The organism is Cupriavidus gilardii, from assembly GCF_013314895.1.
Taxonomy (GTDB): Bacteria; Pseudomonadota; Gammaproteobacteria; order Burkholderiales; family Burkholderiaceae; genus Cupriavidus; species Cupriavidus gilardii_C.
The window spans coordinates 114,625-170,654 of sequence record NZ_JABTYE010000008.1 but is presented as its reverse complement, the minus strand read 5'-3'; the positions used below and the strand labels follow the sequence as shown (position 1 = coordinate 170,654).

The window sequence follows — 56,030 nt, the reverse complement described above, 5'->3', positions numbered from 1 at the left end:
GCGCTGGCGCGTGCCATTTCGTCGACGCCGGTACGCGGCGGCGTCGAGCTGTTCGGGCGGCGCGGCGCCGCTTCCACCGTTTCCTGAATTCGAAGGACCTGTTTCGACATGACCGCCGCCGCCAAGATCAAGGTGCTTTGCGTGGACGACTCCGCGCTGATCCGCAGCCTGATGACGGAGATCATCAACAGCCAGCCGGACATGGAGGTGGTCGGCACCGCGCCGGACCCGCTGGTCGCGCGCGAGATGATCAAGCGCCTGAACCCCGATGTGCTGACGCTGGACGTCGAAATGCCGCGCATGGACGGGCTCGATTTCCTCGAGCGTCTGATGCGGCTGCGGCCGATGCCGGTACTGATGGTGTCGTCGCTGACCGAGCGCGGGTCCGAGATCACGATGCGCGCGCTGGAACTGGGCGCGGTCGACTTCATCACCAAGCCCAAGCTCGGTATCCGTGACGGCCTGCTCGAGTACACCGACACCATCGCCGACAAGCTGCGCGCCGCCTCGCGGGCGCGCCTGCGGCCTGCCGCTGCGCCGGGCGCCCAGCCGGTCGCGCCGGCGCCGATGCTGCGCACGCCGCTGCTGTCGACCGAAAAGCTGATCATCGTCGGCGCTTCGACCGGCGGCACCGAGGCCATCAAGGAATTTCTGATGCCGCTGCCGCCGGACGCGCCCGCAGTGCTGATCGTCCAGCATATGCCTGCCGGCTTTACGCGCTCGTTCGCGCAGCGGCTCGACGGCCTGTGCCGCATCACGGTCAAGGAGGCCGAACACGGCGAGCGGGTGCTGCCCGGCTACGCCTATATCGCACCGGGCGACCAGCACCTGCTGCTGGCGCGCAGCGGCGCCAACTATGTCGCCCACCTGTCGCAGGACCCGCCGGTCAACCGGCATCGGCCGTCGGTCGATGTGCTGTTCGACTCGGCCGCCGTGCATGCGGGCAAGAACGCCATCGGCGTGATCCTGACCGGCATGGGCCGCGACGGCGCGCGCGGCATGCTGCGGATGCACGAGGCCGGCGCCTACAACCTGGCGCAGGACGAGCAGAGCTGCATCGTGTTCGGCATGCCGAAGGAAGCCATCGCCGCGGGCGGGGTGCACGAGGTGGTGCCGCTGCCGGCCATCAGCCAGCGCGTGATGGCGCGGCTGGCCACCTTCGGTGCGCGCGCGCAGCGAGTTTGACAGAACGCGGACGCGCCGCGGCATGCCTGCGCGGCGCGTCCGGATAGACGCAATCATCCACAACCGTATTGGAGCCGTAGAGTGGACAAGAACATGAAGATCCTGGTGGTCGACGACTTTCCGACCATGCGCCGCATCATCCGCAACCTGCTCAAGGAGCTGGGTTTCTCCAACGTCGAGGAAGCCGAGGACGGCGCCGCGGGCCTGGAGAAGGTCAAGGACGGCAGCTTCCAGTTCGTGGTCTCGGACTGGAACATGCCCAATATGGATGGCCTGACCATGCTGCAGGGCATTCGCGCCGATCCGGCGATCGCCAAGACGCCGGTGCTGATGGTGACGGCCGAGGCCAAGAAGGAAAACATCATCGCGGCCGCGCAGGCGGGCGCCAACGGCTATGTGGTCAAGCCGTTCACGGCGGCGACGCTGGACGAGAAGATCACCAAGATCTTCGAGAAGATCGCCAAGGAAGGGGCTTGAGGCAGCCGTTATGTCCACCACGTCGAATATCAATATCGAGTCCGCCGAGCAGATCATCCAGCGTATCGGCAGCCTGACTCGCATGCTGCGCGACAGCATGCGCGAGCTGGGCTTGGACAAGGAGATCGAGCGCGCGGCCCAGGCCATTCCCGATGCCCGCGACCGGCTCAGCTACATTGCCAACATGACCGAGAAGGCGGCCGAACGCACGCTGAATGCGGTCGAGCTGGCGCAGCCGATTCAGGCAGGGCTCGAGAAGCAGGCCGAGGCGCTCGACAAGCGCTGGGAGGACTGGTTTGCGCGACCGGTCGGGCTGGCCGATGCGCGCGAGCTGGTGCTGGACACCCGGGCGTTCCTGACCGACGTGCCGGCACAGGCCCGCGCCACCGGCAGCCACCTGCTGGACATCATGATGGCGCAGGACTTCCAGGATCTGACCGGTCAGGTCATCAAGAAGATGATGGACATGATCCAGACGCTGGAGCAGGAACTGCTGCAGATGCTGATCGACAATGTCCCGGCCGAGCGCCGCGTGGAAAGCGGCCCGGCGACGCTGATGAACGGACCGCAGGTCAATCCGGAAGGCAAGCACGACGTGGTGTCGGACCAGTCGCAGGTCGACGACCTGCTGGCGAGCCTGGGCTTCTGAAGCCTGTCGCGCGCCGGGGCACCAACGCAACGGCCGTCGCACTCAGCCGTCGATGTCCGGCACCGGCGCCTTCCGTTTGAGAGCGCCGCGCGCCAGCGGGCCCGGCCGACTGTCCTCGCTCGGCAGCACGCGGTCAAAGCGGTCGCGCACCGGGTCGAACAAGCCCCTCAGGTTGTGCTTTGCGCAGGCATCGGCGAGCCAGTACACCGCCGAGGCGCACTGATCGGGCGGCAAGGTGCAGATGGCGCGCGCCAACGCCGGCAGGATCCGGACGGCGTCGTTGATGTCGGTCAGCCGGTTGGCCCGCTCGGCCAGCGTCGTCAACAGCCTGACTTCGTGCCGCCCGCTGCGGGGAAGCTGCATGCCTTCCTCGATCAGCCAGATCATCCTGTCGAAGTGGGCGCAAGGTGCCAGCGACAGCAATAGGGCGCCGCGGTCGGCCCAGGTCAGCATGCCAAGCAGCTCGGTGAACTGGCGCCGCGCCTGCGGCTCGGCCGTCGGCCAGGTGGCAAACGACACCTCGTAGGGGCGCGCCGCCAGCGGGGTGCCCACCTCGGGCAGCGCACAACCGGTGGCCAGATTCTGTGCGATAGCGAGAAATGGCCCGAGCCGCTGGCGCAACGGCAGTTGAACTGCGGCATGGACCATGGCGCGCCACGAGGGCAGGTCGTCGTTGTACACGTGCATCATGGCCGCCAGCATCGTGGGACGGTCGTCGTCGTCGAAACCGTCGAGCAGCGTCATCAGACGCGGCACCGTGATCGCGGCCGGCAACTCCGGATTCATTTCGCTGTGGAGCACGTCCAGCAGGGGCCGGAACCGCAGCGCCGTGGGCAGCGCGGCCACGCGCTCGGTCAGCGCGAGCCAGCGGTCGACCATGCCGTCCGCGTAGCCGAGGCGCTGGCCCAGCGCGCCCAACACCTTCTGCTGCAGCACGGGCTCCAGAGCATGGGAAGCATCGAATACGGCAATCCATATTGACCGGAACACTTCGCTGGAGGCGTTGCGATGCGCCTGCTCGATCACGCGGGTCAGCACCGGCACGGCCAGCGGGTCGGGCAGCCGGCTCGCCGCTGCCATCAGCGCGATCAACGGCCCCACGTCGTCGGCAAGTTCGGCATGCCCATCCACCGCCTCCACCATGGCGACCATCGCCTCGCTGGCTTGCGCCGGGGTCATCTGACGCGCGATGACCTCGATGATGCTGTGCCAGCAGGTATCGGCGGGCTGCGCCGCTACGTCGCCGTCGGCGGCCGCGGAGAGTTCGTGCGCGGCGCCTTTGGCCAGTTCGACCCAGATCGGCAGCCGCATCGCGGATGGCAGCGAGCCGCACTGGTGCAGCGCCTCGTGCCACAGCGCGGCGCGCCACGGCATGCCGCCGATATCGACGAACGGCCGCGCCAGCGCCCGTGCCAGCGCGGTCAGCAGCGCGGCGCGCTGGTCGGGGCCGCGCATGGTGCGGGCGCGGGCCAGCATGGCATCGAGCAAGTCTCTCCACTGGCCGACGTTCTCGCGCGAGAGCCGGATGGCGAGCGCATCGAGCATCGCCGTGCACCCGCACGCGGGCAGCGTCAGTGCGAGCTCGACCCATTCGGCCGTACCCCGCAGGCGAAACTCGCCGCCGGGTGCCGACCGGATCCAGTCCGTCAACGGGCCCACACGATTCGCGCGCGCCAGCGCGAGCACTGTGTCGAAGCTGTCCGCACGCTGCGCCGGTGGCGTGGTGGACAGCGTCGACAGCATCGCACCGAGCGCCCGCTGGCGGAGGTCCGGATGGAGGTGCTGCAGCTGCGCCATCACCGGCAACCGGTGAAGCTGCGCGGGCGCGATCTGCTGGGCGTCGCGCAGCCAGCGCTGAAAGGCGCCATTGGCAACGATCCACGGCAGACGCTCGGCAAGCCGGATCGGCGCGGCGAAGTCGCGTTCCAGCGCGGCATGCAGGCGCTTCGAGGCGCGGCACAGCGCGACCGTCGCCCCGGCGTCGAGCCGCCCGGCCACCTGCGCGAGCACGCACTTTGGCAGTGTGTCGAGCCTGATCCGGCCCGCTTCCGGCGGCATGGCAATGCCGTCTGAAGCGGGTGGGGCGGGATGTCGCGACGCGGCGGCGATCGCTGCGCCGGACGACGAGATGACGAACTCGAGCGGCATGGTGTTCTCCAGGATCGAGGGGCAGGGAACCGGTGAGGACGAAGCCGAAAGAATTTGGCAAGCGCGGACGAGCCGCTTGCGCAAATCGGCTGGCTCCTGCAGATCCGATTGGAAGGTTGCCCAATGGGGCCGGACCCGGCCGGTCGGGCTCGCCTGGCCGGTCCGGGGGGCGATCCGCGTTGGCGGCAGGCCCCTGCCATCGCCCAAATAGCGCCGCAATCCCCCGCCTATTCGCCCTAATACTCCGGCACCCCCGCTCCGATAATCGACCCGGTCGAAGGGCAGCATGCCGCTTCGCCACGGAGCGGCCATGTCCGAAGAAAGCGATCTCGAAAAAACCGAACCCGCCTCACCCCGGCGCCTGGAAAAGGCGCGCGAGGAGGGGCAGGTGGTGCGTTCGCGCGAGCTCGGCACCTTCGTGATGCTGATGGCCGGCGTCGCCGGGCTGTGGGGTCTGGGCGGCATGCTGGGGCGCAAGCTCGATACCGTGATGCGGGCGGCGCTGTCGTTCGAGCCCGCGGTGGCCCACGATCCGGCCCGCATGCTGGCTGGCTTCGCGCAACTGGTGTGGGAATCGCTGCTGGGCGTGCTGCCTCTGCTGCTGCTGTTTGCCGTCGCGGCACTGCTGGCGCCGTTGGCGCTGGGCGGGTGGCTGTTCTCCACCAAGTCGCTGATGCCCGATTTCTCGCGGCTGTCCCCGTTCAAGGGACTGGGACGGCTGTTCTCGATGCAGTCGCTGGTCGAGCTGACCAAGGCCGTCGCCAAGTCGCTGCTGGTGGGCGGCGTGGGTTTCTGGGTGCTGTGGCGCCATCTGCCCGATGCGGTGGCGCTGATGAACGCCCCGATCCACGAGGCGCTGCTGCGCCTGCTCGAACTGGTGCTGCTGTGCTGTGCGCTGGCCGCCGGCTCGCTGCTGCTGGTCGCGGCGATCGACGTGCCCTGGCAGTTCTTCGATTACTTCAAGAAGCTGCGCATGACCAAGGAAGAGGTCAAGCAGGAGCACAAGGAAAGCGAGGGCAACCCGCACGTCAAGGGCCGCATCCGTCAGCTGCAACGCCAGATGGCGCGGCGCCGGATGATGGCCGAAGTGCCCAAGGCCGACGTGGTGGTCACCAACCCGACCCACTTCGCCGTGGCGCTGCGCTACGAAGAGGGCCGCATGGGCGCCCCTCGCGTAGTCGCCAAGGGCACCGAAGAGGTGGCCGCCCGCATCCGCGAACTGGCCGCCGAGCATCGCGTGCCCATCCTGTCCGCGCCGCCGCTGGCGCGCGCGCTGCACCGGCATGTCGAACTGGGCCACGAGATCCCGTCCGGGCTGTACACCGCCGTCGCGGAGGTGCTGGCCTGGGTCTATCAACTGAAACACTGGCACCACGCCAACGGGCCGCTGCCCGAGGCCCCGACCGGCCTGCCGGTGCCCGATGAACTCGCCGTACCGGAAAGCCGCGCATGAATGCACTGAATTCGCTGTTCCGACTGCCTGCCGGGCAGTCCGCCGGTCAGCTGAAGGCACTGGCCGGGCCGCTGCTGATCGTGATGATCCTCGGCATGATGGTGCTGCCGCTGCCGCCGTTCCTGCTCGATCTGCTGTTCACCTTCAATATCGCGCTGTCGATCATGGTGCTGCTGGTCGGCATGTACACGCAGCGGCCGCTGGACTTCGCGGCGTTTCCGGCCGTGCTGCTGTTCTCCACGCTGCTGCGGCTGTCGCTGAATGTCGCGTCGACCCGCGTGGTGCTGCTCGAGGGCCACAAGGGTCCGGACGCCGCCGGCAAGGTGATCGAGGCCTTCGGCCACTTCCTGGTCGGCGGCAACTTCGCGGTCGGCATCGTGGTGTTCGCGATCCTGGTGGTGATCAACTTCATGGTGATCACCAAGGGCGCGGGCCGGATCGCCGAGGTCGGCGCGCGCTTCATGCTGGACGCGATGCCGGGCAAGCAGATGGCGATCGACGCCGACCTGAACGCCGGCCTGATCAACGAGGAGGGCGCGCGCAAGCGCCGTGCCGAAGTCGCGCAGGAATCGGACTTCTACGGCGCGATGGACGGCGCCAGCAAGTTTGTGCGCGGCGACGCGATCGCCGGCCTGCTGATCATGTTCATCAACGTCTTTGCCGGCATGGTGGTCGGCATGATCCAGCACGACCTGGACTTTTCGACGGCGGTGCGCAACTACACGCTGCTGACCATCGGCGATGGTTTGGTCGCGCAGATTCCGGCGCTGGTGATCTCGACCGCGGCCGGTGTCATCGTCTCGCGCGTGTCGAACGAGCAGGACGTCGGCGAGCAGCTGACCGGCCAGCTGTTCTCCGATCCGCGCGTGCTGTATCTGACGGGCGGCATCATCGGCCTGCTCGGCATCATTCCCGGCATGCCGCACGTCGCCTTCCTGCTGCTGGCCGGGGGCCTGATCTGGTTCGGCACCTATGTCGGCAAGCGCAAGCTGGCGGCCAGGCAGACCGCCAAGCGGGAAGAGCGGGCGCCGGCGCTGGCGAACGAGAACACCGAGGCCACCTGGGACGACGTCACGCTGGTCGATCCGCTTGGCATGGAGGTCGGCTACCGGCTGATTCCGCTGGTCGACCGCGCGCAGAACGGCGAGCTGCTGGGCCGAATCAAGAGCATCCGCAAGAAGGTGGCGCAGGAGGTCGGCTTCCTGGTGCCGGTGGTCCATATCCGCGACAACCTGGAACTGAAGCCCAACGCCTACCGCATCACGCTCAAGGGCGTCGAGATCGGCTACGGCGAGGCCGTGCCGGGCCAATGGATGGCGATCGATCCGGGCCAGGTCAGCGGCACGCTGCCCGGCACGCCGACGCGCGACCCGGCCTTCGGCCTGCCGGCGGTCTGGATCGACAGCGGCATCAAGGAACAGGCGCAGGCGCTCGGCTATACCGTGGTCGATGCCAGCACCGTGGTCGCCACGCATTTGAACCATCTGATTCATCAGCATGCGGCGGAGCTGCTGGGCCGCCAGGAAGTGCAGCAACTGCTGGACCGCATCGCCAAGGAGTCGCCGAAGCTGACCGAGGATCTGGTGCCCAAGACCATCACGCTGACGGCACTGCAGAAGGTGCTGCAGAACCTGCTGGACGAAAGCGTGCCGATCCGCGACATGCGCACCATCCTCGAAGTGATCGCCGAACATGCGCCGAAGATCAGCGACCCGAACGAGCTGACCGCGCTGGTGCGCATGGCACTGGGCCGCGCGATCACGCAGCAGTGGTTCCCGAACGGCGCCGACCTGCAGGTGATCGGTCTCGACGCCGGCCTGGAGCGCGTGCTGTCGCAGGCGTTGAACTCGGGCGGCAGCATCGAACCTGGCCTGGCCGATGCGCTGCTGCAGCAGGCGCAGGGTGCGGTGGCACGCCAGGAACAACTGGGTCTGGACCCGGTGCTGCTGGTCCCGCATGCGCTGCGGCCGCTGCTGTCCCGCTTCCTGCGACGGACCATGCCGCAACTGCGGGTGTTGTCGCACTCCGAGGTGCCGGACAACCGCAACATCCGTATCACCGCGATGATCGGCGGCGCGGGCTGAGTTGATTTCGACCGGGCCGGCGTCGCATACGCGGCGCGAACAGGCGACGGGGGCACTCTCCGTCGCCTGTTTTTCATCACGGGCCGAAAGAAATGCCGCGCGCTGCCGTTAACCCTGAGACGAGGCCATGCGGTGTCGTCATCGCCCAAATAGCGCCGCAATCCCCCGCCTATTCAGCCCAATAGCACAAGACTCCCGCTCGCATAATCGATACGTCGAGGAGGCCGGCTGCCGCTTCGCAACGTGGTATCGATGGCCGAATGCGGCGATCCCCGCAACGTCCCGCTTCTCTTCCCTGCGCGAGACGCCCGCTGCCACCGCGCGACAACAGACCGGCCGGCGCCCGTCGGCCGTACGCCGACACCATCGCGGCACCGCCATGCCATGCCGCGGTGCCGGACAACCGAACACCGATTCATTGCCATGACCGGCGGTGCCGCTGGATCCCGCTGAAACAAGGGTCGCGAAACATGAGCGTAGCCAAATTTGTGGCGGCCACCGGCCGCGAAGCCCTGCGTCGGGTGCGCGAGGCGATGGGTCCCGACGCCGTGGTGCTGTCGAACCGTACCGTCGAGGGCGGCGTGGAGATCGTCGCGATGAGCGACACCGAGCTCGACACGCTGTCGAGCAGCGCGCCGGCCTATCAGCCGGCGATGCCGGCACCGATTTCCGCACCGGCTTTCGAGGCCGAGGCCCGCGAGCAGGACGCGCTGGGCGACCTGCGCGGCGAACTGCAATCGATGCGCGCGCTGATCGAGCGGCAGCTGTCGGGCATCGCGGTCCCTGCCGTGCCGGCCGCCGCCGCCGATCCGCTGCGCGAGTCGCTGTTCGAATGGCTGGTGGGCGCGGGCTTTTCCGCGCAACTGGCGCGCACGCTGCTGGCGCGGCTGCCGGCCGGCTACGATCGCCCCGCGGCGATGGGCTGGATCCGCCAGGAGATCGCCAGCAAGGTGCCGGTGCTGGCCGACGAAGACGCCCTGTTCGGTCAGGGCGGCGTGCTCGCGCTGGTCGGCCCGACCGGCGTCGGCAAGACCACCACCACCGCCAAGTTGGCCGCCCGCTTCGTGCTGAAGCACGGCGCCGACAAGCTGGCGCTGCTGACCACCGACACCTTCCGTATCGGCGCGCACGAACAACTGCGCATCTACGGCGACATCCTCGGCGTGCCCGTGCATGCGGTCAAGGACGCCGCCGACCTGCGCTTCGCGCTCGGCGCACTGTCGCAGAAGCATCTGGTCATCATCGATACCGTCGGCATGAGCCAGCGCGACCGCAATCTGTCCGAGCAGATCGCGATGCTGGCCGGCGTGCCCGCGCCGGTGCAGCGCGTGCTGCTGCTCAACGGCGCCAGCCACGGCGATACGCTCAACGAGGTGGTGCACGCCTACCGCCACGACGCCGCGCCGGGCGCCGGCATCGACGGCTGCATCATCAGCAAGCTCGACGAAGCCACCCACCTCGGTTCGGTGCTCGACGTGGTGATCCGGCACCGGCTGCCGGTCTTCTACGCCTCGACCGGCCAGCGCGTGCCCGAGCATCTGGAACTGGCACGCGGCGACGCACTGGTCGAGCGCGCCTTCCTGATGCCGCGCCGCGGCTCGGTGTTCGCCGATGCGCAGGCCGCGCGTCGCGCGCTGGCCGCACAAGGCAGCGACGATGCCGGCGACACCGGCCACGGCGCCCGCAACGAAGCGCACGACGTGCTTCGAACGATCGCCGACAGCGGCCATGCCGTGGGCGCCTGCGTCAACGCGCTGCGCGAGGGCCCCTATGGTTTTGCGCTGCTGCGCGAGCTGTGGTCTGGCCGTGGCGCCCGCACCGAACTGCGACCGCTGGTCCGCCAGGTCCGCGATGCCGTCTGCCAGGACGCCAGCCGCCATTGCGAACACTTCGTGCTGTCCGCCTCCGTGACGCTGCCGTGCGCGGTGCCGGGCCGCCGCGCGCCGCAGCCCTGGCAGCACACGCTGTGGCTCGGCGATCGCGACGGCATACCGTTGATGGCCACCGTCACGCCGCTGGTGCGCACGGCGCAGGCCAGCGGCTGGGATGAAGAGATGGCCGACTGGCGTGCCGCGCTGGCCGCGCGCCGGACCGTCGTGCATCTGCTCGACACGATGCCGGCCGGCGCCGCGCTGCAACGCTGGCAGTCGAGCGGCGAACGCTGGCTGGCTTGCGCGCGCAAGAGCGCCCGCGTGCTGTGCGATGGCACGGCATGGAAGCTCGATGCGCTGGCCGACACGCTGACCTTCCACGCGCAGGCCGAACTGCGCTGGCGCGACCGCGACGCGGTGCAATGGATCGCACAGACCCGGGTGCGCGTGATCGAAGGACAGGCGCGCGCGGCGCGCAGCGCCGCCACCGAGGGCGGCATCGACGCCGTGCTGCTGGTGGTGCGCACCATCGAGCGAGTCAGCGGCCAGACGCTGGCCGTCGACTATCTGCTGGCAGATCCGGCGCTCGCCGGTGCCGGCGCACAGCTCGCCCAGTGGGCGCGCTGGGGCGAGGCCGCGGCGCTGCAATGCCGCACGCTGCGTCATGCGCTGGACCATCTCGGCCGTCCGGCCGGCACGTCGCCGCAAGCCTTTGACGTCGATGCGCTGGTCGCGCTGCAAGCCGGCATGACCGCATTGCGGCTGGCCCATGCGCCGGACGCGGCGGCGATCGATTGCCTCGCCGGCCTGGCAGGCCGTGCCGCCGCCAGGGATGCGGTGCCGGGCGCGGCCGCGCTGCTCGAGGGGCTGGGCCGCCTGCTGGCCCTGCTCGACGTGCTGGAAAACTTCCCCGGCCGTCCCGCCGCCGAGGCTACGGCCGTGCGGAACCAAAACGACGCAGCGGCCGAAGCAATGCCCGCCGCGAAGGTCGCGGCCGAGCCTGTGCTGGCGACGTCGGCCCTGCCCGAATCCGCACAGCATCTCGCGCAGCGAATGACGCAGACGGCCGCCGGCTCGCCTGCGAACGCGTCCGCGAAGTTCGATCTGGCCGCGCTCGGAGACTGAGTTGAACATGCTTGCCGTCGATCAGGCCGAAAGCCTGCGCCGCATGCTGGCGCCGCGCGCCACCCGCCGTATTGCCGTGCTCGGTTGCGAGCCGGGTGCCGGTGCGACCACGGTTGCGCTGGGCCTGGCGCATGCGCTGGCGATGCAGGGCGAGCATGTGCTGCTGGTCGATGAAGACCTGTCGCACGCGCGCGCAACGCGCCTGGCCGGGGCCTCGCCTGCCGGCACGCTGGCCCAGGTGCTGGGCGGCGCCATCGCGGTCGACGCCGCGCTGGGACGCCGCGAACCCGGCATGCCCGCGCTGCTGCCAGGCGACCCTTTGGCCTGGGGCCCGCTGCAGGCGCTGCAGGGCTTTCGCACCGTCGTCAGCGATGCGCGTGTCGGCGCCGATGGGGCGCTGTCGCGCTTCTCCGGCGCGGCGCACAACCTGGTGGTGGTGATGCGGCCCGAGCGCCAATCGCTGACCGCGGCCTACGCCTGCATCAAGCGGCTGCATCACCGCTACGCCTGCCGGCAGTTCGAGCTGGTCGTCAACGGCGCCGCCAGCGAAGCGTCGGCGATCGCGATCGCCGGCAATCTGGCGCGCACGGCCGGCCAATACCTGGGCGTGCAGGCGCGCTGCGCCGGCGTGCTGCCGGCCGACCCGCTGGTCGCGCGCAGCACGGCGCTGGCGCGCGGCGTGGTCGATGCGTTCCCCGGTGCGCCAGCCACCGCGATGCTGCGCCGACTTGCCGCCAGCATCGCTGGCTGGCCCCTTCCATCCGATCCCGAACCGATGCCCGCCACCGGCGCAGCGACCGCTGCCAGACACGCTTCCGCAAGCGCTGTGCCGCCCGCATCGGCGATGGCCTGCTAGCCCTCACGAGAATTCCACCATGTACACGATCCAGGGAAAGCTCGAACAGACCGACACCGTCCAGACCCATGCGCCGCTGGTACGGCGCATCGCGCTGCAACTGGCGGCCAAGCTGCCGGCCAGCGTGCAACTGGACGACCTGATCCAGGCCGGCATGATCGGCCTGCTCGACGCCGCGCGCCGCTACGAAGACACGCATGGCGCGCGCTTCGAGACCTATGCGAGCCAGCGTATCCGCGGCGCGATGCTCGACGAGGTACGCGCCAATGACTGGCAGTCGCGCAGTCTGCGCCAATCGACGCGACGGATCGAACGGACCGTGCGCGCGCTGGAGCAGAAGCTCGGCCGCGCACCGCTGGACTCGGAGGTCGCCGACGAGCTGGAGATGCCGCTGGACGAATACCAGAGCATGCTCAACGAGGTCTATGGCTGCCAGCTGCTGCACTACGAGGACTTCGAGCGCTCCGGCGAGGAGGATTTCCTCGATCGCCATCTGACCGTCAGCGAGGACGGCAATCCGCTGACGCTGCTGATGGAGAGCGGCATGCGCGGCGCGCTGATCCGCGCGATCGAGCGCTTGCCCGAGCGCGAGAAGCTGGTGCTGTCGCTGTGCTACGACCAGGAGCTGAACCTGCGCGAGATCGGCGCGGTGCTCGAGGTCACCGAGTCGCGCGTGTGCCAGATCCGCAGCCAGGCGATCAACCGGCTGCGCAGCCAGTTGCGCGGGCTGCTGTGATGTCTGGCCGCGTCTCCCGCGCGGTCGCCGTGCTGCTGTCGATGACGGCGACCGTGACGGCGACCGGCGTAGCGGCCTCGCCGTTGATCCACACCAACTTCGGCGGCGACTCGCGCCATGCCTGGACCGCGTCGGTGCCGGCGCCGGCGTTGCATGGCCGCGGCGTGCGGGCTTTGTCGGCGCCTATCCTACCCAGCGGCTATCTGACGCAGTCGGAGGGAGTGATCACCGCGGTGCGCTGGCGTTACCGTTTTGCCCGGGTGCCACCGCCAAATCTGCAAGCCTATCTCTGTAATGCCAATCGCTGCGTGCTGCTGCCGGGGCCCGAAGGCAAGACGGATGCCTTCCGCGGCGACGATGCCGACAAGGGCTTCGTGTTCGCCTTCCGGATACCTGGACAAGGCCCGCTGACGCCCGTGCTGCAAGGCCAGACCAGCCAGGTCACGGTCAACTACCGCTGAATCGCATTCGCCACGATGCGCCGCAAGGTGACCTGAAAGTCGCCGTTGTAACGATGTGATTTGTGGTGGTCTTGCCGGCCCGGGGCGGGTGGCATTGAATGTGCTTGTTGCCTAGCGAGAATATGGCAGCGAGACATCGAAATGAGCCCCAACCGAACCAGCGGTAATCGCATCCGCCTGCTGGAAAACGGCGACGAGTATTTCCCGCGTGTATTCGCCGCAATTGCCGCCGCGCAGACCAGCGTGCTGCTGGAAACCTTCATCCTGTTCGACGACCGCGTCGGCGTGGCGCTGCGCGAGGCGTTGATCGCGGCGGCCCGGCGCGGCGTGCACGTGGCGATCACCGTCGACGGCTACGGGTCGCCCGACCTGCCGCCGGAGTTCGTCTCCGGCATGGTCGCGGCCGGCGTGCGCTTCCATATCTTCGCGCCGCGCCGGCGGCTGCTGGGCGTGCGGACCAATCTGTTTCGCCGGCTGCATCGCAAGCTGGTCGCGATCGACGGACGCATCGCCTTCATCGGCGGCATCAACTTCTCCGCGCAGCATCTGACCGACCACGGCCCGCAGGCCAAGCAGGACTACGCGGTCGAGGTGGAAGGACCGGCCGCCCACGAGGTGCATCGCTTCCTCGTGCAGACGCTGCCGCCGGGCGATGTCGAGGTGCCCGCGGTACCGCCCGCGCCGCCGGCCGGCACCATGGCAGCCTGGCTGGTCACGCGCGACAACGACGCGCATCCGACCGATATCGAATGGGAGTACCTGCAGGCGATCCGCGCCGCACGGCATCAGATCGTGATCGCCAACGCCTACTTCCTGCCGGGCTACCGTCTGTTGCATGCGATCTGCGAGGCGGCGCAGCGCGGCGTCGACGTGCGGCTGATTCTGCAGGGCAACCCGGACATGCTGTGGGTCAAGCGGATGGCGGACATGCTGTACGCCCACCTGCAGGACGCCGGCGTGCGCATCTTCGAATATTGCGAGCGCCCGCTGCACGGCAAGGTCGCGGTGATCGACCGCGACTGGTCGACGGTGGGTTCGAGCAACCTCGACCCGCTGAGCCTGTCGCTGAATCTGGAAGCCAACCTGGTGATCCGCGACGCCGGCTTTGCCCGCGAGCTGCGCGCCAATCTCGACACGCTGATGGTCAATGCCTGCCGCGAGATCCCGCCCGATCGCGAGACGCCGCGCGCGCCGCTGCAGCTGGCGGCGACCACGCTGATGTTCCACTTCCTGCGCCGCTTCCCCGCCTGGGCGGGCTGGCTGCCGGCCCACACGCCGAAGCTGGTGGTCGCCACGGCCGAGCCGCCGCGCCGGCCCTGGCGATTTCCGGTGTTGAAGCGGGGCGCCAGCGGCGCGGAATAGATGACGGCAAGTTCGACGATGGCGATTGGATGACCGCAATTGGATGACGGCAGATAGATGACGGCGACCCCACGACGGCAAATCGATGACGGCAACCGGATGACGGCAAGACAGGCGACGCATTCCGCGGGAACACGGCGGCGCAGCCGCTGGGCGCAGGTGCGCCGCGTACTGGGCATCGTCTTCGTCGCGCTGGTGGTGGTGCTGGTGGTCAGGAAGCTGGCCAAGGTCGAGTGGGCCGAGGTCTGGGTCACGCTGCAGGAATACGACTTCCGCACGCTCACCCCGGCCGCGCTGCTGGTGATACTCAGCTACTTCTGGCATTCCGCGTTCGATCTGCTGGGCCGCTGGTATGCGCGGCATCGGCTGTCGTCGCCACGCGTGCTGGTGATCGCGTTCGTCAGCTACGCCTTCAATCTGAACCTGGGCGCGCTGGTCGGCGGGCTCGGCATTCGTTATCGCCTGTATTCAGGAGCCGGACTGTCGGGCGCGCAGATCGCCTCGGTCTATACCATCGGCGTGGTCAGCAACTGGATCGGCTATCTGGCCCTGCTCGGCGCGGTGCTGGCCGCACGGACGGTGGTGCTGCCGGTCGAATGGGGGCTGAATGCGACGCTGCTGCAGATCGCGGGCTTTGCGTTGCTCGCCGTGGTTGCCGCCTATTTGCTTGCGTGTGCAAAGGCCCGGCGCCGCCGCTGGACCGTCCGCGGCCATGCCTTCCATCTGCCGCCGCTGCGCTTCGCGGTGATGCAGTGCGCGCTGTCGATCACCAACTGGCTGACCATCTCGGCCATCATCCAGACGCTGCTGCCGTCGTCGGTGCCGCTGCTGGTGGTGCTGGGCGTGGTGCTGATCGGCAGCATCGCCGGCGCGGTCGCGCATATCCCGGCCGGCCTGGGCGTGCTCGAAACCGTGTTCGTGGTGCTGCTGGGCGATCGCGTCCCACACCATGCGCTGCTGGCGGCGCTGCTGGCCTATCGGGCGATGTACTACCTGCTGCCGATGCTGCCGGCGACGATCGGCTATTTCCTGCTGGAGGCGCGCGGCCGGCGCGCCAGCACGGTCGAGCCGACCGCGTGAGGATGATACAGACGCTCAGCCGCTGGCCAGGCTGACGCCGCGGGGGCCAGCCTGCGCGAGGCCATTGCGGCCGTAGACGGTGGCCGTGTCGCCGCGCTGGCGCAGCGTCTGCAGTGCTTCCTGGGTGTATTCCAGATGCGCCGACACCACGGCGCCGTTCAGCGTATTGGCTTCGGCCGCGGCGCGCGCGGTCAGCATCAGCGTGCGCCAGGCGGTGGCGACGCCTTCGTCGATATGCAATCCCACCAGTTGCCGGCCGTTGCCGACGCGGATGCCGAGCGCAGCCATCTGTGCCTGGCGCGCGGTGCCCAGCTGGGCGATCTGCTGCGCCAGCTGATGCTTGCTCTGTACCAGCTCGCCCAGCGACTGGAAGTCGCCGGTGCGAATCGCGGTCCGTTCCTGCTGCAGGGCGTCGACGAATGCCGCGATGGCTTGCGTTTCCTGCTGCATGCTGGCGATCAGGGCTTGGCTCATGGGCACGAAGTCGAAGGAAGTCGGTAGGGAAATCGGTTGCCCGGCCCGATCAGCGGCCGTTGCCCTGCGTCAGTTCGCGCAGCGTGGCCAGCAGACCGTCTGCGATCTTGCTCGGGTCCATCTTCAGGCGCCCTTCGGCGATGGCCTGGCGGATTTCCTCCACCTTGGCGTGATCGATATCGCCGTCGGCCTCATGGGCCAGACGAGAGCCGATATCGCGGACCTGGCTGCCCAGGGGGCTCATGGTCAGGCCGCCAGCGGCCGGCGCGGCGCCCGACACGGGGCTCGACGCGGTGCGTCCAGTGCTTTCAGCGGCACCTTCGCCGGTGCGCGGCAGAGTCGATTGGTGGATCTTCACGGGATGTCCTTGCTGGGTTTGCTCAGCTTAACGGTGCGGCGTCGCCAAACTTTAGGACGCGAATTGTGACACGCTGTAACGACGTTGTGGCGACGGCCGGGGCTACTGCTGCAGTACCACCGTATCGGCGTCGCGGACCAGCCCGTTGACCACCTGCCCGCTCTTGAGCCGGACCTGTACGGTGTTGCCCGGCGCGGCGTCGGCCAGGATCTTGCCCTCGCTGCGGATCTGGAAGGCCTCGCCTTCGATGGTCACGGCCACCATCTGACCCTGCTTGACCGCGATAGCCTTCCTGACCATGTCCATCCGCAGCGGCGAGCCGGCGGCGATCCGGTTGGCCGTGACGGCGCCTTCGAGCTGAGCCGGGTCGGTGACGACCGCGCGCGGCAGGCCGGCCAGATCGCCCTGACGCAGTTCCAGATCGGCCGGGCCGATCGGCTGGCCTGGGGCCAGCGCATGCGCGGCCACGTAGTAATCGGCTACCACCGAAACGCGCGCCTGGACATAACGGGTCCACGGCCGCTCGCCGCCGCAGCGCACGCCGACCGAGACGCGGCCCCAGGCGGCCGCGCCGCCCGGCAGGAACGGCTGCGGCGACACGCATTCGCGCGCGCGTCCGCCGGACGGGGGCACCACCTGGATGCTGGCCTTGCCCGGCAGCCCGGCGGTCTCGCGCAGCAGGAATTGCTCGACCGCGACCCGTACCGGATCGTCGGTAAACGGCGAGGGCTGCGCAGCCTGTGGCGGCGCGGGCGGCGAGGGCGGCGCGGGCGTCGTCGTGGCGGTCGCCGCGAGCGCGGCGGTCCATGGCAGCGCGGCGCACAGCGCCAGCACGGCGAGGCGGGCCGGTGCCGATCGGCGCGAGCGACGGGGCGAGCAACGGTGCGAGCAACGGTGCGAGCAACGAAGCGAGCGAGACATGGCGTGATCCCAGCAGGCGGAGCGAAAAGCAAATGGGCAAGCCGGGCGCGGGCGCGCGCGCGGAGGCGATGAGCCCGGCAACGAGACCTCATTGTAGGCAGCCGCCTGCGCGGCCTGCGCCCGAAATGCGCAGATTTCCCCGTCCTATTCATCCGATTGCACTGGCCACCCGGCACCTAAGATGGCACCCGTAAAGAAGGCCGGGTCCATGCCCGGCCGCCCTCACGCCCTTGCCGACGCAGGGGCGCGTGGTTTCGTCACACGTTCCTCGATAGCGAGAGATAGCGAGATACGGACATGATCGACAGACTCGATGCGGCGTTCCGTTTCCAGCAGGAAGCGTTGAACCTGCGCAATCAGCGGCAATCGGTGATCGCCGCCAATATCGCCAATGCCGATACGCCGGGCTTCAAGGCCCGCGACTTCGACTTTGCCAGCCAGCTGTCCGAATCGGTCGAGCGCGGGCGGCAGGCCAACGGCGTGTCGCTGTCGACCACCTCGACGCGCCATCTGCCGGGCCAGGCCTCGGTCGCCAGCGAGTTCGAGCTGGCGTACCGCATTCCGATGCAATCGAGCATCGACGGCAACACCGTCGAAATGGACACCGAGCGCGTCGCGTTCGCCGACAACTCGGTCAAGTACGAGTTCGGCCTGACGGTGATGAACGCCAAGATCAAGGGCATGTTGTCCGCCATCCAGTCGTGAGGAAACCATGCCGGCAATGAATATCTTCGACGTGACGGGCTCGGCGATGGCCGCGCAGTCGCAGCGCATGAACGTCACGGCCTCGAACCTGGCCAATGCGGACAGCGCGGTGGCGCCCAACGGCCAGCCGTATCGCGCCAAGCAGGTGGTGTTCGGTCTCGCGCCGACGCCCGGCCAGGCCGACATCGGCGGCGTGCAGGTGCGCGGCGTGATGGAAGACCCCTCGCCGCCCCGCATGGTGCACAACCCCACCCATCCGCTGGCCAATGCCGACGGCTACGTGGTGATGCCCAACGTCAATCCGGTGGAGGAGATGGTCAACATGATCTCGGCGTCGCGGTCCTACCAGGCCAACGTCGAGGTGTTGAACTCCGCCAAGAACATGATGCTCAAGACGCTGACCATCGGTCAGTGATTCCGCCATATCGACCGGACCAACCGGACCAACGGGACCAACGATGACCACCACGCCACCCGTCAGCAACAACAACAGCGCTGCCAACCAGCTGGCCAACAGCGCGTCCAGCGCCGCGGACCTGCAGAACAACTTCCTGAAGATGCTCGTCACGCAGATGAACAACCAGGACCCGCTCAAGCCGATGGACAACGCGCAGCTGACCTCGCAGCTCGCGCAGATCAGCACGGTCAGCGGCATGCAGACGATGAACGCGACGCTGGCCCAGCTGCTGAACCAGGTCAGCGCCAGCCGCGCGATGGATTCGGCCGCGCTGATCGGCCGCACGGTGATGGTGCCCGGCAAGGAAGTGGACGTCGCCGGCGGCAAGCCAAGCCAGTTCGGCATCGATCTGCCCGCCACCGCCGACGCGGTCACCGTCGACGTGCTGGACAAGGACGGCAACGTGGTGCGCACCATCGACATGAAGGGGCAGACCGCCGGCGTGCACGACGTCAGCTGGGACGGCAAGAACAACGCCGGCGCCGCCGTGCCGGACGGCGAATACACGTTCAAGGTCAGCGCGACCGCGGACGGCAAGAGCGTGCAGCCCGTGGCACTGGTCTACGGCAAGGTGCAGGCCATCAGCGGCGACGCCAATGGCGTGCTGGTCGATATCGGCGGCGGCCATACCGCGCTGGTCGACGACGTCCGCAAGATCCTTTAATCGGTATTCGGTAATCGGTATTCAACAGAACGCCAGCGCGGCGGTGCCACGGGCGCCGACGCGGGCAACTTCGTACGACGCGTAACAAGGGGAAATCATGGGTTTCGGTCAAGGAGTCAGCGGCATCAACGCCGCGGCACAGAATCTGGACGTGATCGGCAACAACATCGCCAACGCGAACACCGTCGGCTTCAAGCAGTCGACCGCGCAGTTCGCCGACGTGTACGCCGGCTCGAAGGTCGGCCTGGGCACGCGCGTGAACTCGGTGGTGCAGTCGTTCACGCAGGGCAATATCGAGGCGAGCGGCCGCTCGCTGGACGTGGCGATCACCGGCGGCAACGGCTTCTTCCGCATGGTGGGCGCCGACGGCTCGGTGTTCTTCTCGCGCAATGGCCAGTTCCTGCGCACCGACGACGGCCGCATCACCAACGCGCAGGGCCTGCAGCTGACCGGCTATCCGGCCGGCGTGCAGCCGGGCGGCGGCGTGCAGCCGCAACCGCTGGTGGTGTCGAGCGCCCAGATGGCGCCGAAGGCCACCGACCGCATCACCGCGCAATACAACCTGGACTCGCGCGGCACCGCGCCGACCGTGCCGTTCGCGACATCGGCCGGCAACCCGCCCGCCGCCGCGATGTTCAACTACAGCAGCACCATCGAGGTGTTCGACTCGCTGGGCAATGCGCAGCAGGTCACGGCCTACTTCCGCAAGGGCGCGACCGACGCCACCGGCACCGACTGGCAGGTCTACGTGACCGACGCCACCGGCGCGCAACTGTCGGGTCCGAACGCGATGCGCTTCGACCTGAACGGCGCGCTGGTCACGCCGGCGCCGGGCGCGACGATTCCGGTGACCGTGCCGGCCGCGAACGGCGCCGCCGCGATGAACATCCAGCTGGATCTGGCCGGCACCACGCAGTTCGGCGACGACAACGATCCGAAGTCGATCGTGCAGAACGGCTATACCTCGGGCTCGCTGCTGGGCTTCTCGATCGAAGCCGACGGCACCATCCTCGGCAGCTACTCGAACGAGCAGACGCAGTCGCTGGGCCAGGTCGTGATGGCCACGTTCGGCAACGTGGAAGGGCTCAAGCCCGAGGGCGACAACGTCTGGAGCGCCACCGGCGCCTCGGGCCAGCCGCTGCTCGGCTCGCCGGGCGGCAGCATGGGTCAGCTGCAATCGAACGCGGTGGAAGCGTCGAACGTCGACCTGTCGGGCCAGCTGGTCAACCTGATCATTGCGCAGCGCAACTACCAGGCCAACGCACAGACCATCCAGGCGCAGGACCAGGTGCTGCAGACGCTGGTCAACATCTGATCGGCACGGCGACGGTAGCGGCAAGCATTGGATAGGAATCGCAGATGGATCGCCTGATCTACACCGCCCTGTCGGGCGCCAAACAGACGCTGGACCAGCAGGCCGCGGTGGCCAACAACCTGGCCAACGTGTCGACCACGGGCTTTCGCGCGCAGGTCAACATGTTCCGCGCGGTGCCGGTGGTCGGCCAGGAGACGCCCACCCGCGCCTTCACGCTGGCCAGCACGCCCGGCGCCGACATGAAGGCCGGGCCCCTGACCTATACCGAGCGTCCGCTCGATATCGCGATCAAGGGCAACGGCTGGCTGGCGGTGCAGGGGCGCGACGGCGCGGAAGGCTATACCCGCGCCGGCTCGCTGCAGGTGGGCCCGGACGGCCAGCTGCTGACCTCGAACGGCCTGCAGGTGCTCGGCGACGGCGGCCCGATCGCGGTGCCGCCCGGCTCGACGGTGACGATCGGCAACGACGGCACCATCACCGCGCGCGGCCCCGGCGAGACCGCCAATGGCCTCGCGCAGGTGGGCCGGCTGCGGCTGGTCAATCCGCCGCCCGATGCGATCGCCCGCGGCGACGACGGCCTGTTCCGGCTGCGGCCCGGCGCCGCGCCGCTGGAGACCGACCAGACCGTGCGCGTGATTGCCGGCGCGCTGGAAGGCAGCAATGTCAATCCGGTCGAGGCGATGGTCGACATGATCGCCAACGCGCGCCGCTTCGAGATGCAGATCAAGATGATCCAGGGCGCGGACGCCAACGAGCAGCGCGCCAATGCGCTGCTGTCGAACCGTTAAGCGCCGCCCACTCGCCCAGCCACGCGCCCACCAATGAATCGACAGGGCACGCCGCCGCGCGTGCCCGCCACCCAAGGAACACCATGAACCGCTCTCTCTGGATTGCGAAGACCGGCCTCGATGCGCAGCAGACGCAGATGGACGTGATCTCGAACAACCTGGCCAACGTGTCGACCACGGGCTTCAAGCGCAGCCGCGCGGTGTTCGAGGAACTGATGTACCAGACCATCCGCCAGCCGGGCGCGCTGTCGTCGGATCAGACCACGCTGCCGTCGGGCCTGCAGCTCGGTACCGGTGTGCGCCCGGTCGCCACCGAGCGCATCCACACGCAGGGCAATCCCCAGCAGACCGGCAATGCCAAGGACGTGGCCATCATCGGCCAGGGCTTCTTCCAGGTCACGCTGCCGGACGGCACCACGGCGTACACCCGCGACGGCTCGTTCCAGGTCGATCAGAACGGCCAGCTGGTGACCGCCAGCGGCTTCGTGATCGAGCCGGCCATCGCCATCCCGGCCAACTCGACCTCGCTGACCATCGCGCGCGACGGCACGGTGTCGGTCACGCAGCCGGGCAATGCCAATAACGTGCAGGTCGGCCAGCTGCAATTGGCGACCTTCATGAACCCGACCGGTCTGGAAAGCCTGGGCGAGAACCTGTACGTGCAGACCGACGCCTCGGGCGCACCGAACCCGACCGTGCCAGGTCTGAACGGCGCCGGCATTCTGCAGCAGAACTACGTCGAAGCGTCGAACGTCAACGTGGTCGAGGAGCTGGTCAGCATGATCCAGACCCAGCGCGCCTACGAAATCAACAGCAAGGCCGTACAGACGTCCGACCAGATGCTGCAACGCCTGACTCAGCTGGGTTGAACATGAACGCCATGCTGTTCCGTCTGGGCCGGTCGGCCTGCCGTCTGGCCTGCATTCTCGGGCCGCTGCTGGCCACCGGCTGCGCGCTGATGCCGCGCGAGCCGCTGGTGCAGATGCCGACCACGGCCCGGGCCGAGCAGCGGCCGATGATCGCGCCGACCGGCTCGATCTATCAGAACTCCTACGCCGGCAACCCGCTGTTCGAGGACCGTCGCCCGCGCAACGTCGGCGACATCCTGACCATCGTGATCAGCGAGAACATCAACGCGTCGAAGAACTCGGGCACCAACGCCTCGCGCACCGGCAATGCCGCGCTGGCCTTCGACGCGGTGCCGCGCGCGCTCGGCGGCCTGTTCGGCGCCAGCCAGAACGCCAACATCAGCGGCGAGAACGGAATTCGCGCCAGCGGCGGCTCCAGCGCGGCCAATACCTTCAACGGCACCATCACGGTCACCGTGATCGAGGTGCTGGCCAACGGCAACCTGGTGGTGTCCGGCGAGAAGCAGATGGCGATCAATCAGGGCGCGGAATTCATCCGCTTCTCGGGCGTGGTCAATCCGCGCACGATCACCGGCGACAACGCGGTGCCGTCCACCCAGGTGGCCGACGCGCGCATCGAATACACCGCCAAGGGCTATATCGACGAAGCGCAGAACATGGGTTGGCTGCAGCGCTTCTTCCTCAACGTTTCACCGTTCTGAATCGCGTCATGTCTTTGCGCCTGGCTGATTGCCTCTGCGGTCGTTTCCGCCCTAGCCGTTCCGGCATCTGCACGCCGGGCTTCCTGCCGCTGTTCGCGCTGGCCCTTGCACTCGCCGTTGGCCTGCTTATGCCGGCAGGGGCAGCTCATGCCGAGCGCCTGAAGAATCTAGCGACCATCCAGGGCGTGCGCGACAACCCGCTGGTCGGCTACGGCCTGGTGGTCGGTCTGGACAACACCGGCGACCAGACCATGCAGACGCCGTTCACCACGCAGAGTCTGACCAATATGCTGTCGCAGCTGGGCATCACCTTGCCGGCCGGCCGCAACATGCAGCTCAAGAACGTGGCCGCGGTGATGGTCACCGCGACGCTGCCGCCGTTCGCGCAGCCGGGCAGCCAGCTCGACGTGGTGGTGTCGTCGATGGGCAATGCCAAGAGCCTGCGCGGCGGCACGCTGCTGATGACGCCGCTCAAGGGTGCCGACGGCCAGGTCTATGCGATCGCGCAGGGCAACCTGCTGGTCGGCGGCGCGGGCGCGTCCGCCAATGGCAGCAAGGTGCAGATCAACCAGCTGGCAGTCGGCCGCATCGCCAACGGAGCGATCGTCGAACGCGCGGTGCCCGCCTTCCAGGCCGACAACGGCGTGCTGACGCTGGAGCTCAAGAGCTCCGACTACGGCACCGCCGAGCGCGTGGTCGACGCGATCAATCGAAATCTGGGCGGCGGCGTGGCCAGCGCGCTCGACGCGCGCGTGGTGCAGGTGCGCGTGCCGCAGGGGTCGTCGCAGCGCGTGTCGATGCTGGCGCGCATCGAGAACATCGACGTCACGCCGGCCCGTGCCGCTGCCAAGGTCATCCTGAACGCCCGCACCGGCTCGATCGTGATGAACCAGGACGTCACCGTGCAGGACTGCGCGATCGCGCACGGCAACCTGTCGGTGGTCATCAACACGCAGCCGGTGATCAGCCAGCCCGCGCCGTTCAGCGGCGGCGAAACGGTGGTCGCGCCGGTGTCCCAGATCGATCTGAAGCGCGACGGCGGTTCGCTGCAGCTGGTGCGCGCCGGCGCCTCGCTGTCGGCGGTGGTGCGCGGCCTGAACTCGCTGGGCGCGACGCCGGCCGATCTGCAGACCATCCTGGAAGCGATGCGGGCGGCGGGCGCGCTGCGCGCCGAGCTCGAAATCATCTGATCGCCACGGGTCATCGCATGAGCCAACCGATCCACGCTCAAGCCGATCTGTCGCAGCGCTTCGCGCTCGACACGCAGGGATTCGAAGCGCTGAAACAGCGCGCGCGCGACGGCAGCGCCGACACGCTGAAGGCCGCCGCCAGGCAGTTCGAGGCCGTCTTCACGCAGATGGTGCTCAAGAGCATGCGCGAGGCCACGCCGCAGGACGGGCTGTTCGACAACGAGCAGACCAAACTCTATATGTCGATGCTGGACCAGCAACTGGCCCAGCATCTGTCGTCCAGGGGCATTGGCCTCGCCGAGGTGATGGCGCGCCAGCTTGCCCGTGCCAGCGGCCAGCCGCTGCCGCCGCAGGCCGCCGCTGCCAGCCGCATGGACGAGGTGGCCGGCACGCTCGGCCCGCTGCTGGACGGGCGCAGCACTGCCGCGGCGGGCGGCGGCGAGGAACAGGTGCCGCGCGCCGGCACCGTGGTGCCCGGCGGCGACTGGAACCCGACCGCGGGCCTGCGCCAGTATCAGGCGCAGCAGACCGACTCATGGCAGGGCGGCGCTGCGATGCCCGAGGACACGCCGTCCCATATCAGCGCCTTCGTCAGCCGCATGGCCGGGCCCGCGGTGGCCGCCTCGCGCGCCAGCGGCGTGCCGGCACGGCTGATCCTGGGCCAGGCCGCGCTCGAATCGGGCTGGGGCCGCCGCGAGATCGCGCATGCGGACGGCAGCACCACCCACAATGTGTTCGGCATCAAGGCCGGCGCCAACTGGAAAGGCCCGGTCGCCGAGATCACCACCACCGAATACGTGGACGGCCAGCCGCAGAAGATCAAGGCAAAGTTCCGAGCCTACGGCTCGTACGAGGAGGCGTTCTCCGACTACGCCCGGCTGCTGGCCAACAACCCGCGCTATGCCGGCGTGGTATCGGCGGGCTCGGCCGAGGAAGCCGCCCACGGCCTGCAGCGCGCCGGCTATGCCACCGATCCGGAATACGGGGCCAAGCTGGTCAGGATCATGCGGAAGGTGCCGGTCTAAGGACCGGTACGCGACCGGTTTTCTCCCCTCTCCCGCTTGCGGGAGAGGGGCGGGGGAGAGGGCAAACGGCGCTTCGCATGCCCCAGCACCCAAAACTAGCCCCAACCCTAAAGTCCGCCGCCCAATCTGCCGTTACCACCCTCATCCACCGCCACGGTCGCGACTGCATCGCGCGGCCATGGCGACCAACAGAATCCGGGGCTAGTGCATGTCTCTTTTCCATATCGGCCTGTCCGGCCTGAACACGGCACAGAACGCGCTGACGACCATCGGCCATAACGTCAGCAACGCGGCGACCGCCGGCTATACGCGCCAGAACACGATCATCGCCTCGTCGGGCGGCCAGTACACCAGTCAGGGTTTCTTCGGTCAGGGCTCGACCACCACCACGGTGATGCGGGTCTACGACGAATTCCTGACCAGCCAGCTGCGCAGCGCCGAAACGTCGAGCGCGCACCTGTCGACGTACTCGGAACAGATCAAGCAGATCGATAGCCTGCTGGCCGACCAGAAGGGCGGCATCGCGCCGCTGATGCAGAAATTCTTCGCCGCGGTGCAGGGCGTGGCCGACAAGCCGGGCGACACCGCGGTGCGCCAGAACATGCTGAACGCGGCCCAGTCGCTGGCGGGCCAGCTGCGTTCCGCGGCCTCGTACTTCCAGAACCAGCAGGAAGGCATCAACAGCGAGATCCAGAGCTCGGTCACGCAGGTGAACGCCTATGCCAGGCAGCTTGCCTCGCTGAACAGCGAGATCGCCAAGGCCACCGCCGCCAGCGGCGGCCAGTCGCCCAACGATCTGCTGGACCAGCGCGACGAACTGGTCGCGCAGATGAACAAGGTCGTCGGCGTCAAGGTGGTCGCGCAGGACGGCGGCAGCTACAACGTGTTCGTCGGCAACGGCCAGCCGCTGGTGGTCGGCGCCAACTCGTACGACCTGAAGGCGGTGCGTTCCGCCGCCGACCCGTCGCGGATGGGCATCGCCTATACGCTGCCGGATGGCACCGCGATCGAGATGGATGGCGCGCTGTTCAGCGGCGGCAGCATCGGCGGCCTGATGGAGTTCCGCCGCGAGACGCTCGACGCCGCGCAGAACGCGATCGGCCGCATCTCGCTGTCGATCGGCCAGACCTTCAACGCGCAGCACCGCCTCGGCATGGACCTGAAGGGCCAGATCGGCGGCGACATGTTCGCGCTGGGCTCGCCGACGGTGATCGGCAACGCGCGCAACAACGGCACCGGCACGGTGGCGGCCACCGTAGCCGATGCGACCGCGCTGACGACCAGCGACTACACCGTCAGCTTCGACGGCACCAGCTACAGCCTGGTGCGGATGTCGGACAACGAGGTGGTGGCTACTGGTACCGGCCCGACCTTCACCGCGGACGGGCTCAGCATCACGGTCGGCGGCACCATGAGCGCCGGCGACAGCTTCCAGATCCAGCCGACCCGTAATGTCGCTGGTTCGTTCGAACTGACGATCAGCGACCCGGCCAAGGTCGCCGCCGCCTCGCCGGTGCTGGCCGAAACCAGCGCATCGAACATCGGCACCGGCACCGTCAAGGTCAGCAACGTCGCGCAGGGCTTCAACGTGCCCGCCTCGAAGATCGTCGCGACGTTCGACGGCGCCGCCTACACCTTTGCCGACGCCGCCGGCAATCCGGTGACGCCGGACGCCGGCCCGGTCACCAATGGCAGCGCGGTCGAATATACGTTCGACGGTGTGACCGTCAGCTTCGACGGCGCGCCCAAGGTCGGCGACAGCTTCACCATCGGCGCCAACGTCGGCGGCTCGTCCGACAACGGCAACGCGCTGGTGCTGGCCAAGCTGCAGACCAAGAAGACGATCGGCGGCGTGTCGAGCTTCAACGACGCCTACGCGCAACTGGTCAACGATATCGGCAGCCGTACCAAGTCGATCGATATCGCCTCGACCTCGCAGAACAGCATCACGACGCAGGTGCGTACCGCCCAGCAGTCGGTGTCCGGCGTCAACATGGACGAAGAGACCGTCAATCTGCTGCGCTTCCAGCAGCTCTATCAGGCCAGCGCCCAGATGATCCAGACCGCCTCGTCGCTGTTCGACGCCATCATCAATATCCGCTGACGGGCCGCCAGCCTACCGAGACCAGGAATCCATCATGCGTGTCGCCACTTCCACGTTCTATCAGCTCGGCCTGTCCGCGATGAACGGCCAGCAGTCCTCGCTGCTGCACGTGCAGCAGCAGCTCGGCACCGGCCGCCGCGTGCTGACGCCGTCCGACGATCCGATCGCCGCCACCCGCGCGCTCGGCGTCTCGCAATCGCTCGCGGTCAACGAGCAATACGCCGCCTCGCGCAACCAGGCCAATATCAACCTGGCGCTTGAGGAAAAGACGCTGCAAAGCGTGATCACCACGATCCAGAACGTGCAGACGCTGATCGTTTCCGGCGGCAATGGCACCATCAGCAACGCCGACCGCGCCTCGATCGCCGCCGAACTGCAGAGCAACTACGATCAGCTGCTGGGTCTGGCCAATGCCGACGACGGCAACGGACAATACCTCTTTGCCGGCTTCAAGTCGGGCACGCCCCCGTTCGCGGCCAATGGCGGCACGGTGCAATACGTCGGTGACACCGGCAATCAACTGCTGCAGGTCGACGTCGCCCGCCAGATGGCCGCCGGCGACAACGGACGCGATGTGTTCCTCAGCGTCACCGGCTCGGCCGACTACGTGATGACCGCGGACGGCGGCAATACCGGCACGGCAATGTACGGCGCGCTGTCCGTCACCGATCCGACCGATCCGCTGTACGGCCACGCGTTCTCGATCGACTTCGCCGTCGACGGCGCCGGCAATACCAGCTACACCGTCACCGACAACAGCGTCGTGCCGCCCACGGCCATCGGGCCGGCGACGCCGTACGTCGCCGGCGACGCGATCCAGTTCGGCGGCGTGTCGTTCACCGTCAAGGGTGCGCCGGCCAATGGCGACTCGATGACGCTGGCCCCGGCCAAGCAGGCCGGCACCGACATCTTCGCGAACATCCAGGCCGCCATCGACGCCCTGAAGCAGCCGGTGACCACCGAATCCGATCGCGCGCGCCTGGACAACGCGCTGGCGACCGCCAACCGCAAGATGAGCAACTCGCTGGACAACGTGCTGACGGTGCGCGCCTCGGTCGGCTCGCGGATGCAGGAGCTCGATGCGCTCGATACCATCGGCGCCAACCGCGATCTGAACTACGAGCAGACGCTGTCGGGGCTGCAGGATCTGGACTATGCGTCAGCGATCGCCGAGTACTACCAGCGCCAGACCGCGCTGCAGGCGGCGCAGCAATCGTTCATGCAGGTTCAGGGGATGAATCTGTTCAACTATCTGCGGTAAGGGTGGACAGGGCGGACAGGGCGGACAGGGCCGATAGAGCGGAGAGGGCAACGACCTGCAGACAACGTCGTCGCCATCATCGCGTCGAACGCCTCATCCGCGTTGTCACCGAAAACGTTTCCGCGGGACCATTGCGAATCCGGCGTGCCACCCAAAGCAGCAGCGACCTCAGCAGGCGCGGTCGCCGTCTCCATGCCTGTACGACGTGCTGATGCTGCTCGCCGAACTGCATCAGATGTTCGACCGACGCCAGCGTCGGCTTGAACACCGTCTGCGGCTCGGCGGCCTCCACACGCGTGCCGACCATTTATCCAGAAGGCAAGTCAGCTTCGCCGTTTGCCGTGCCATGGGTCCAAAGCGATCAAGGGTGACGCGGCGGATTCGGATCGCTTCCTGTGGGGCTTCGCGTCTCCTGGACCGTTTGCTGGCCCACCGGCGCATTGCTGACCGGGGAGACCAGCGTGGAGGGATCCACCGCGCCAGAGCCTGTCGGGGGCGTACTTCCCTGCGTCTGAGTCGACGGGGCTTCCGACACACCGACCCTGCGGTCATCGTCGCCTCCGCACGCTGACATCGCAAAGGCTGCCAGCGCTGCGGCGCACGCTACGCCGGCGCAGCGGGTCATCGAATCCTGTTTCACCTTGCACCTCCTGATTCTCTGCAATCGCTGCACGGTGCGGCACGCTTGGCAGTGCGGCCCGGCTCTGCCTTCGTAGGGGCAGTCTTGTCGTAAATCGACGCGACGGAGAAGACGAAAGCTGTAACAGATCGTTACGCGTCTTCTCATTTGGATCGCCCGAACTACCGTCTCCAATATGCGGCCCGCATGTCGATGTTCAGCCTTTGGTGATCACGCCAAGGAGGCAACAGATGGGTGCTCGAATTGCAGTGATATCGCTCGTCGGTGCGACTTTGCTGGCCGCACATCCCGCTCCGGCGCAAGCGCCTTCCACCGATGCACAGATCAATGCGATCGTGCAATCGATCCTCAACCAGATGACGCAAGCCGAGAAGCTCGACTACGTCAGCGGCACCGGCGCATGGGACGTCAAACCGCTGCCGCGGCTGGGCGTGCCGCAGATCCGCGCGACGGACGGCGGCCTTGGTGTGCGACTGAGCGATCCGCAAGGTGTCGCCTATCCGGCCGGTCCCGCACTGGCATCGACATTCAGCGTCGATCGCGCCAAACAAATGGGCGTCGGCCTTGGCCTGGACACGCGCAACCACGGCTTCCAGCAGGTGACCGGTCCCGGCCTGAACATGTATCGCACGCCTTTCGCCGGCCGCGCATTCGAGTACCTGTCCGGGGAGGATCCATTTCTTGGCGCGGTGCTGGGCGCCGCTCAGGTCAATGCGATTCAGTCGCAGGGCGTGTGGGCCGACGCGAAGCACTATCTCGCCAATGAGCAGGAGGTCAATCGCTTCAATCTGATGGAAACCATCAGCGAGCGGGCATTGCGCGAGATTTACATGGTGCCGTTCGAATCCGCTGTAAAGAATGCCAATGTCGCGGTAATCATGTGCGGATTCAATGGGCTCAATGGCGCCGATCCCGTTTGCGAGAGCCAGCATGCAATTCAGCAAGTCCTGAAGAATGAATGGGGATTCAAGGGCATCGTCGAAACGGACTATGCGGCGCTCAAGCACGGCCAGGCCGCGGCCGTGGCCGGCGTGGATATCGAACGTCCGTCGGCTCTGCATTTCACGCCCGGGGCGCTGAGCGCAATGCTGGCAAACGGCTCGCTGACGCAGGCGCAACTCGATGACAAGGTACGGCGCATTCTTGGCCGCGTGGTGGCCTACGGGTTTATCGGCAGCGTGCCCCCCGCTACCGGCGAATCGCATCCGCCGTTTTCCGAGCGCGCCGCGCTGGACGTGGCGCGCGAAGGCATCGTGCTGCTGAAGAACGGCGGGCAACTGCTGCCGTTGCAACGCGGCTCGGTGCGCAATATCGCGGTCGTTGGACGGCTGGCCACCGACGTGCCGCCGACCGGGTTCGGCAGCGCCTATGTCCGGGCCTCGCGCTTCATCAGCGAGATCGACGGCTTGCGGCAGATCGCCGGGCCGGGCACGAACATCGTGCTGCTCGATGCGCTGACGCTGGACCCCGCCCGCTCCGCGTGGACCACGCCGACTGGCCAACCGGGCGCGCAGGCGCAGTACTTTGCCAATGCCACCTGGAGCGGTGCGCCGGTGCTGTCGCGCGTGGAGCCGGTCATCAATCTCGATACCTCGGGCAATGCGCCGCCGGGAAGCGCCTATACCACGCGCTATGGCGGCGACGGCTCGGCGCCGCCGTCTTCGGTACGCTGGACCACGACGATCCGGCCGACGATCACCGGTCCCCATGTGTTCAAGGCACGGGCCGATGGCGCCGTCCGTCTCTACGTCAACGGCCAGTTGATCATGGACAACGGCGAGGGGACGCCCCTTCCCGGCAACGTGATTCCGCCGACCGTGCCGCTGAGTGCGCGCATCCAGCTGCAGGCGGGACAGACGTACACGGTGCAGTTCGATTACTCGCGCCGCCCGGGCTATATCCCTGTGTTCGGCGGCTTCCTTGGCGCGCAATTGAGCTGGGCTTCGCTGCAGGCGCCGGTAGATCTGCGCAACTACGACGCGGTGGTGGTTGCTGCCGGCAACAGCGCGGAGTACGAAGGCGAGGGATTCGATCATCCCTTCACGCTGCCGGAATTTCAGGACGAGCTGATTGCCAATCTTTCGCGCGCCAATCCGCGCACGATCGCCGTGCTGCACGGTGGCACCGGACTGGATATGCGCAACTGGATCGACCAGGTCGGCGCCGTCCTGCACGCGTGGTATCCCGGCTCGAATGGCGGGCAAGCGCTGGCCGAGATTCTGTTCGGCGACGTCAATCCTTCCGGCAAGCTGCCCATCACGATCGAACGGAACATCGCGGACAACCCGACCTATCCAAACTATCCGCAGTTCTCCAACGATCTCAATGTCCGCGCGATGACCTATACCGAGGACATCTTTGTCGGCTATCGGGGATTCGAACGCAGCAATGTGGCACCGCTGTTCCCGTTCGGGTTCGGGCTCTCCTATACGACCTTTACCTACTCGTCGTTGAGCGTGTCGCCGGGGTTTGCCGCGGGGCAGGGTCGCATTGCCGTGTCGTTCGACATCACCAATGCGGGCCAGATGGCCGGTGCCGAAGCGGCGCAGGTCTATGTGAGCCAGCGCGGCTCCGCTGTGCCAAGGCCGGTCAAGGAGCTCAAGGGCTTTACCAAGGTATTCCTGCAGCCCGGGCAGACGCAGCGGGTCACGGTGTACCTCGACCAACGCTCGCTGTCGTACTTCGATCCGGCTCGCAATGCGTGGGTATCGGAGGCCGGCGCGGTGGATGTCCTCGTCGGCGCCTCGTCGCAGGATATCCGGTTGCGCGGCCAGCTGTTCAATATCCTGCCGTCGGTGGTGACGCCGCGCGCCAGCAATCCGTTGCCGGACCCGACGCTGGTGCAATTGGGGCCGGTGCATCCCTGATGCCGGCCGGCAGCCCACCGGTCGATGTGAGGCCGGTGGGCATTTCAACGGCCCGGTAGAGCGCGAAATCGCGTCTCCAATCGGCCGGCCGCTTTCTCCTTGCGATGAGCCCTGGCCTTGTGCGCGGCGTCGTGCGAGCGCTTGTGCTTCGCCTTCGCCTTCCTGGTCTTGGCCGTATTGTCTTTTGGCACCGGCCAATCGGTTACAGTCTCGGGACGGTCAAACGAGGGTGAAGATGACGGTCGCGAGGCGTTCGGCAGGGCTGGTCGTGTTGCGTCAATTTGGCGGCCAGTGGCGCTGCCTGGTCCTGCGTGCATACCGCAATTGGGACCTTCCGAAGGGGATGCCCGAGCCCGCAGAGGAGCCGTTACAGGCGGCACTGCGCGAGACCGCCGAGGAGACCGGTTTATCGGCCCTGACACTGCCTTGGGGCGATGACTATCGGGAGACCGAGCCGTACTCCAGGGGGAAGATCGCGCGCTTCTACATTGCCTTGTCGGCCGAAGGGGAGGTCAGCCTTCCGGCCAGCGCCGAACTGGGCCGGCCGGAACATCATGAGTTTCGCTGGGTGCCCTTTGCAGCGGCGCTGGAACTGCTGCCGCCGCGCTTCGGGCCGATTTTGCGATGGGCGCAGAGCGTGGTAGAGGCAAGCGCCTCCGCCTGCGGACGATAGGGGACCCCTCGATCAAAGCACCGTGTTCACGTGATGCACGGCCGGCGGTGCGGCAAAGCAGTCGCTGACCAGCTTGCGCCATTCCTGGAATTCCGGCGATTCGCGGAAATGGACCATATGGTCTTCCACGGTCTCCCAGGCCACCACCAGCGCGTATTGCGAAGGCTCCTCGATCGAGCGCTGCAGGTTCAAGCCGTGGCAGCCTTTGGAACGCAGGAACAGCGGCTTTGCCTTCGCCACGTTGGCTTCGAATTGGGCTTCCATGCCGGGCTTGATGGTGATCTGTGCAATTTCGTGGATCATGGTCGGTCGTTTGCCGTTGGATTGATAGGGCTGCCTTTGCGGCAGCATGCCGCGCAAGTCTACCCCTGCAGATCGAGGCTTCGCAAATCGGCGCAGGTGGCCGATGACGGCCGATGATTGCCGATGTCGCCGCATGCCCGGAACCTCGCGCACCCCGGTGTCGTCCAAGCTGGATTCGAACCGATACGGGGCAATGTCATGAGAAAAGGATTTTTCAGTGCAGTGAGTCTGGTTTTCCTGCTGGGAGCGATGGCCGGTTGCACCAGCACCGGCACCGGCACCGGCACCTCCGGCGACCGGCAATCCGGCATCACGATGTACGGCACCGTGGACGCCGGTGTCAGTGTGACGCGATAAGGCAGTGTTACGCGATAAGGCGGCAATCCGCTGCGCCGAAGGCCGGCGTGGTGTCCGTCACGTCGTCCTGCGGCACGCTGGCAAGCGGTGCCGAACCCCGGTAAGCCCTGCATTTCTCAATTGCCTTACCATTCGCTCATTGCGGAGCGGACGCGCCCCGCCGAAAGAACGGATCGAAGGCAACACCATGGCAATGACCATCACCCCAGGAACGACGACCCGCACGCTGATTTCCGGCGAGGCTGGCGATATCGAATTGCTGATCGATGCCCCGAAAGAAGCCGTGCAGGGTATTGCGGTCGTCGGCCATCCTCATCCCATGCAAGGCGGCACGGCCGACCACAAGGTGCCGCACCAGTTGGCCCGGGAACTGAACGCTCACGGATTTCTGGCGGTAAGGCCCAATTTCCGCAGCGTTGGCGCGACGCAGGGCGAGCACGATGGCGGTGTCGGTGAAACGAGCGACATACTGGCGGTGGTCGACCACCTTCGCGAACAATACCCCGATCTGCCACTGGCGCTGGCGGGTTTCTCGTTCGGGGCGTTCGTTGCCGCGCTGGCATCGGTCCAGCTCGCCGAGCGCGGCACCAACCTCGATCATTTGATTCTGACCGGCATGCCGTCAGGCCCCGTCGCGAATCACCGCACTTATGACACGCCGCCGGTGCAACCGAATGCGCTGGTGATCCATGGCGAGAACGACGAGCGGGTCCCGCTTGCCGCGATCTTCGATTGGGCCCGCCCGCAGCAGTTGCCGGTGGTCGTGGTGCCCGGCGCCGATCATTTCTTTACCGGCAAGCTGCCCGTGCTCAGGCGCCAGGTCGCCAGCTATCTGGAACGACCGGCTCCGTCCGCACAGGCGTGATCGGTCGCAGCGCTGTGTCACCCACGCGTCGAGCCTTCCTTCAACCGCTGCAGAAACCATCTCGCGGCAGGTCCGGGCGGCGTGTCCTTGCGATAGACCGCGAACATGGCGATCTGCGGCGTACGCGGTTGAAAGCTCTGCAGCCGTAGCGCAACCAGACGCCCCTGCGCCAGATCGTCCTGCACCATGCCTGCCGGCATATGGCCCCAGCCGAAGCCGGCGCGCAGGAAGGCATGTTTGGCGCCAAGATCCGCCAGGCGCCAGGTCAGCGGCGAAAACACACCGAACGTTGCGCCATCGGTCAGCGTTGTGCGATCGGTCAGTACCAGCTGCACATGGTCGGCCAGCTCGCTGGTACGAATCAGGCGTTTTCGCGAGGCCAACGGATGGTCTGGCGATACGACCGTGACCATCGGCACATCGAGCAGCTTTTCTCCCTCCAGCGTTTCCGGTACCGATGGCATCGAACCGCTGATGCCGAGCCGGCAAACGCGCTCGATCACCGGCCGCATTACCGCGCCCAAGGCTTCGACATACAGGCGTAGTGGCGTATGCGGGAAGGCCTCGCGGAATGCGCCGACCGCCAAGGTCAGCGACGCCATCGGGTACATCACGTCGACCACCACTGACAGTTCGGGTTCAAGACCGTCGGCCATCGCTCTTGCCCTGGACTTGAACCCGTCCATGCCGCTGACGACGACTCGCGCCTGTGCCAGCAGCGCGGCGCCCTGTTCGGTCAGGCGCGGATAGCGGCCGGACCGGTCGAACAACTGCACATTGATCTGCCCTTCGAGATTCGCCAGCGTGTGGCTGACGACGGATTGCGCGCGTCGCAGCTTGCGACCCGCGGCGGAGAAGCTCCCTTCATCGGCGGCCGCGATAAAGGTACGCAATTGATCGAGCGAGACGCCGTCGAGCATATATCTAATCCGTAGATGGATAGCATCCAGAAATATAGTCTTCCTGAATGGGTGTCAAGTCCCTAATCTTGGGGTCAGGCCATCGTGATTCCCGCGATGCACACTCAAGACACCGCTAAAAGACACAGCTAATAGACACAGCTAATAGACACAGCAAATAGACAAAGGAATCCATTGATCATGAACTCGAACCAATTTGCTTCGCAGCCCTTCCTTCCCCTTATCGGCCGCGTAGCGATGGCCGCCATTTTCCTGATCAGCGGCATCGGGAAGTTGATGGCCCCGGCGGCGACCATTGGCTATATCGGATCGCTGGGGCTGCCCGCGCCCGCGTTGGGGTACGCCGGTGCGCTCGGACTCGAGCTATTGGCCGGCGCGATGCTGATCGTCGGTTTTCGCACCAGGGCGGTGGCGGCATTGCTGGCGCTTTATGCGCTAGCCACGGCCGTGCTTTTCCACCATGCGCTGGCCGATCAAAACCAGATGTTCCATTTCCTGAAGAACCTCGCGATGGCCGGCGGCCTTCTGCAAGTCGTGGCATTCGGGGCAGGGGCATACAGCATCGACGCTCGCCGCGATAGCGCGACCCGCAAGGCCGGCATTGCCGCCGCCACGAATTGAACGACAGACCTGCCGCCATCCGGAGCACATCATGAAGAACGCCACAGAACTGCTGCAGCAACATATCGAGACCCTGGTCGGCAATCCGGCGCAATGGCGCGAGCTGCTTGCCGAAGACATCGTCTGGGAACTGCCGTACGCGCCGAGTCTGGGTCACCCCGCGAAGCTGGAAGGCCGCGAGGCGGTCATGCGTCATGCCGACTGGTTCGCAGGCGCCGTTTCCGGGTTCCGCTTCTTCGATCTCGAGATCCTGTCAGCCGCAAGCCCGCAGCACGCCGTGGCCCGCGTCCGTGCCGAAGGACACATCGACGCTACCGGCCGGACTTACGAACAGGAATACGTGGTGTTTCTCACGGCCCGCGATGGCGCGATTGCGCATCTGCGCGAGTATTTCGATCCCGTGCGCGCGGCACTGGCGCTCGACGCACCGATCGTCGGTGTCGCTGCCCGGAGCATCTGATGAAAGCGATTCGTGTTGCGGTCTATGGCGGTCCTGAGGTCATGGCGCTGCAGGAAGTCGCTACGCCTTCCCCCGGCGATGATGAGGTGCCGATCCACGTCAGCGCTTCGGCAGTCAATCCGATCGATTGATGCAGCACGTGCGCGGCAAGGTCGTGATCCAAACCGCCAGCCAGTCCTGAGCTACGCCGGCTGGATCAGCCTGACGCCCTTCCACCGCCCGCTCGCGACCATCGCCGCGACGATGGTCTGCAGCGCGGCCTCGACGCTGCGGCACGCAAGGCTCAGGCTGGCAGACGACGACAGGCACAGGCTGACGCGGCGCTCCAGCGTCGCGTCGGCAATCGACATCGCCGCCAGCTGGTCGTCCTGGTCGCCGGCCAGCGCGGACCAAGGCAGGATGGTCCAGCCCAATCCCTCACGCACTGCCGACAGCAGCACCGATACCGCGCTGGTCTCCGCGACCAGGCGGCATTGCAATCCCGCGCTGACCAGCGCGCGATCCCATAGCACGCGGACCGAATTGGGAAAGCTCGATAGCAGCAGCGGCAGCGCCGCGGCCTGCGCCAGCGTGATGGCGTGCGGATGCCCGGGAATCGGCCGACCGACCAGCATCAGTTGCTCGTCGAGCAGCGGGGTCGACTGCATGTTGGGGCGTTGCTGCACGTCCATCGCCACGGCGAGGTCGAGCTTCTGCAGCGCCAGCGATTCGGCCAGATCGGCGCTGGAGCCTTCGACGATTTCCAGCGTGATATCGGGGAAGTGCTCGGTCACATGCCGCAGCAGCGGCAGTGCGAGCACGCGTGAGGTGCTGGTCGGCAAGCCCACGGTGACATGGCCGCACGGCACGTCGCGGCCGTGCTGTACCGCGGCCTTGGCCTCTTCCATCTGCCGCAGCACCATCTTGGCGTGGCGGTAGAGGATATGGCCGGTCTCCGTGGGCCTCGTGCCCGAGGGGCCGCGCACCAGCAATCTGGCATCGAGCTCGGCTTCGAGGTTGGCGACGTGCTGGCTCAGCGAAGGCTGAGCGATGTGGAGCGCATCGGCCGCGGCGGTGATGCTCTCCAGTTCGACGATGCGCGCGAAATAGCGCAGCTGCTTCAGGTCCATATTCGGCGAGGCGGTGGCATGAGAGCCCACGCCCTGCGGTCGCGCATGCGGCCGGAGCGGTGGCGGGCAAGCCGGCAATGTAGCATCCCGACCCCGGCCCGCCGCTCGCTCCGGCCGCCGGACTAGCCGCGAACCGGCAGATCGAGATACGAAGCCAGTTCGCCGCCGAGCCGGATCGACAGCCGCGGCGGGCGGCCGTGTGGCACCTGCGGAAAGTGGCCGCGGTCCGCGCCGGCGATCGACAGGCGCAGCCGGCTTCCGGCGGCCAGCGTCCAGGCAACGGGCAGCATCGCGAAGTGCATGCGCTCGGTCTGTCCCGGCACCAGACGCACGGCATCGGCCGCCGCGAACGTGCGGTAGGGCCACGTCGTGCGGTATTCCGGCGGGCACGGCGCGGTCTTGCGATGCAGCGCCCGCAGCATGCCTTCGGTCATGTAACGCACCTGGCCGCAAGCCTCGACCTCGGACAGAAAGACATGCAGCGCGGCATCGGGCTCCGAGCTGGCGAGACCGATATTGAGCACGACATGGCCGGCAATCGACAGCGGCGCCGTCAGCACCTGGCCATCGAAGGCAAGCAGGTCCTGTTGCCGCTCGCTCCAGTCCGGGTAGTAGTCCTCGATATTGGCCGCGCCCAGCCGCTCATAGCGCGTTTGACGGCCGGTGGACCAGTTGAAGCTGACCTGCGTATCGCGGTCCGATTCCGTCGGCGGGCAGGTCGTCGACAGACCGGCCGCATCGGCCAGATACAACCGCTGCGTTTGCTGCACCGGCGGCCACGTCGTGGCGGCATGCCATTGCTCGTCGTGCACGCTGTAGTAGTGGACCCGCGCTTCATGCTCGAGGCCGGTAGGCAATTGCATCAGATGATGATCGAAAAACCGCAATACCTCAGCCAGCAGCGGGAAATCCGACGCGGCGCGGCTGCGCCACGGCGAGATATTGGTGCGCGCGCCGTGGTCCCAGGGTCCGAGCAGCAGTCGGCTGTCGTGCCTCGGCAGCGACAGGAAGCGGGTGATCGCGCCATTCGCGTAGCCTCCGCCGTCGTACCAGCCCGAGACCGAATACACCGCGACGTCCTGCGCAATGCCGTCGAGATAGCGGTAAGGGCTGCAGCTGCCCGAATCGAGCGCCGGATCGTGCTGCGTGGCGCCATCGCGGAAGGCAAACTCCGGCGCCAGATCCGCCAGCGCGAAGTTGCTGCGATGCTGCTCGATGGCGGCCCGCACCAGGCTGCCGTCCTGATCGGCGTCGACACGCTCCGGCCCATCGAAGCGCGGATCGTTGAAGTAGGGATAGCGGGCCAGCAGCGCGCGGTCGTCCTGATCGAGCGCGACCATCAGTTCGTCATAGGCTTGTACCCAGACCTTCGACAGCAGCCCGCCGGGGTACAGCTGTTCGCTGTAGATGTCGGACACCGCGAACAGCGGGGCGATGGCCTTGACGGCGGGGTGTCCGGTGCTGGCCAGGAAGCAGGCGGCCGCGCCGAGATAGGAGATGCCGGTCGAACCGATGCGGCCATTGGACCACGGCTGCGCCACGATCCATTCGGCGATTTCGAAGTAATCGTCGCGCTCGGTCGGCGAGCGCAGCGCATCGCGCGTGCCGAAGCTCGCGCCGGTGCCGCGTACGTCGACCACCACCACGGCATAGCCCTTGGGTACGAAGGCGTCGCGGTATTTGGCGGTATTCGGGCTCGGCTCCACGCCCGGCTCGCGCAGCCGAAAGCGGCGGAAATAGGGCGTGAAGATGACGATGGTCGGATAGCGGGCCGGCGCGTCGTTGCCGAGCGTCGAGTGTTCGGCCTCCAGCGGCTGCGGCACGAACACATCGACGGCGAGCTTGCACCCGTCGCGCATCGCCACATAACAGGACAGCGGGGCGTCCGGAACGGCAAAGCGCGAGGGGCGCGTTTCGAGATAGGCGCTGGCCGGTGTTGTCCAGGCATTGCCGCGGTGATCGATATCGGACATGAATCTTGCGTTGGGGTCAGTTGGCTTGCGGCAATGGTAAGCAGCCGCCCGCACGCCGCGGAAAGACGAAATGCCGATGCGGACATAGGGCTGGCCTATGGCATGCCGCGCCGCTGCACACCAAAGCGGGCGTCGGCACAACGCGATGCGCCAAAGCAGGGCCGATACCGATTCCAAAACGCACGGCCTGCACCGTGCCGATCCGCCGTGCCCCTGAACGGGGCGTCCGGTATGTCGCCATAGGCACGACCTATGGCGACATCGAGATTCCGTATTGGTTGCGACCCGCGTGAATTCTTACCATCGCTCTACGAGCCGGATCGATGGCGGCGCGTTGCGCTCATCCAAAGCAGCGGCGCAACGGTGCAATCCAGCCATCGACACCATTTCAATTCGCATGATTGGGGAGAACTGCAGATGTACCGTTCCTTGATGGGCGCCGCGATGGCGGCCCTGATGACGCTGTCCGGCGCCGCGATTGCCCAGGACGCCTATCCCAGCCGACCGATCCGCCTGGTCGTGCCGCAGTCCGCGGGGTCGGGCAGCGACGTGGTGGCGCGGATGCTCGGCGAAAAGCTGAGCCAGGATCTGGGCCAGTCCGTGGTGGTGGACAATCGCGCCGGCGCCAACGGCATCATCGGCACGTCCTTCGTGGCCAAGCAGCCGGCGGACGGCTACACGCTGCTGCTGACCGGTGTGTCGCAGGTCAGCTTCAATCAGCATCTATACAAATCGCTCCCGTACGATCCGCAGAAGGACTTCACCTTTATTGCGCCCGTGGTCGACACGCCGTTCGTGCTGGTAACCAGCAAGGCCAGCGGCATCACGTCGATCGCGCAGTTCATCGAGAAGGCGAAAGCCAAGCCGGGCGGCCTGACCTTCAGCAGCGCCGGGGTCGGCAATTCCACGCATCTGGCGATGGAGATGCTGGCAGACAAGGCCGGCATCAAGCTGACGCACGCTGCTTACAAGGGCTCCGGCCCGGCGCTGACCGGCGTGATCGCCGGCGAAGTCGATGCCATGGTCAGCGTGGTCGGTTCGGCGCTGCCGCAGATCACCGGCGGCAATGTGGTGCCGGTTGCGATCGTCGGTCAGAAGCGCGCCAAGGAACTGCCCAATGTGCCGACTGTGAAGGAGGCGGGCCTGGACGTGCCCGTGATGCCGGGCTGGTTTGCCTTGTTGGGACCGGCCAATATGGACGCCAAGGTCGTGGCTCGCCTGAATGCCTCGGTGCAGGCGTTCCTGTCCGACCCGCAGATCAAAAGCAAGCTGGCCTCGCTCTATCTAGAGCCGCTGGCGGGCTCGGCCGAGGCGATCAAGCAGCGCGCCGCCACCGACGCCAAGGTCTGGGGCGAGTTCATCAAGCGGCGCGGCATTCAGAACTCGTGACCCGCAAACGCGTGAAGGGTGACTCGGCAGTGCAGTCCCGCATGCCCCGATAACACAACTGTGGTCGCCCCCGCAGAAGCGGGGGCCCAGTGACATCGCATACCACCGAACTCGCGCATGGCCGGGAACGCGAGGCCCGCCCGGCGGCGGGCCATACCGCTAGCTCTGCAGCTCCGGCACGTTGCCGGCTTCCTCGTGCACGGTCAGGCGATCGTCGACATCCTGTACCCCCGCGATGCCGCGCACCGCGGCGATCAGTGCCTCGTGCTCGGCCGCCAGGATGTGTCCGCTCAACCATACTCGTCCGCCGACCACGGCCACCTCGATCGCGCCGGGATGGCCCACGAGACGGCCCATTTCTGCGCGAACGCGCTCGGCGATGGTGTCGTCATCGGCCGCGTGCCTGCCCAGGCCAGTGGCGCTGCGTACCTTCGCCGCGATGCCCTGCATCCGGTCGGTGATCCGCTTTGCCTGCTTCTCCGCGAGATCCTGCATGTCGTGGCGGCTTGCCTCGGCCTTGTCTCGCAGCTCCGCGCGGCGCCGGCGGCCCGACTGCGGATCGAACAGATACATGATCGCCGCGCCAACCGCCGCCGCGACCGCAAATGGCAACAGGCCTGGCTTGTTGCCGTGCGTTTCGCGCTGCATGCTGTCCCGCCGATCCTCGTGCATTCCGTCGTTCATTTGCGCCTCCTTGGGAACAATGGCTTCACGCCCCGCCCGGCGGCGGGGACGCGCTTAAAGCGGGGAGCATCAGGTGTGCCAGTTCGACGGGGCAGAAGGAGAGCCGGTGTGGTGGGGGAAAGCGGGCTTCGAGGCCCAAGATAACGCGATCTGTCGGCGCGACGCAGAGGTGAAATTTACCGATGGGGAAATCCGTGTTGCAGAGGGGCGTGCGGAGGGTTTGCAGAAGGGTTTGCACAGGGGCTCGCCCGGAGGTCTTATGGACGGGACTTCGCCGGAATTCGCCGTGGCGCTGCCCTCTGCGCCTCTTTGCCGGCGTCCTTCTCCAGCACCCCGGCCACCCTTGCCTTCAACATCGGCACCACCTCTTCGCCGAACCACGCGTTCCGCTTGAACCACGCCACATTGCGCGGCGAAGGATGCGGCAGCGGCACGTATCGCGGCCCATATTCCGCCCACGCCATCACGGTATCGGTCAGCGACGGCTTGTTCGCGCCGCCGAGAAAATACCGTTGCGCATAGAGGCCGACGAGCAGGGTCAGCTCGATGTTCCTCAGCCTGGCGAGAATCTGGTCCATCCACATCGGCGCGCACTCCGGCCGCGGCGGCTTGTCGCCACTCGCCGCGCGGCCGGGATAGCAGAAGCCCATCGGCACGATCGCGAATTGCGTCGGATCGTAGAACGTCTCGGCATCGACGCCCAGCCACTCACGCAGCCGCGTGCCGCTGGCGTCGTTCCACGGGATGCCGGTCTGGTGGACCTTTGTTCCGGGCGCCTGGCCGACGATCAGGATGCGCGATTGCGGCGACGCCTGCAGGACGGGGCGGGCGCCGAGCGGCAGCTCCGGTTCGCAGGCCCTGCAGGCGCGGACTTCGGAGAGCAGCGTGTCGAGATTGGTGATGCGTTGTGCCTTCATATCAAGGAAGCTGCAGGGCGGCTGTTGTCGCGGCAGATAAGGTGGCGCCGGCCATCCAGCTCGGTTGCGCGACACTTCCGGTGTCGCGATAATCGGTTTCGCGACATTACGCCGCCCTTTAATGTCACGATATTCCCGAATCACGACATCAAGTGATGCCAAGACCCATCCCATCCCGGCAATACGAAGTCGTCCTCGACCTGGTGGCGCGCCACCCGGAAGGCGTCGGCATTGAGCAGATCGATGCGAGCCTGCACGAGGTTGCGACCAGGCGGACCCTGCAGCGGTGGTTGAACGACCTGATCTCGCAAGGATACCTGCGCCGCGAGCGGGCCGGCCGCGCGACCCGGTATCGGCTCGCGACGCTGGTCACCGCTGCGGGCAGCATCAAGCTGGAGGTGAGGACCACCGGGCGGGGCGGTCTTCGGGTGCCCCTGACGGCCGAGGCGGAATCGGTCCAGGCCCATGTACTGCAACCGCTGTCGCAACGGAACCCGGTCGGCTACAACCCGGCGTTCCTCGACGTCTACCGTCCCAATCGAACTTTCTACCTTCCCGAGTCGGTACGCGCGGAGTTGAAGGCGCAGGGAAGCGTGATCGATGCCCATGAGCCTGCCGGCACTTACGCACGCCAGATCGCGAGCCGCCTGCTGATCGACCTGTCGTGGAACTCCAGCCGCCTGGAAGGCAACACCTATTCGTTGCTGGAGACCGAGCATCTGCTGTCCGTCGGCGAAGCCGCGGAAGGCAAGGACGCGCTCGAAGCGCAGATGATTCTGAACCACAAGGAGGCTATCGAGTTCCTGCTGGCAGGTGCCGAAGACATCCAGTTCAACCGCTATACGATCCAGAATCTGCACGCGCTGCTTTCCGAGAACCTGCTGCCGGACCCCGGTGCCAGCGGGCGGCTGCGCACCATTGCCGTCGGCATCGGGCAAACGTCCTTCACGCCGTTGGATGGTCCGCAGCGGATAGCAGAGTGCTTCGACCGCGTGCTCGAGACGGCGGCTGCCATCGAAGACCCGTTCGAGCAGGCTTTTTTCGCAATGGTCCATTTGCCCTATCTGCAGCCGTTCGAGGACGTCAATAAACGCGTTTCGCGGTTGGCCGCCAATATTCCGCTGATTCGACAGAATCTCTGTCCGCTCTCCTTCGTCGACGTTCCGCAGCAGGTCTATATCAGCGCCATGCTGGCCGTCTATGAATTGAACCGGGTCGAGTTGCTGCGCGACGTGTTCGTATGGGCTTACCAGCGCTCGTGCGCGCGCTACTCCGCTGTCCGGCAGTCGGTCGGGGAGCCGGACCCATTCCGGATGCGATATCGAATCCAGATCGGCGAGACCGTGGCCGAGGTGGTGCGCATGCGGATGAACAAGGTCCAGGCCGTGGCCTTTATCCGAAGCCGGGCCGAGCAACTGGCAGAGGAGGAGCGCTCCCGTTTTGTCGAGGTCGTCGAAACGCAATTGATGACCTTGCATCTCGGCAGCATTGCGCGGTTCCGATTGCGTCCTGGCGAATTCGCGCAGTGGGCTGAGGTATGGAAGTGAAATAACGCGTGGTTCGGCAGTTCCGGTACGCGGATATTGCAGCTTTTACAAACGCGTTGCCCCCATTCGGTCAGATGGTGCGCGGCGCAAAACGCTTCCAGCCACGGCATGGTTCTTGCCCCGCCCCGGTCATCAGCGAACCACCAAAGGCACGCATGAAGCCACGGCAAGACGGTCGCAAGGGAGGCAAGGCAATGAAACGCATCGGCGAGCCCGCCCGGTTGCGCGAATCTCTGGATCCGGCCGACGACAAGACGGCAACGGGCGGTGCCATGTCGGCGGCGCCGGCCGAAGCGCTCACCGGCGAAACCTGGCGCAAAGGCGCCCGTGTCACGCTGCCGGTCAGGCAATTGCGACCCACGCAGATGACGGTCGGCCTGTATCACGTGCAAAGCAAGATGGACGTGACACTGCGTCATCAGGGCCGCAAGCAGATCGAACTGCTGGAGCGGCATCGCATCCATGTTGTGATCGGCCCTGGTCCCGCGTTCTACGTCATTGACCATCATCACTGGGCTCGGGCCTGGTACGAACTGGGCATCGAATCCGTGCCTGCGGTGATCAAGCACAACTGGAGCAGCCTGCCGCCGGATCGCTTCTGGCTCGAGATGGAGGCCCGGCATCTGGTCCATCCCTACGATCAATACGGCGAGCGGCAGGGGCTCGCCGCCTTGCCCCATTCGCTGGCCGAGATGCGCGACGACCCGTACCGCAGTCTGGAAGCATTCGCGCAGCTGGCCGGCGGCTACGACAAGGTCAAGCAGGCGTATCCGGATTTCCGCTGGGCAGATTTCTTTCGCCGCCATATCGATGGGCGGCTCGACACGGTGCCCGGTTTCGCGCTGGCGCTTGCGCATGCGGTCAAGCTGGCGCGCAGCAGCAAGGCGCGCGGGCTGCCCGGCCATCTCGATGACAGGGAGGGTGACAGGCCGCGCGGCAAGGCGAGCTCAAGGACCGCCCGCAAGGGCAAGGGCGCGAAGTCGGGCAAATCCGGCAAGGCCGGCCAGTCCGACGGAAAGGCATGATGACGGCGCACGCGCAGGCGAGCACCATCGCGCCGGCAGCCGGCTTGCCCGAGCGCCTGGATGGATTGCCCTGGTCGCGCTGGCATTGGCGCGTGGTCATTGCGCTAGGCGTCGCATGGGTGCTGGACGGACTGGAGGTGACGCTGGTCGGCTCGCTGGGCGGCGTGTTGCAGCGGCCCGATACGCTGGGGCTGTCCGCCTCGCAATTCGGCTGGTCGGGCTCCGTCTATATCGCTGGCGCGGTGCTCGGTGCGCTGATCTTCGGCCGCCTGACCGATCGCCTTGGGCGCAAGCGGCTATTTCTGCTGACCCTGGCGGTCTATATGGGCGCGACGCTGGCGACCGCCTTCTCGCCGAATTTCGCGGTCTTCGCGCTATGCCGCTTCGTCACCGGTCTTGGCATCGGCGGCGAATACGCGGCCATCAATTCGGCGATCGACGAGCTGGTGCCGGCGCGCGTGCGCGGCCGGGTGAGCTTGGCAATCAACGGCAGCTTCTGGCTGGGCGCGGCGCTCGGCGCGGGCCTGAGCCTGGTCTTGCTCGATCCTCGCGTGCTGGGCCCCGAGCTTGGCTGGCGCGCGGGCTTCGCACTGGGCGCGATTCTGGCCGTGGCGATTCTGCTGGTGCGGCGCGATGTGCCGGAGAGCCCGCGCTGGCTGCTGACGCACGGCCGTCCCGAAGAAGCGCTGCGCATCGTCGAGCGGATCGAGGCCGAGGTCTATGGCCATTCCCCACACACCGTTCGGGACGACACCGTGCTCAGGGCAATGCCGCGCACGAAGGCAGAGGCGACGCCGTGGCGAGAGGTCGCACACGTGATGCTGCATCGCTATCGCAGACGCACGGTGGTCGCGCTGGCACTGATGATCTCGCAGGCGTTCTTCTATAACGCGATCTTTTTCACCTACGCGCTGGTGCTGACCCGCTTCTACGCCGTGCCGGACGGCCGCGTGGCGCTCTATCTGTTCCCGTTCGCGCTTGGCAACGTGCTCGGTCCATTGATCCTGGGCCCGCTGTTCGACCAGGTCGGTCGGCGCCGGATGATCGGCCTGACCTATTGCCTGTCGGGCGTGGGGCTGGCGCTGACCGGCTGGGCCTTCGTGCAGGGCTGGGTCGAGGCCCGGGGATTGGCGCTGTGCTGGTCGGCGGTGTTCTTTCTCGCCTCGGCCGCGGCCAGCTCGGCCTATCTGACCGTCAGCGAGGTCTTTCCGCTGGAAATCCGGGCGCTGGCCATTTCGATCTTTTTCGCGATCGGCACCGGCGCCGGCGGGTTTGCCGCGCCGGCGCTGTTCGGCGCGCTGGTCGAGAGCGGCAGCCGCGGGGCCGTGGCGATCGGCTATGCGATCGGCGCGGCGTTGGTCATCGTCGCTGGGCTGCTGGCTTGGCGATACGCGATCGATGCCGAACGCAAGCCGCTGGAAGCGGTGGCCGAGCCGCTGCGGCCGTATCGCGACTGAGCGCGATGGAGCGCGTCGTTGCGCAGACCGCTACCACCCGTTGTGCGATTCGCCGCTGTCGGCCCGCCGGTGGGCGGCAAAGCGCTGCAGCAGGAAATCGACCAGCGCACGGGTCTTCGCCGACAGATGGCTGCGCGTCGGGAACACGATATAGATATCGGCGTTCGGCAGGCTCCATTCCTTCAGCACCGGTTGCAGCTCTCCGCTGCGCAATAGCCCGGCCACATCCCACTCCGAACGCACCAGGATGCCATGTCCTTCGCGCGCCCAGCCGAGCGCCGATTCGCCGTCGTTGGTGCTGAGCGGACCGCGCACCTTGACCGTCTCCTGGCGCGTGCCGCTGCGCAGATGCCAGGTCCCGAAGGTCTCGTCGCTTTCGCGAATGAAGATGCATTGATGGCGCGTGAGGTCCTGCGGCGTGGCCGGTGTGCCGGCGGCCTTCAGATACGCGGGGGTCGCGCACAGCAGCCGGCGATTGTTGGCCAGCAGCCGCGCGGTCAGCCGGGCATCGGGCAACTCGCCAAAGCGGATCGACGCATCGAAGCCTTGTTCGACCAGATTGACCGGTCGGTCGCTCAGGTGCAACTGCACCTCGACGCGCGGATGCAGCCGCGCAAACGCCGATAGCGCCGGGGCGATATGCCGGCGGCCGAAGCCGAGCGTCGCGCTGATCCGCAGCAGGCCGTGCGGCGTTGCACCGCTGCCGGCCACGGTCCGCTCCAGCGCCTCGAGCTCGGCCAGTACGCGCGCGCCTTCAACCAGATAGGTCTCGCCCTCGGGCGTCAGGCTGAGCCGCCGCGTGGTCCGTTGCAGCAGCCGCACGCCAAGGCGGCGCTCGAGCGCCGCCAGCCGCTTGCTGACGGCCGGGGGGGTCACACCCAGTTGCTGCGCGGCCGCAGCCAGGCTGCCGTGCTTGTTGACGGTGGCAAAAAACGCCAGATCGGAAAAGCCGTCCATGGAAGGTCTACCTGCCGCAAGGAGCGCTGATTCGTGAATCATGGTTAATCAAGCATGATCCAAGCGGAAATTATGGTGGTTTTCATCAATGATACGATGCCTTCCACAAGGAAACCAACAAGACGTCGATCACGACGCCAATCACTACCGACCCCTCAGTGGATGGAGACAACGATGAAACTGCAACGCATTTGCGCCGGCCTTGTGCTGGCTTTCGGTAGCACCGTCGGCGCATCCGGCGCGTACGCCCAGGGCTATCCCGAGCGGCCCATCAAGCTGGTGGTGCCCTACGCGCCGGGCGGCAGCGCCGATATCGCAGCGCGTCTGGTCGCGGACGAATGGGCCAAGGCGCTTGCCGGCACCATCGTGATCGAAAACAAGGGCGGCGCGGGCGGCAATATCGGCGTGGACGCGGTCGCCAAGGCGGCCGCGGACGGCTACACGATCGGCCTGCAAACCGTGTCGCTGGCGATCAACCCGTCGCTGTTCGCCAGGATGCCGTACGACACGCAGAAGGACCTCGCGCCGATCGGCATGGTGGCGAGCTCGCAGCATGTGCTGGTGGTCAACAACCAGTTGCCGGCCAAGGATCTGAAGGGACTGCTGTCGATGCTGAAGGCCCAGCCCGGCAAGTACACCTATGGATCGGCGGGTCCGGGCAGCACCTTCCATATGGCGGCCGAGCTGTTCAAGAGCGTGGCCAACGTGCCGATCGACCATATCCCGTATCGCGGCGGCGGTCCGGCGCTGATGGACACCATCGCGGGCCAGGTCAACATGAGCTTCCCGGTGTTGTCGGCCGCGCAGCAGCAGGTGCAGGCCGGCAAGCTGCGCGCGATCGGCGTGACCGGCCCCAAGCGCTCGCCGCTGATGCCGGATGTGCCGACCATCGCCGAAGCGGGACTGCCGGACTATGCCTTCGAGACCTGGTTCATGGTGTTCGCGCCGGCCGGCACGCCGCAGCCGGTGATCGCCAAGCTGAACGCCGCGCTCAATACCGCGTTGAACGCGCCGACGCTGAAGGCCCGCATGGTGCGCGAAGGCTTCGATCCGATGCCGACTACGCCGGAGCAGGCGCGCATGCGCCTGGCCAAGGAAATGCCGCTGTGGGCCAAGCTGATCAAGGAGCGCGGCATCTCCGCGGAATGACGCCGCGATTTTTCTCCACGTCACGCCGCGGGAACGTCGCGGCATGACAAATCGCCTCAATCGGAACCCTGCATGATTCCCCGCACGCTATATCGCAAGCTGGTCGATTCGCATACGGTCGCCAGGCTGGACGACGACAACGTCCTGCTGTTCTGCGATCTGCATCTGATGAACGAGTACACCAGCCCGCAGGCCTTCGCCGGCCTGCACGAGCAGAGCCGCCCGGTGCTGATGCCCGGGCAGAACGTCGCCGTCGTCAGCCATATCATCCCGACGCATCCGGCCACGCAACCGGGTGCGATCCGCGTGATCGCCGATCCGGCGTCGGCCTTGCAGGCCAGCAATCTGAAAGCCAACTGCGACCGGCACGGGATTGCGCTGTTCGACACCAACGACCGGCTGCAGGGCATCGAGCATGTGGTTGCGCCCGAGCACGGCATGATCCGGCCCGGCATGGTCGTGATATGCGGCGACAGCCATACCACGACCTATGGCGCGCTCGGTGCGCTCGGCTTCGGCATAGGCACCTCGGAGGTCGAGCACGTGCTGGCCACGCAGACGCTGGTCTACCGGCTGGCCAAGGACATGCGGATCTGCGTCGACGGCAAGCTGCCGGCCGGCACCACTGCCAAGGATCTGGTGCTGATGATCATCGGCCGGATCGGCGCGCAGGGCGCGCGGGGCTATGTGGTCGAGTTCTGCGGCAGCGCGATCGAATCGCTGAGCGTCGAGGCGCGCTTCACGCTGTGCAATATGGCGGTCGAGGCCGGCGCGCGCGGGGCGTTGATCGCGCCCGACAAGACGGCAATCGACTACGTGCTCGAGCGTGCGCCGGACATTGCCGGCGACATGCGATCGCAGGCGCTGGCCGCCTGGGCCACGCTGCGCAGCGATGCCGAAGCCGCGTTCGACGTCGAACATCGCTTCGATGCCAGCGACGTGGCGCCGCATGTCACCTGGGGCACCAGCCCGGATCAGGTGGTGCCGGTCGGCGGTTGCATCCCCGATCCGTTGGCGCAGCCGGAAGGTCCTGCACGACGCAGCACCGAACAGGCGCTAGCTTATACGCGCCTGGAGCCGCGTGTGCCGATCGAAGGCACGCCGATCCAGCACGTCTTCATCGGCTCCTGCACCAATGCCCGCATCGAGGATTTGCGCGCGGTGGCGCAGGTGGTGCGCGGCCGCCGCGTGGCCGCGGGGGTGCGTGCGATGGTGGTGCCCGGCTCCGGCGCGGTCAAGGCGCAGGCCGAGGCCGAGGGCATCGCCGCACTGCTGATCGACGCCGGCTTCGAATGGCGGCAGCCCGGATGCTCGATGTGCCTGGCAATGAATGACGACGTGCTGGAGGCCGGTGTGCGCTGCGCCTCGACCACCAACCGCAATTTCGAAGGCCGGCAGGGCAGGGGGGCGATCACGCATCTGATGAGCCCCGCGATGGCCGCCGCCGCCGCCGTCACCGGCCGGATCACCGATGTCCGCGCACTGGAGCATCGCCATGACTGAACCGCTTCGCATCGACGGCAAGGCCGCGGCGATCCGCATCGAGAACCTGGACACCGACCAGATCATGCCGAAGCAGTTTTTGCGCGGCATCGACAAATCCGGGCTGGCGCAGGGCCTGCTGTACGACCTGCGCTTCGATGCGCAGGGGAAGCCGCGTACGCAGTTCGTGCTGAACCGCCCCGAATACGCCGGCACGTCGATCCTGATCGGCGGCTCCAACTTCGGTTGCGGCTCCAGCCGCGAGCATGCGGTCTGGGGTTTGCAGCAATACGGCGTGCGCGCGATCATCGCGCCGAGCTTCGGCGAGATCTTCTATTCGAACGCGATGAACAACCGGCTGCTGCTGGTGATGCTGCCGCCCGAGCAGGTCGCTGCACTGATGGAGATCGTCGAGCGCTCCGACGGTGGCCCGGTGCGTATCGATATCGAATCGATGCGCGTGCGCGCCGACGGATTCGGTGCCGGCTTTACGCTGTCGGCCCGCCATCGCGAGATGTTCCTGCAGGGGCTGGACATCATCGGCCTGTCGCTGGCGTATCGGCAGGACATCGAAGCCTTCGCCGAACGGCGCTGGGCCGCCGAGCCATGGACGCGCGACGTCGCCGCGGCGACGCGCAGAAGGCTAAGCGGTAGCGCCGGGTAAGCATCGATTGCCTGCCGCCTGCCTATACTCAATGCAGCCCGCCGGCCCCGACCGGTGTCGCGCCGGCGGCGCCTGGGCGGACCTTGTTCCGCCATTTCATGCAGGCAGCGTCAGGAGGCAGCAATGGGACGCAAATATATCGATTGCCGGAAATTCCCAGCGACACCAGGTGCACCGTGGCGATCAGCGCCGACAGCGAAGATGAATTGCTCGAGGCCGCTGTGCAGCATGCGGTAACGGTTCACCAGCATCAGGATTCGCCGCAATTGCGCGAGCAGATCAGGGCGGCCTTCAAGGAGGGCTCGCCGCCGCAGTAATGCCGGGACGGCGCCCGCTGAGGGCGCCTGTGCGAGCAGCGCTGGGGGCGATACCGCCCGCAATTCCCCCCGCAATTCCCCCCGCAATACCGCCCGCAATACCGCCCGCAATACCGCGAACAATACTGCGCCACGACATTCCGCCGGCTCCTGGGCCGGCGGTGTCGTTTCACACGGTGGCGGCGAGCGCGGCGTTCTCGCGCTTGAGCGTCTCGCGGGCGCTGGCGACGGCGCCGCGCCGGGCTTTCAGATCGGCGCCGGCCGCCTCGAGTTCTGCCTGCATCGCAACGAGCCGGGTACGCAGCAGCGCGGGCGACGGCCCGCCGGACGCCATGCGCGCGCTCACGCCCTGCACCGGGTCCAGGCAGCGCCGCACCGCCTCGTCGCTCAGGCCGATCGGGCGGCCGATCTGCTCGCGCGCGGCGATATCGACCATCTCGCTGGTGATGCAGTGGGCGGGGAGCTGCGCGTCCAGCGCCTGGCGCACCACGGCCCCGACGATATGGTGCGCCTCGCGGAACGACAGATCGGCCTCGCGCACCAGCGCATCGGCAAGATCGGTGGCCGCCGAGAAATCGCGGCGCGCGCGCAGCAGCATGTTGTCGCGCAGCGGAGAGGCCGAGCCGATCACCAGCGTCAGCAGTTTGGCGCTGCGCACGCATTCGTCGGCGCATTCCCAGAAGCCGCGCATGCTCTCGCGGTTGCCGTCGCCGGTGTGCGAGAAGTTGGTGCCCTTGACGGTTGATAGCGCGGCCGTCAGCAGGCCGGTCAGGTGTGCCGCCTTGCCCTTCAGGTACTCGAGCACGACCGGGTTTTTCTTCTGCGGCATGATGCTCGATGTGCCGGCCACGCTGTCGGGGAAGTCGATCAGCCCGAACTCCGGCGTGCACCAGACAAAGTAGTCCTGGGCCACGCGGCTCCAGCCCACCGCCGCGATCGTCATCGCCGACATCATTTCCCAGGCGAAATCGCGCGACGCCACTGCGTCGAGCCCGTTGGAGACGCAGCGGGAGAAGCCCAGCAGCCGCGCAGTTTCTTCGCGCTGGATCGGGAAGGCGGTACCGGCCAGTGCACCGGCACCGAGCGGACAGGCGTCAAGCGTATCGAGCGCGCGCAGCAGCCGTTCGGCATCGCGGGCACACGCATCGGCCAGGCCCACCAGGTAGTAACCGTAGGTGATCGGCTGCGCCGCCTGCAGATGCGTGTAGCCGGGCATCACGGTGTCGACGTGCTGCTGCGCCATGGCCAACGTGGTCGTGCGCAGGTCGTGGATTGCCTCCAGCAGCGCCAGCCCCGCATCGCGTGCGCGCAGCCGGTCGAGCGTGGCCAGGATGTCGTTGCGGCTGCGTGCGACATGCAGGCGCCCGCCGGCGTCGGCGCCAGCGGTCTGCATCAGCTGCGCCTCGTAGTTGAAGTAGGCGTCCTCGCGCGCGGGGTCGAGCGGCACCGCATCCGGGCCTGCGCGCTCCATCTCGTCCAGTGCCCGCGCAATCCGCGCTGCCATCGCGCGCGGCACCAGGCCGGCGGCATGCAGCATCAGCAGATGGGCCTGATTGATATCGGTGAGATAAGGGAAGCCGCTGCCGAAATCGCGATTCAGCCGCGGCAGGTAGATCAGTTCGCAGACTTCCGGAGCGGTGGCCTGCTGCAGGCGGCGGCTGACTTTGGATGCGGCCGGGTTGGCGGCATCGATTGCATTGGTGTCCATATGGCCGGGAATCTCTGGCGTCGCTGTTTCGTTGCAGGCCAGTATGGAAATCGGCGGTGCATATCGTCAAATCACAATATGCGTTCCGCCAATACGTTTTTGATATACCGTCGCCGCCGGCTTTTCCGCCGAGCACACGTGGTCGTGGCTACAATTGGCCCGCATTTCCGCCAGTCACCCCACCATCGCAAGGAAAATCGAGCCATGCCAAAACATATCGGCATCGTCGGCTGCTCCGCCGAGGGCGCTGCGCTGTGCTACCGGACCATTTGCGCCGAAGGTGCGCAGTTTCTCGGGCCTCACGGCCACCCCGAAATTTCGATGCATACGCCGTCGCTGGCCGACTATGTCGCTTGCCTCGATCGCGGCGATTTGCGCGGTGTGGGCGACCTGATGCTGAATTCCGCCAACAAGTTGGCGCGGGCCGGTGCGGATTTCCTGATCTGCCCGGACAACACGATCCATCAGGCGTTCGGCCATGTCGCGGCCGCTTCGCCGCTGCCCTGGCTGCATATCGCCGAGGTGGTTGCCGATGAGGCGGTGCAGAAGGGCTATCGCAGGGTGGGGGTGACCGGTACGCGTTGGCTTGTCGACAGCGAGGTCTATCCGGAGAAGCTCGCGGCGCGCGGTATCGAGGCGGTGCGCCCAGGTCTGGAGGAGCGAGCGGAAATCGGCCGCCTGATCATGGAGGAACTGGTGCGCGGCATCTTCCGACCGGAAACCGTCTCGTACTTCCAGGACGTGATCGCGGGCCTGAAGGCGCAGGGCTGCGATGCGGTGGTGCTCGGCTGCACCGAGATTCCGCTGATCATCAGCGATGCCAATTCCCCGCTGCCGACGCTGGACTCGACGCGGTTGCTGGCCCGCGCCGCCTTGCGGCGGGCGGTGGGGGCGGATTGATGGAGGACGATGCTGTGGCGCCCATGCCACAAATCCCGTATCGCGGCGCGGGGTAATGACGGCGAACTTGTTGCGTCGCAGCAGATGGTATATAGTCACGTCTGTCTCCTCCACCACCTCGGTGGATTCCAGCCGCGCGAAACTTCGCGCGGTTTTTTTTTCGCCCGTCGAGATCGCGACGTGACTCGGCGTCCCAGGCGGATTCTCCGGCGTTTTCTGCATATCGAAGGAAGCGCAGCGAGGAAGGGCGCCTTCCACACGCGTTTGTGCACCACGCCGGCGAACCGCCCGCACCATGGGACTGCAATCACGCACCAGCCCGGCGAAAACGCCATCTATAACCGCAATATATTGCGTTGCAACATCGCATCCCATAGAGTGACCGAAACGTCGACTCCCACCCACCGATGCGCGCCGTATCTGCTCCGATTCGTTTTCTTTCCGCCGTGTTCGCGTCGACCTTGGCCAGTGTCAGCGCCACCGCGGCCAAAGCGCGCGACGCTGGCCTGTGCCGTCGCGGCGCGGTCTATGGCGCTTCCTTTCTGGCCCTGGCGACGATGGGCTGGCTGGGAGGCAATCAGGGCCTGCTATGGTCGGCGACCGCTTCGATCTGGACCTGCCTTGCCGATCCGGGCGGCACCGCGCGAGACCGGTTGGCTCCTCTTGCTGCGGTTGGTGTCGGTGGCGCGCTTGCCAGCGCGGTGGGCGGTCTCCTGGTGGGTAACCCAATCGTTGCGGTGCTCGTGGTGCTGTCGGCTGGCCTCGCCGCCGGCATGGCGGAACTGCGGGGCGCCTCGGTTGCGTTGTCGGCGAAGTTGCTCTACGTGGTCCTGATCGCTGCCTGCCTGCAACCGGTTGGCGAAGTCAACGCCGCAGTATGGGCCTTGGAACTGGGCCGGAACTATCTGTTTGGCGGTGTGTTCGCGTGCGTGGTCTCGCTGGCGCTGTTGCCGTCGGTACGCGACACGAGGCCGCGGCCACAGATGGTGGCGATCTTCCTCGCGCTGGAAACGCTGGCCCGCATGCTCGCGGATGCGGCTGCGCTTGCCGGCGACTGCGACGCGAATGCGCCCGCGGACGGGCAGACCGATGTCGGCAAGCGGCGCGTTCGCGAGCGGATCGAGCAGGCACGCGAGGTGGTGGCAACGCAGCGCGCCTGGTTCGATCCCGCCACGCTGCTGCACTACCGCTATCTGATCGCGATGGCCGAGGCGGTGTTCGCGCTGCTGATCGTCGCATCCGATCTGCGCGGCAGGCGCGGTCACGAGCGCTTGCCGCTTCGCCATCTGCAACGCTGCCTCGGCGATCTGCGCGAGCAGGTAGAGCAGGGGCTGGCGCGCCATGCGGCCGATCTGCCAGCGCTGACGCGTTCGATGTATCTGCAGCTCAAGCGCCTGCATGGGCAGGTGGCCAACGCCAGCGCGCCGCCGCTGTATCACGCCGCGCTGGCGTCGCTGGCGCGCTTCCCGGACTTTGCCGCCTGGCGCGCGTCCTTCCATTGGTCGCGCCGTTCGTTATGGATCGGCCTGCGGGAATGGCAGGCGACGCTGGCAGAGCTGGGCGCGCGCGATGCCCGTGTCACGCGCCACGCGGCACGGCTGGCATTCGCCGGTGGCCTCAGCCTGCTGCCCGGTTTGATCTGGCAGCTCGATCATGGCTACTGGGTCGCGGTCACCGTGATCATGGTGCTGAGCCCGCAGTTGCAGACCACGCGCCGCATCTCGCTGCAGCGCTTCGCCGGCTCGCTCGGCGGCGCGCTGCTGGCCTGTCTGGTGGGGCTGCTGCATCCTGCGGCTCCGGTTGCCCTGGCGATCAGCGCGGTGTCGCTGTCCGCGGCCTACGTGGCCCGCCTTGCCGGCAGCCCGGGATTGTTCGCGTTGATGCTGACGCCCCCGGTGATCCTGTTCTCGTGGGTCGGCGAACCCGCGTCCGACAGCAGCCATGTCGCGATGCTGCGCGGTGCCGATACGGCGTTCGGCTGTCTGATCGCGCTGGCGAGCTACCTGGTCCTGGCTCCGCGTGCCGAACTGTCGAGGGCACGCCGACGGGCGCGGGAAGCGGTCTCCATCCATGCGATCTATCTGCGTGCCGCCTTTGCGCAGGCATTGTCCGGTGCCGAACTCGAACGATCGGAGCCCCGGCTGGAAGCGCTGCGCATTGCCGCTGGCCGTGCCTCCGCGCGTGCCGAACAGGCGCTCGAGCAAGCCGGCGCCGAACTTGGTCCGGCCATCGTCGGCGAACTCGCGCGGCTGCATGTGACCGTGCGCCGAATGGCCGCATTGGCCGGTGTGATTCGCGCGGAGGCGGTCGGCAGCGAAGCGCCGGTGCCCGCGAGCGCCGACACGCGGCGACGGCTTGCCGATCTGCAGGACGAACTGGCGACGCTGGCGGCGCGGCCGGGCGAGGGTGCAATGAGCGATGCCGTCAAGAAGGGCGAGGCCACGCCTCTCGACACCACGCACACCGCGCCGCAGTGGCGCGACCGCTTCCTGCTGGAACAGGCGATGCTGGCCCGTCGCTATGCGGAGGAGGCGCATGCCGGCGTGCTGAGGATGGCGACGATGGTGCCCGCGCACACGGGTCGCTGGCGCCGCGTTCTGGCAGCAGGCTGACGGACTTTCCCACAAGAAAAAAGCCCGACGGCGAGGTGCCGTCGGGCTTTGCAGATTGCCGGCGCGGGTCCGGCATCGGGCGCTTGAGCTTGCGCTTACGCGCCGATCGGCTTGC

The 56,030-nt window shown here is 67.0% G+C and carries 53 protein-coding genes and 1 pseudogene (2 of these 54 only partly in view); 40 read left to right on the top strand and 14 right to left on the bottom strand.

What is annotated here, in order from left to right; translation table 11 throughout:
- The 4 genes from cheD to cheZ all read left to right on the top strand — a co-directional run.
- Positions 1-87, top strand: partial view of a chemoreceptor glutamine deamidase CheD gene (gene cheD / locus HTY53_RS10490; RefSeq protein WP_174106415.1) — the 3' end only. The gene continues 561 nt to the left of window position 1, outside the view; only the last 87 of its 648 coding nucleotides appear in the window; its start codon lies beyond the left edge, outside the window; it ends in the stop codon at positions 85-87.
- Between the two features lie 21 nt (positions 88-108).
- On the top strand, positions 109-1,185 hold the full coding sequence (locus tag HTY53_RS10485) for a protein-glutamate methylesterase/protein-glutamine glutaminase (RefSeq protein ID WP_174106414.1): 1,077 nt from the start codon (positions 109-111) through the stop codon (positions 1,183-1,185).
- Positions 1,186-1,266: 81 nt separating this feature from the next.
- Complete coding sequence (cheY, locus tag HTY53_RS10480) at positions 1,267-1,662, top strand: chemotaxis response regulator CheY (RefSeq protein WP_174106413.1); 396 nt, start codon at positions 1,267-1,269, stop codon at positions 1,660-1,662.
- 10 nt (positions 1,663-1,672) lie between these two features.
- Positions 1,673-2,311: a protein phosphatase CheZ gene (gene cheZ, locus HTY53_RS10475; RefSeq protein ID WP_174106412.1), complete on the top strand. Its 639-nt coding sequence runs from the start codon at positions 1,673-1,675 to the stop codon at positions 2,309-2,311.
- A gap of 42 nt (positions 2,312-2,353) precedes the next feature.
- Here the strand turns inward: cheZ and HTY53_RS10470 are convergent, their stop codons facing one another.
- Positions 2,354-4,873 (bottom strand): hypothetical protein, encoded by a 2,520-nt coding sequence (locus HTY53_RS10470; protein WP_174106302.1) that lies wholly within the window; start codon positions 4,871-4,873, stop codon positions 2,354-2,356.
- Here HTY53_RS10470 and flhB point away from each other — a divergent pair.
- The 8 genes from flhB (at position 4,770) to HTY53_RS10430 (ending at position 15,487) form a co-directional block, all read left to right on the top strand.
- Positions 4,770-5,912, top strand: coding sequence for a flagellar biosynthesis protein FlhB (gene flhB / locus HTY53_RS10465; protein WP_174106411.1), 1,143 nt, complete (start codon positions 4,770-4,772; stop codon positions 5,910-5,912). The two genes, HTY53_RS10470 and flhB, sit on opposite strands and share 104 nt — an antisense overlap.
- On the top strand, positions 5,909-7,996 hold the full coding sequence (gene flhA / locus HTY53_RS10460) for a flagellar biosynthesis protein FlhA (protein WP_174106410.1): 2,088 nt from the start codon (positions 5,909-5,911) through the stop codon (positions 7,994-7,996). Before flhB ends, flhA begins: the two co-directional genes overlap by 4 nt.
- 470 nt (positions 7,997-8,466) lie before the next feature.
- Entirely contained in the window at positions 8,467-10,992 is a 2,526-nt protein-coding gene (flhF, locus tag HTY53_RS10455) for a flagellar biosynthesis protein FlhF (RefSeq protein WP_174106409.1), read from the top strand.
- Between the two features lies 1 nt (position 10,993).
- The gene (locus tag HTY53_RS10450; protein WP_438820944.1) at positions 10,994-11,848 is read left to right on the top strand and encodes a MinD/ParA family ATP-binding protein; all 855 of its coding nucleotides are present in this window, start codon (positions 10,994-10,996) and stop codon (positions 11,846-11,848) included.
- Between the two features lie 19 nt (positions 11,849-11,867).
- Complete coding sequence (locus tag HTY53_RS10445; RefSeq protein ID WP_174106408.1) at positions 11,868-12,584, top strand: RNA polymerase sigma factor FliA; 717 nt, start codon at positions 11,868-11,870, stop codon at positions 12,582-12,584.
- A 41-nt stretch (positions 12,585-12,625) separates the two neighbouring features.
- Positions 12,626-13,045, top strand: a complete 420-nt coding sequence (locus HTY53_RS10440; RefSeq protein ID WP_174106470.1) for a flagellar protein FlhE — start codon at positions 12,626-12,628, stop codon at positions 13,043-13,045.
- 141 nt (positions 13,046-13,186) lie between these two features.
- Positions 13,187-14,407 carry a cardiolipin synthase ClsB gene (gene clsB / locus HTY53_RS10435; RefSeq protein ID WP_174106407.1) on the top strand — a complete coding sequence of 407 codons (1,221 nt, stop codon included), beginning with the start codon at positions 13,187-13,189 and terminating at the stop codon, positions 14,405-14,407.
- A gap of 99 nt (positions 14,408-14,506) precedes the next feature.
- Positions 14,507-15,487 (top strand): lysylphosphatidylglycerol synthase domain-containing protein, encoded by a 981-nt coding sequence (locus HTY53_RS10430; RefSeq protein ID WP_254599894.1) that lies wholly within the window; start codon positions 14,507-14,509, stop codon positions 15,485-15,487.
- A gap of 15 nt (positions 15,488-15,502) precedes the next feature.
- On the opposite strand, the gene HTY53_RS10425 is transcribed toward HTY53_RS10430, so the two are convergent.
- The 3 genes from HTY53_RS10425 to flgA form a co-directional block, all read right to left on the bottom strand.
- Positions 15,503-15,961 (bottom strand): flagella synthesis protein FlgN, encoded by a 459-nt coding sequence (locus tag HTY53_RS10425; protein WP_174106406.1) that lies wholly within the window; start codon positions 15,959-15,961, stop codon positions 15,503-15,505.
- Positions 15,962-16,010: 49 nt separating this feature from the next.
- Positions 16,011-16,319, bottom strand: a complete 309-nt coding sequence (gene flgM, locus HTY53_RS10420; protein ID WP_174106405.1) for a flagellar biosynthesis anti-sigma factor FlgM — start codon at positions 16,317-16,319, stop codon at positions 16,011-16,013.
- 102 nt (positions 16,320-16,421) lie between these two features.
- Positions 16,422-17,153 (bottom strand): flagellar basal body P-ring formation chaperone FlgA, encoded by a 732-nt coding sequence (gene flgA, locus HTY53_RS10415; RefSeq protein ID WP_174106468.1) that lies wholly within the window; start codon positions 17,151-17,153, stop codon positions 16,422-16,424.
- 384 nt (positions 17,154-17,537) lie between these two features.
- Between flgA and flgB the strand changes: the two genes are divergently transcribed.
- The 11 genes from flgB (at position 17,538) to flgL (ending at position 28,319) form a co-directional block, all read left to right on the top strand.
- Positions 17,538-17,945, top strand: a complete 408-nt coding sequence (gene flgB, locus HTY53_RS10410; RefSeq protein WP_174106404.1) for a flagellar basal body rod protein FlgB — start codon at positions 17,538-17,540, stop codon at positions 17,943-17,945.
- A 7-nt stretch (positions 17,946-17,952) separates the two neighbouring features.
- Positions 17,953-18,360: a flagellar basal body rod protein FlgC gene (gene flgC, locus HTY53_RS10405; RefSeq protein WP_006579133.1), complete on the top strand. Its 408-nt coding sequence runs from the start codon at positions 17,953-17,955 to the stop codon at positions 18,358-18,360.
- Positions 18,361-18,403: 43 nt separating this feature from the next.
- Positions 18,404-19,066 carry a flagellar hook assembly protein FlgD gene (gene flgD, locus HTY53_RS10400; protein ID WP_174106403.1) on the top strand — a complete coding sequence of 221 codons (663 nt, stop codon included), beginning with the start codon at positions 18,404-18,406 and terminating at the stop codon, positions 19,064-19,066.
- 97 nt (positions 19,067-19,163) lie between these two features.
- A complete protein-coding gene (gene flgE / locus HTY53_RS10395; RefSeq protein ID WP_174106402.1) occupies positions 19,164-20,381 on the top strand; it encodes a flagellar hook protein FlgE in 1,218 nt (405 codons plus the stop codon).
- 44 nt (positions 20,382-20,425) lie between these two features.
- The gene (gene flgF, locus HTY53_RS10390) at positions 20,426-21,169 is read left to right on the top strand and encodes a flagellar basal-body rod protein FlgF (protein ID WP_006579130.1); all 744 of its coding nucleotides are present in this window, start codon (positions 20,426-20,428) and stop codon (positions 21,167-21,169) included.
- Positions 21,170-21,252: 83 nt separating this feature from the next.
- On the top strand, positions 21,253-22,038 hold the full coding sequence (gene flgG, locus HTY53_RS10385; RefSeq protein ID WP_023264122.1) for a flagellar basal-body rod protein FlgG: 786 nt from the start codon (positions 21,253-21,255) through the stop codon (positions 22,036-22,038).
- Positions 22,039-22,049: 11 nt separating this feature from the next.
- The gene (flgH, locus tag HTY53_RS10380) at positions 22,050-22,739 is read left to right on the top strand and encodes a flagellar basal body L-ring protein FlgH (protein ID WP_174106467.1); all 690 of its coding nucleotides are present in this window, start codon (positions 22,050-22,052) and stop codon (positions 22,737-22,739) included.
- Positions 22,740-22,867: 128 nt separating this feature from the next.
- The gene (locus tag HTY53_RS10375; protein WP_254599898.1) at positions 22,868-23,929 is read left to right on the top strand and encodes a flagellar basal body P-ring protein FlgI; all 1,062 of its coding nucleotides are present in this window, start codon (positions 22,868-22,870) and stop codon (positions 23,927-23,929) included.
- Between the two features lie 17 nt (positions 23,930-23,946).
- Positions 23,947-24,954 carry a flagellar assembly peptidoglycan hydrolase FlgJ gene (gene flgJ, locus HTY53_RS10370; RefSeq protein WP_174106401.1) on the top strand — a complete coding sequence of 336 codons (1,008 nt, stop codon included), beginning with the start codon at positions 23,947-23,949 and terminating at the stop codon, positions 24,952-24,954.
- A gap of 208 nt (positions 24,955-25,162) precedes the next feature.
- Positions 25,163-27,058 (top strand): flagellar hook-associated protein FlgK, encoded by a 1,896-nt coding sequence (gene flgK / locus HTY53_RS10365; protein ID WP_174106400.1) that lies wholly within the window; start codon positions 25,163-25,165, stop codon positions 27,056-27,058.
- Positions 27,059-27,092: 34 nt separating this feature from the next.
- The gene (gene flgL / locus HTY53_RS10360; protein ID WP_174106399.1) at positions 27,093-28,319 is read left to right on the top strand and encodes a flagellar hook-associated protein FlgL; all 1,227 of its coding nucleotides are present in this window, start codon (positions 27,093-27,095) and stop codon (positions 28,317-28,319) included.
- Between the two features lie 76 nt (positions 28,320-28,395).
- On the opposite strand, the gene HTY53_RS24615 is transcribed toward flgL, so the two are convergent.
- The gene (locus HTY53_RS24615; protein ID WP_217435566.1) at positions 28,396-28,626 is read right to left on the bottom strand and encodes a hypothetical protein; all 231 of its coding nucleotides are present in this window, start codon (positions 28,624-28,626) and stop codon (positions 28,396-28,398) included.
- Between the two features lie 563 nt (positions 28,627-29,189).
- Between HTY53_RS24615 and HTY53_RS10355 the strand changes: the two genes are divergently transcribed.
- Both HTY53_RS10355 and HTY53_RS10350 read left to right on the top strand, forming a co-directional pair.
- Positions 29,190-31,826, top strand: coding sequence for a glycoside hydrolase family 3 C-terminal domain-containing protein (locus HTY53_RS10355; protein WP_174106398.1), 2,637 nt, complete (start codon positions 29,190-29,192; stop codon positions 31,824-31,826).
- A 235-nt stretch (positions 31,827-32,061) separates the two neighbouring features.
- Positions 32,062-32,499 carry an NUDIX domain-containing protein gene (locus HTY53_RS10350; protein WP_174106465.1) on the top strand — a complete coding sequence of 146 codons (438 nt, stop codon included), beginning with the start codon at positions 32,062-32,064 and terminating at the stop codon, positions 32,497-32,499.
- Positions 32,500-32,511: 12 nt separating this feature from the next.
- Here the strand turns inward: HTY53_RS10350 and HTY53_RS10345 are convergent, their stop codons facing one another.
- Positions 32,512-32,802: an antibiotic biosynthesis monooxygenase family protein gene (locus tag HTY53_RS10345; protein WP_174106464.1), complete on the bottom strand. Its 291-nt coding sequence runs from the start codon at positions 32,800-32,802 to the stop codon at positions 32,512-32,514.
- A 222-nt stretch (positions 32,803-33,024) separates the two neighbouring features.
- Between HTY53_RS10345 and HTY53_RS24915 the strand changes: the two genes are divergently transcribed.
- Both HTY53_RS24915 and HTY53_RS10340 read left to right on the top strand, forming a co-directional pair.
- Positions 33,025-33,159, top strand: a complete 135-nt coding sequence (locus HTY53_RS24915; RefSeq protein WP_302480476.1) for a hypothetical protein — start codon at positions 33,025-33,027, stop codon at positions 33,157-33,159.
- 187 nt (positions 33,160-33,346) lie between these two features.
- Positions 33,347-34,024: an alpha/beta hydrolase gene (locus HTY53_RS10340; RefSeq protein WP_238511927.1), complete on the top strand. Its 678-nt coding sequence runs from the start codon at positions 33,347-33,349 to the stop codon at positions 34,022-34,024.
- Positions 34,025-34,041: 17 nt separating this feature from the next.
- On the opposite strand, the gene HTY53_RS10335 is transcribed toward HTY53_RS10340, so the two are convergent.
- Positions 34,042-34,944, bottom strand: coding sequence for a LysR family transcriptional regulator (locus HTY53_RS10335; protein WP_174106397.1), 903 nt, complete (start codon positions 34,942-34,944; stop codon positions 34,042-34,044).
- Between the two features lie 180 nt (positions 34,945-35,124).
- Between HTY53_RS10335 and HTY53_RS10330 the strand changes: the two genes are divergently transcribed.
- The 3 genes from HTY53_RS10330 to HTY53_RS24910 are packed head-to-tail and all read left to right on the top strand — an operon-like array spanning position 35,125 to position 36,156.
- The gene (locus HTY53_RS10330; protein WP_174106396.1) at positions 35,125-35,565 is read left to right on the top strand and encodes a DoxX family protein; all 441 of its coding nucleotides are present in this window, start codon (positions 35,125-35,127) and stop codon (positions 35,563-35,565) included.
- A 31-nt stretch (positions 35,566-35,596) separates the two neighbouring features.
- Positions 35,597-36,025, top strand: coding sequence for a nuclear transport factor 2 family protein (locus tag HTY53_RS10325; protein ID WP_174106395.1), 429 nt, complete (start codon positions 35,597-35,599; stop codon positions 36,023-36,025).
- Positions 36,025-36,156, top strand: coding sequence for a hypothetical protein (locus HTY53_RS24910; RefSeq protein WP_302480475.1), 132 nt, complete (start codon positions 36,025-36,027; stop codon positions 36,154-36,156). The genes HTY53_RS10325 and HTY53_RS24910 overlap by 1 nt, the downstream gene beginning before the upstream one ends.
- 51 nt (positions 36,157-36,207) lie before the next feature.
- Here HTY53_RS24910 and HTY53_RS10320 read toward each other — a convergent pair whose 3' ends face one another.
- Both HTY53_RS10320 and HTY53_RS10315 read right to left on the bottom strand, forming a co-directional pair.
- Entirely contained in the window at positions 36,208-37,134 is a 927-nt protein-coding gene (locus HTY53_RS10320) for a LysR substrate-binding domain-containing protein (RefSeq protein ID WP_174106394.1), read from the bottom strand.
- Between the two features lie 122 nt (positions 37,135-37,256).
- On the bottom strand, positions 37,257-39,107 hold the full coding sequence (locus HTY53_RS10315; protein WP_174106393.1) for a CocE/NonD family hydrolase: 1,851 nt from the start codon (positions 39,105-39,107) through the stop codon (positions 37,257-37,259).
- Between the two features lie 417 nt (positions 39,108-39,524).
- Here HTY53_RS10315 and HTY53_RS10310 point away from each other — a divergent pair, with 417 nt between their 5' ends.
- Positions 39,525-40,496: a Bug family tripartite tricarboxylate transporter substrate binding protein gene (locus HTY53_RS10310; RefSeq protein ID WP_174106392.1), complete on the top strand. Its 972-nt coding sequence runs from the start codon at positions 39,525-39,527 to the stop codon at positions 40,494-40,496.
- Positions 40,497-40,655: 159 nt separating this feature from the next.
- Here HTY53_RS10310 and HTY53_RS10305 read toward each other — a convergent pair whose 3' ends face one another.
- Together HTY53_RS10305 and HTY53_RS10300 are read right to left on the bottom strand one after the other, a co-directional pair.
- Positions 40,656-41,180 carry a YtxH domain-containing protein gene (locus tag HTY53_RS10305; protein ID WP_174106391.1) on the bottom strand — a complete coding sequence of 175 codons (525 nt, stop codon included), beginning with the start codon at positions 41,178-41,180 and terminating at the stop codon, positions 40,656-40,658.
- Between the two features lie 257 nt (positions 41,181-41,437).
- Positions 41,438-42,097, bottom strand: a complete 660-nt coding sequence (locus HTY53_RS10300; RefSeq protein ID WP_174106462.1) for a uracil-DNA glycosylase family protein — start codon at positions 42,095-42,097, stop codon at positions 41,438-41,440.
- A gap of 155 nt (positions 42,098-42,252) precedes the next feature.
- Here HTY53_RS10300 and HTY53_RS10295 point away from each other — a divergent pair, with 155 nt between their 5' ends.
- The 3 genes from HTY53_RS10295 to HTY53_RS10285 all read left to right on the top strand — a co-directional run bounded on the left by HTY53_RS10295 (position 42,253) and on the right by HTY53_RS10285 (position 46,126).
- Entirely contained in the window at positions 42,253-43,644 is a 1,392-nt protein-coding gene (locus HTY53_RS10295; RefSeq protein WP_174106390.1) for a Fic family protein, read from the top strand.
- 74 nt (positions 43,645-43,718) lie between these two features.
- On the top strand, positions 43,719-44,669 hold the full coding sequence (locus HTY53_RS10290; protein ID WP_254599893.1) for a ParB/Srx family N-terminal domain-containing protein: 951 nt from the start codon (positions 43,719-43,721) through the stop codon (positions 44,667-44,669).
- A complete protein-coding gene (locus HTY53_RS10285; protein ID WP_174106460.1) occupies positions 44,669-46,126 on the top strand; it encodes an MFS transporter in 1,458 nt (485 codons plus the stop codon). The genes HTY53_RS10290 and HTY53_RS10285 overlap by 1 nt, the downstream gene beginning before the upstream one ends.
- A 30-nt stretch (positions 46,127-46,156) precedes the next feature.
- On the opposite strand, the gene HTY53_RS10280 is transcribed toward HTY53_RS10285, so the two are convergent.
- The gene (locus HTY53_RS10280) at positions 46,157-47,083 is read right to left on the bottom strand and encodes a LysR substrate-binding domain-containing protein (RefSeq protein WP_174106389.1); all 927 of its coding nucleotides are present in this window, start codon (positions 47,081-47,083) and stop codon (positions 46,157-46,159) included.
- Between the two features lie 174 nt (positions 47,084-47,257).
- Between HTY53_RS10280 and HTY53_RS10275 the strand changes: the two genes are divergently transcribed.
- From HTY53_RS10275 to HTY53_RS10260, 4 genes and pseudogenes are all read left to right on the top strand, one after another.
- On the top strand, positions 47,258-48,232 hold the full coding sequence (locus tag HTY53_RS10275; RefSeq protein ID WP_174106388.1) for a tripartite tricarboxylate transporter substrate binding protein: 975 nt from the start codon (positions 47,258-47,260) through the stop codon (positions 48,230-48,232).
- A gap of 72 nt (positions 48,233-48,304) precedes the next feature.
- Positions 48,305-49,735, top strand: a complete 1,431-nt coding sequence (gene leuC / locus HTY53_RS10270) for a 3-isopropylmalate dehydratase large subunit (protein ID WP_174106387.1) — start codon at positions 48,305-48,307, stop codon at positions 49,733-49,735.
- Complete coding sequence (leuD, locus tag HTY53_RS10265) at positions 49,728-50,378, top strand: 3-isopropylmalate dehydratase small subunit (RefSeq protein ID WP_174106386.1); 651 nt, start codon at positions 49,728-49,730, stop codon at positions 50,376-50,378. Before leuC ends, leuD begins: the two co-directional genes overlap by 8 nt.
- A 123-nt stretch (positions 50,379-50,501) precedes the next feature.
- Positions 50,502-50,695: pseudogene (locus HTY53_RS10260) on the top strand (DUF1059 domain-containing protein).
- A 169-nt stretch (positions 50,696-50,864) separates the two neighbouring features.
- Here HTY53_RS10260 and argH read toward each other — a convergent pair.
- Positions 50,865-52,403: an argininosuccinate lyase gene (argH, locus tag HTY53_RS10255; protein WP_174106385.1), complete on the bottom strand. Its 1,539-nt coding sequence runs from the start codon at positions 52,401-52,403 to the stop codon at positions 50,865-50,867.
- A 204-nt stretch (positions 52,404-52,607) separates the two neighbouring features.
- Between argH and HTY53_RS10250 the strand changes: the two genes are divergently transcribed.
- Both HTY53_RS10250 and HTY53_RS10245 read left to right on the top strand, forming a co-directional pair.
- Positions 52,608-53,303 (top strand): aspartate/glutamate racemase family protein, encoded by a 696-nt coding sequence (locus HTY53_RS10250; protein WP_174106459.1) that lies wholly within the window; start codon positions 52,608-52,610, stop codon positions 53,301-53,303.
- 461 nt (positions 53,304-53,764) lie between these two features.
- On the top strand, positions 53,765-55,915 hold the full coding sequence (locus HTY53_RS10245; RefSeq protein WP_254599892.1) for an FUSC family protein: 2,151 nt from the start codon (positions 53,765-53,767) through the stop codon (positions 55,913-55,915).
- A 95-nt stretch (positions 55,916-56,010) separates the two neighbouring features.
- Here HTY53_RS10245 and HTY53_RS10240 read toward each other — a convergent pair whose 3' ends face one another.
- Positions 56,011-56,030: the 3' portion of a PhoX family protein gene (locus tag HTY53_RS10240; RefSeq protein WP_174106383.1), read on the bottom strand. It continues 1,831 nt past the right edge of the window; 20 of the gene's 1,851 nt are visible here — the last part of the coding sequence; its start codon lies off the right edge, out of view; it ends in the stop codon at positions 56,011-56,013.

Excerpts from the sequence above, each read along its gene's own strand:
- flgC (WP_006579133.1), top strand. The coding sequence starts at position 17,953 with ATGCCGGCAATGAATATCTTCGACGTGACGGGCTCGGCGATGGCCGCG.
- HTY53_RS24910 (WP_302480475.1), top strand. The coding sequence starts at position 36,025 with ATGAAAGCGATTCGTGTTGCGGTCTATGGCGGTCCTGAGGTCATGGCG.
- argH (WP_174106385.1), bottom strand. The coding sequence starts at position 52,403 with ATGGACACCAATGCAATCGATGCCGCCAACCCGGCCGCATCCAAAGTC.
- HTY53_RS10330 (WP_174106396.1), top strand. The coding sequence starts at position 35,125 with ATGAACTCGAACCAATTTGCTTCGCAGCCCTTCCTTCCCCTTATCGGC.
- HTY53_RS24615 (WP_217435566.1), bottom strand. The coding sequence starts at position 28,626 with ATGGTCGGCACGCGTGTGGAGGCCGCCGAGCCGCAGACGGTGTTCAAG.
- flhA (WP_174106410.1), top strand. The coding sequence starts at position 5,909 with ATGAATGCACTGAATTCGCTGTTCCGACTGCCTGCCGGGCAGTCCGCC.
- flgF (WP_006579130.1), top strand. The coding sequence starts at position 20,426 with ATGGATCGCCTGATCTACACCGCCCTGTCGGGCGCCAAACAGACGCTG.
- HTY53_RS10315 (WP_174106393.1), bottom strand. The coding sequence starts at position 39,107 with ATGTCCGATATCGATCACCGCGGCAATGCCTGGACAACACCGGCCAGC.
- HTY53_RS10335 (WP_174106397.1), bottom strand. The coding sequence starts at position 34,944 with ATGCTCGACGGCGTCTCGCTCGATCAATTGCGTACCTTTATCGCGGCC.
- HTY53_RS10485 (WP_174106414.1), top strand. The coding sequence starts at position 109 with ATGACCGCCGCCGCCAAGATCAAGGTGCTTTGCGTGGACGACTCCGCG.
- cheZ (WP_174106412.1), top strand. The coding sequence starts at position 1,673 with ATGTCCACCACGTCGAATATCAATATCGAGTCCGCCGAGCAGATCATC.
- HTY53_RS10430 (WP_254599894.1), top strand. The coding sequence starts at position 14,507 with ATGACGGCAAGACAGGCGACGCATTCCGCGGGAACACGGCGGCGCAGC.
- flgK (WP_174106400.1), top strand. The coding sequence starts at position 25,163 with ATGTCTCTTTTCCATATCGGCCTGTCCGGCCTGAACACGGCACAGAAC.
- HTY53_RS10440 (WP_174106470.1), top strand. The coding sequence starts at position 12,626 with ATGACGGCGACCGTGACGGCGACCGGCGTAGCGGCCTCGCCGTTGATC.
- flhB (WP_174106411.1), top strand. The coding sequence starts at position 4,770 with ATGTCCGAAGAAAGCGATCTCGAAAAAACCGAACCCGCCTCACCCCGG.
- HTY53_RS10345 (WP_174106464.1), bottom strand. The coding sequence starts at position 32,802 with ATGATCCACGAAATTGCACAGATCACCATCAAGCCCGGCATGGAAGCC.
- flhF (WP_174106409.1), top strand. The coding sequence starts at position 8,467 with ATGAGCGTAGCCAAATTTGTGGCGGCCACCGGCCGCGAAGCCCTGCGT.
- flgG (WP_023264122.1), top strand. The coding sequence starts at position 21,253 with ATGAACCGCTCTCTCTGGATTGCGAAGACCGGCCTCGATGCGCAGCAG.
- HTY53_RS10425 (WP_174106406.1), bottom strand. The coding sequence starts at position 15,961 with ATGAGCCAAGCCCTGATCGCCAGCATGCAGCAGGAAACGCAAGCCATC.
- flgJ (WP_174106401.1), top strand. The coding sequence starts at position 23,947 with ATGAGCCAACCGATCCACGCTCAAGCCGATCTGTCGCAGCGCTTCGCG.
- HTY53_RS10310 (WP_174106392.1), top strand. The coding sequence starts at position 39,525 with ATGTACCGTTCCTTGATGGGCGCCGCGATGGCGGCCCTGATGACGCTG.
- flgD (WP_174106403.1), top strand. The coding sequence starts at position 18,404 with ATGACCACCACGCCACCCGTCAGCAACAACAACAGCGCTGCCAACCAG.
- HTY53_RS10325 (WP_174106395.1), top strand. The coding sequence starts at position 35,597 with ATGAAGAACGCCACAGAACTGCTGCAGCAACATATCGAGACCCTGGTC.
- clsB (WP_174106407.1), top strand. The coding sequence starts at position 13,187 with ATGAGCCCCAACCGAACCAGCGGTAATCGCATCCGCCTGCTGGAAAAC.
- HTY53_RS10340 (WP_238511927.1), top strand. The coding sequence starts at position 33,347 with ATGGCAATGACCATCACCCCAGGAACGACGACCCGCACGCTGATTTCC.
- HTY53_RS10305 (WP_174106391.1), bottom strand. The coding sequence starts at position 41,180 with ATGAACGACGGAATGCACGAGGATCGGCGGGACAGCATGCAGCGCGAA.
- flgL (WP_174106399.1), top strand. The coding sequence starts at position 27,093 with ATGCGTGTCGCCACTTCCACGTTCTATCAGCTCGGCCTGTCCGCGATG.
- leuD (WP_174106386.1), top strand. The coding sequence starts at position 49,728 with ATGACTGAACCGCTTCGCATCGACGGCAAGGCCGCGGCGATCCGCATC.
- flgB (WP_174106404.1), top strand. The coding sequence starts at position 17,538 with ATGATCGACAGACTCGATGCGGCGTTCCGTTTCCAGCAGGAAGCGTTG.
- HTY53_RS10275 (WP_174106388.1), top strand. The coding sequence starts at position 47,258 with ATGAAACTGCAACGCATTTGCGCCGGCCTTGTGCTGGCTTTCGGTAGC.
- HTY53_RS10350 (WP_174106465.1), top strand. The coding sequence starts at position 32,062 with ATGACGGTCGCGAGGCGTTCGGCAGGGCTGGTCGTGTTGCGTCAATTT.
- HTY53_RS10290 (WP_254599893.1), top strand. The coding sequence starts at position 43,719 with ATGGTGCGCGGCGCAAAACGCTTCCAGCCACGGCATGGTTCTTGCCCC.
- HTY53_RS10375 (WP_254599898.1), top strand. The coding sequence starts at position 22,868 with ATGCCGGCAGGGGCAGCTCATGCCGAGCGCCTGAAGAATCTAGCGACC.
- flgH (WP_174106467.1), top strand. The coding sequence starts at position 22,050 with ATGCTGTTCCGTCTGGGCCGGTCGGCCTGCCGTCTGGCCTGCATTCTC.
- HTY53_RS10300 (WP_174106462.1), bottom strand. The coding sequence starts at position 42,097 with ATGAAGGCACAACGCATCACCAATCTCGACACGCTGCTCTCCGAAGTC.
- HTY53_RS10320 (WP_174106394.1), bottom strand. The coding sequence starts at position 37,134 with ATGGACCTGAAGCAGCTGCGCTATTTCGCGCGCATCGTCGAACTGGAG.
- HTY53_RS10445 (WP_174106408.1), top strand. The coding sequence starts at position 11,868 with ATGTACACGATCCAGGGAAAGCTCGAACAGACCGACACCGTCCAGACC.
- flgE (WP_174106402.1), top strand. The coding sequence starts at position 19,164 with ATGGGTTTCGGTCAAGGAGTCAGCGGCATCAACGCCGCGGCACAGAAT.
- HTY53_RS10355 (WP_174106398.1), top strand. The coding sequence starts at position 29,190 with ATGGGTGCTCGAATTGCAGTGATATCGCTCGTCGGTGCGACTTTGCTG.
- HTY53_RS10250 (WP_174106459.1), top strand. The coding sequence starts at position 52,608 with ATGCCAAAACATATCGGCATCGTCGGCTGCTCCGCCGAGGGCGCTGCG.
- HTY53_RS10280 (WP_174106389.1), bottom strand. The coding sequence starts at position 47,083 with ATGGACGGCTTTTCCGATCTGGCGTTTTTTGCCACCGTCAACAAGCAC.
- HTY53_RS10295 (WP_174106390.1), top strand. The coding sequence starts at position 42,253 with ATGCCAAGACCCATCCCATCCCGGCAATACGAAGTCGTCCTCGACCTG.
- HTY53_RS10285 (WP_174106460.1), top strand. The coding sequence starts at position 44,669 with ATGACGGCGCACGCGCAGGCGAGCACCATCGCGCCGGCAGCCGGCTTG.
- leuC (WP_174106387.1), top strand. The coding sequence starts at position 48,305 with ATGATTCCCCGCACGCTATATCGCAAGCTGGTCGATTCGCATACGGTC.